Here is a 56,988-nt window from a genome sequence, read left to right on the forward strand (position 1 = left end):
TCGTCAATAAGCTGAACGATAGACCAAGGAAACGGCTGGGATACCGAACCCCAGCTCAAGTGTTCTTAGGGGAATACTCAGGAGCACTAGAAACCGCAGGTGCTGCACTTATTAGTTGAATTCAGGACATCAAGGCTTAATGCCGTTAATCAGCGCGGCGCGCTTACTTTGCGTGCGGCACCGACTGCGCGAAATCGGCACCCGAGAACGGTTAATCGCACTCAGTCATTTATCGGATATGCTGACGGTTGCTCAATCGGCGTTACTGCTAGCGGCATTCGAGCGTTTGCAGCAGCGCTTGCTGGATCAGCAGCGTTACAATAAATCCCATGGTCAAGCCGCCGACGGCTGGGTTGACCTGCGCCGGCTGCGTGAAGACGAACGGTTGTTATTGAAGTTTGACCTGCAGCAGATTAGGGCGTTTGTTCAGCGCGTGAGAACTGCTTAGCGGCTAAGCCTTCATGACGGCGTTTCGTCAGGTGCGGCGGGCAGTTCCAGAGTTAGGCAGGCGCCACCCAGCGTTTTAGCATCCTCTACCCAGAGCCGACCGCCTAGGTGAGCAATAATGCCCCGACTAATCGGCAGGCCTAAACCGCTGCCTCTTGGTCGGCCACGGGGGATATCGTCATCCTGCTGAATTTGATGGAATTTTTCAAAGACTCGTTCACGTTCATCTTCGCTAATACCCGCACCATTATCCTCGACGCTTAGCCGGAAATGACGGCGATGGCGGTAAAGCGTAAGGCGTACTTTTGGCTGCTCCCGGTCGGCAAACTTACCTGCGTTATCCAGCAGGTTAATAATCACTTGCTCTAAACGGTCATGGTCGCCAACCACCATCGCTGGATCTACTTCTAAGCTGACCTCCAGCACAATGCCGCGCTCTTCATGCAGATGGGCAATGGCATCGATGCTGTGCCGGCTCAGGGCGGCAAGGTCGAGGGGCACGGGATTAAGTGTTAAACGACCACTCTCCAGGCGGGCAAGATCGAGGATCTCCTCAATTAAACGCGACAGCCGCTGGCTTTCGTGAACAATGACACCCAGAAAATGCTGGCGCTTCTCGTCAGGTAGCCGTCCGCTATCGCGCAAAATTTCCGCAAAGGCACGGATGGAGGTGAGCGGCGTGCGCAGCTCGTGGCTGACCATGGCGACAAACTCATCTTTCAAGCGATCCAACTCACGTAGCCGCTCGTTGGCGCTACGCAGCTCTTCGCCGATTTTCACCAGCTCCTGGGACTTCTGCTCCAAACGGCGGTTGTACTCCAGGGTTTGTGAAGTCGTATCCAGAATGCTTAGAATCGACTCAATATCCAATGCTTCACCGCGCACTACCGAGTTGATCAGCACTCGCGCTGAGGAACTGCCCAGTGCTCCCGCTAGCGCCTGTTCGGCGCGGGTAATCAACTCGGCGGTGGCGGGCTCATCTGCCGCGTAAGCGCTTTTGCTACCGTTATGGCTGAACACGCGGCGGGTGGTCTGGGCACCCAAATAGCGAACGAGCAGCTCTTTGAGTGCCCCTTGGGTCGTTTGCCCGCGCCAAAGTGACGTCGATAGCGAGCTGGTTTGCAGGTTAGGGTGCATCGCTTCAGTGAACAGTGCTGCCTGGGTTTGCTCAAGAGGCGTAGGGCGGGTAAACAGCGAGACACCTACCAATAACCCCACATTGGCCAACATGCTCCAGAGTAGCGAATGGGTGTATATATCCCAGTTCACCAGGCCGAATAAGCCGTAGGGCATTAGCCAGGCAATTCCCCAGGGGCCTTCAGTGAGCAGAGAGGCATCCAACCAGCCAGACTGGGCAAACCCAGGTAGCAGTAGCGTGTAGCACCAGATTAAGAACCCGGCGATTAAGCCAACGGTGGCGCCTTGGCGAGTAGCGCCGCGCCAATATAGGCCAATTAAAAGTGCCGGTGCAAACTGCGCTGCCCCGGCAAACGAGACCAGCCCAATAGTCACTAAACTATAGGAGTCGCCAATCAGCGCATGGTAGAGATAGCCAAGCAGCAGAATCAGCACGATAGCGACGCGGCGAATACCCAATAGCCAACCGGCAAGCTCGCCTTTGGTACTTAGGTGCAGCCGCCGTGAGCGCAGCAACAGGGGCATCACCAGTTGGTTGCTGACCATGGTGGAGAGCGCAATGGTCTCGACAATCACCATACCTGTCGCCGCCGACAGGCCACCAATAAACACCAGTAGCGGCAGGCCTTCTAAACCGGCTGAAAGGGGCAGGGTCAGCACGAAGCTGTCCGGGTCACCCGCGCTGACGCCAAGCAGCAGACCCGCCAAGGCAATGGGAATAACGAACAGATTAATCAGCAGCATATAGAGGGGAAATAGCCAGCTTGCGCGAGCTAAGTGCGCCTCATCGACATTTTCGACCACCAATACCTGAAATTGCCGGGGCAGGGTTAAAAAGGCCAGAAAGGCCAGCACCAGCATACCTACCCAGCCAGTGACGCCACCGGGAACGTTGTCCAAGCGCATGCTATCGACAAGGGCCGGCGTGGCCGCTACCTGGGCAAATAACGCGGCGGGGCCTGCAAACATCACGAACACCACGAACACGCCAACGGCCATAAAGGCGACTAGTTTGACGATGGATTCCACCGCAATGGCCGCCACCATTCCTTCATGACGCTCGCTGGCATCCAGGTGGCGCGTGCCAAACAGGATAATAAACACGGCCAATACCAGGGCGACCCAGAGGGACTTGTCCATCCAGAAATGTTCATCCATCAAGGTGGTATCGGCTGCACGGGGATAATTGATCAGCACCGCGTGGCTGACGGTAATCGCTTTTAGCTGCAGGGCGATATAGGGGGTGATACTAATCAGCGCCATCAGCGCAACAAGGGCGCCTAAACTGGTGCTTTTGCCATAGCGGGCGCTGATAAAGTCGGCAATCGAGGTGATCCGCTGTCGCGCGGCGATGCGCACCATCTTGCGGATGACAAAGGGAGCCAGCAGCATCGCCAGCGTCGGCCCCAGGTAGATGAGTAAAAAACTGGGGCCATATTCGGCGGCGCGGCCAACGCTGCCGTAGAACGTCCAGGCCGTGCAGTAAACGGCGATAGAGAGGGCATATACCGTTGGCGAGCCAATGATGGAGCGACCCTGCTCCGCCCGCCGATCGCCCCAGGCGGCAACCACAAACAGCAGCGCCAGATAGCCAAAGGCGGTGGCTAGGATAATCGCCTCGCTACGCATGGTTAGCGGCCCGCACGCTGTTCCATAAGCCAGGCGGTTAAGCCGATCACCACTGTCCAGGCGATAAATAGATAGAGCGGTAGCCAGCCCACGCTAACGGTGGGTAGTCGATCCACCACGATAATCAACGGCGGGCAGAACAGCAGCAAGGCAATCGCCACCAGGGCCACTAGACGCTCTGTTTGGCGTGATTTCATTGCGAACGGTTTCATCAGGCACTGGCATCCTGTCGGTCGAAGGCGTTGGCTTGCAGCGCTAACAACTGCTCAAGCGTATCGACACCGCGGGCTTCCAAGCGTGGCAACAGGGCTAGCCATAGCTCGGCGGTCACCCGGGCATCGCCTAATGCAGTGTGGCGGGTGCCCGGTGGAAAAGCCAGATCGTAGCGCTGGGCAAGGCTATCCAGATCATGCCCATCGAGAGCTTCGTCCAGTGCCCGCGAAAGCAGCAGAGTATCGATCACAGGAATATCAAAGGCGACCCCTTTGTGGCTAATGGCGAGCAGATCAAAAGCGGCGTTATGGGCCAGCAATACCGCTTCGCCGACATAGTCACGAAAGCGGGTCAGCACAATATCCAGCGGCGGCGCACCGACCACATCGGCATCGGTCAAGCCGTGAATCGCGGTGCTAGCGGGAGGAATAGGCCGCTGGGGGTCGACTTTTTGATCGAAGGCTTCGCTGGCCAATAAACGCGCGTTGACCACGCGGCAGGCGCCAAGACTGATCACCGTATCGCCCCGGCGCAGCTCAAGCCCGGTGGTTTCCGTATCAAAGGCGACGATTTCCAGGCTGCGCAGTGTTCGGCTTGCCAGCGCTTCATCCGGCGGGGGCAGGTCGGCGATGCCAAAGTCATGGAATTCAGGGCGTGGCGGGGCGGTTTCCCGTGGGGCGCCGACGCGCTCCATGGCGGGCAGGGGGAGCCGCAAGCGTGAATAAACGCCATTATCGTCGGCCAGGCTCCAGATATCGCTGGCGTGTTGGCGCAGCACATCGGCGACGCTGGGAGTCAACGGCAGTGAGTTGAGCGGCTGCTGGCGCCACTCCGCCAGTTCATGCTCGGGGATCGCCTTACCTCGCCAAATAAGGTCGAGATAGACGCGTTTGTTACCCAGGCATATCTCACCTTCAAAGCCACTGTCAGGAAGATGGACATTGAGGTGTTTCACCAAAGAGTCAAACAGTGCGATCAAAGCGGGGGCGTCGCCTTTAAACCAGGCGGGCATGCCCACCGGAGTAATTAAGCGGTGCGCCGGATCAAGGCGCTCATCAAGCGCCTGCCAGAAGTCGTTTGACCACATCGGCGTTAAGCGCTCGCCCTGGTGCTGCATATCGTCGAGCAGTTGGCCGATTTTCGCTACGTTGTCGCCGAGCGTAGCGCCCTCTTCTTGAATAACCCGTTCAAAACGCTGGCGTAAAGACGACGTGCTGGCGTCGTTTTGGTTACGCAGTTGAATCAGGGCATCGGCGGCGCTGGTCAGGCTGGCGGTATGTTGACGCAGCGGTGTGAGCATATCGGCCAGTTCCGCTCTAACGCCCATTTCGCTCGACCAGGAGGCAGTGGCGTCGCTAAAGGTCAGCAGTGTTTCGCCATCGCTACCCGGCACGCGGCGTAAAATCACCTTGAGCCAGCGGTCGTCACAGGGGGCCAGCAGCTCGCGGGGGGAGCCGTCGGTAGGCAACTGGCTAAGCACCTGCTGTAAGCTGGTGACTGGGAGCAGAGCTTCCAGACGCTTGCCCAAGCCTAATCCGGTATTGCCGACAAAAAAATCTTCGGCTGCCTGATTAAACAGCATGACACGACGGTGGTGGTCGCATAGCAGTAGCGGTGTTTCAAGCACTTGCAGCAGCGTTTCCAGCTCTTGACGAATGCGAGCCGCACTACGGGCCCCCTCTGCGTGAGCGGTGGTCAGGCGGCTGCGATCCTCACGCCAGCTTTCGCGCACACGACGTAGATCCGGCCCTAGGCCTTTTAGCCAACCTTCGGGCGGGTGTTCGTCGCGGGCATCCGGGCTCGCGACCAAGCGGGCAAGCTGGACTTGAAGGTGACGCAAGGGGGTAAACAGCATGCGTTCAAGCAACAGCCCGATTAAAAAAATGGTCGCGCCGCCTGAAAAGCTGCCAATCCACAGTGCCACCCGGGTGGCGCCAGTTGGGCTAAGCTGGGCATCCAGCCATGTGGCAAAAATTGCACCGCCCAACAAACTGATACCGCTAAGTAGCAGCCACAAACCCATCAGGCGCTGGCGCTTGGGGAGCCCACCTCGGGTCATGGTTGCTCCTTGAGCAGCAGTGCTTTGACTTTTTCCACCAGCGTTTGGGTCGAAAAGGGTTTGGTGATGTAATCATCGGCGCCCAGCGCCATGCCTTTCTCCCGCTCAACATCACGCCCGTGCGCGGTAAGCATGATAATCGGCAGTTGGGCGGTAGCCGCTTCGCCACGCAACCGCTCTAAGACGTCAAAGCCGCTAATCCCCGGTAGGCTAATATCGAGTAGCAACAGATCGGGCTGGCTATCATTCACTCTTGCCAGAGCCTGTTCACCATCTTCGGCAGTGACGACCGCAAACCCTGCTTGCTCCATCAGGAATTCCAGCGATAAAACAATGTTGGGTTCGTCATCGACAACGAGCACTTTAGCCATGGAGCTCTCCTGCTTTTAGTTGTTTTAACCTTGCCTGGAGTCTAGATAGATCTAACGGGTCAGCCAAGACGACCTTGGCCGAATGCAGGCAAGACAGGGACTACTGTAAAAGAGCTTTCCAAAAGAGCTTTCAAGCGCGCTTTGTTACACTGCATGTCTTTTGGTCATGGCTTAGGGTGTTATGGCTTTCCACTGATTTGTTTGCTAGGGCTGTGAATGCGCGTATTACTGTTATCTGCCTATGAAGCGGTAAGTCATCGCTACTGGGCGGAGAGTTTGATGGACACTATTGGTGAGGTCAGTTGGACGTCGTTGAGTTTGCCGCCAAGACATTTTCGCTGGCGCATTCGCGGTAATCCGTTGAGCTGGATGTTAAAAGACCAGGCTACGCTGAGTCAGCATTTCGATGTGGTTTTGGCTACGTCGATGGTTGATTTGGCAACGCTGGTCGGGCTTTTTCCTCACTTGGGACAAGCTAGAAAAATCGTCTATTTCCATGAAAACCAGTTTGCCTATCCGGAGTCGAGCGATCAGATGCCGCACTCAGAGGCCAAGATGGTCAATCTTTATACGGCGTTGGCGGCAAATAGCGTGGTGTTTAATAGCGCCTACAACCGTGACTCCTTTATCGATGGCGCGCGAGCCTTTCTGAAAAAAATGCCGGAAAACCTCCCCGCGGTTAAGCCCCTTGAAGCACTACGTTCGCGTGCCCAGGTGTTGCCGGTACCCATCCCTGTTAGCAATAAAATGTATCGCGATGCAGCGATACCCCATCGTATCGTTTGGAATCATCGCTGGGAGTATGACAAAAACCCCGACGACTTCTTTGCGGTACTGTTTGCCTTGAGCGACGCCGGGGTCTCATTTGAGCTGGCGGTACTGGGTCAGCGTTTTCGTCAGGCCCCGGCTATTTTTGCCGAGGCCGAGCAGCGCTTAGCCAAGCATATTGTGGCCTGGGGGCCGCAGCCGGAGGAGGGGTATCGCGAGCTGCTGGATAGTGCCGGTATTGTGGTATCCACGACATGGCATGAGTTTCAGGGCTTGGCGATTATGGAGGCGGCCCAGCGCGGGGCGCTGCCGCTGGTGCCTGATCGGCTCTGTTTCCCCGCTCTCTACCCGCCAGTCTATCGTTACGACGGTACGCGGGAGGGGCTGTACGAGCGACTCGGTGCCTGGCTAACCGACTCCGGGGCTCGTCCAGAACCCCTTGAGACCACCGTTTGGGAGTGGCCCGCATGGCGCGAAGCTTACCGACAATTGCTGATGGGTTCGACTTAATAGCTTGGGCTTTCGTTAGTCGTTAAGCAATTTCGGTTTTTTCCTTAAATTCGCATAGATCTTCGATGATACAGCTACCGCAGCGGGGTTTGCGGGCAATGCAGGTATAACGGCCGTGCAGAATCAGCCAGTGGTGAGCATCGTGAAGAAACCCTTTTGGCACATGGCGCAGTAGTTTTTGCTCCACCTCAACGACATTTTTGCCTTTCGCGATGCCGGTGCGGTTGGATACCCGGAAGATATGCGTATCCACTGCCATGGTGGGCTGGCCAAAGGCGGTATTGAGAATCACGTTGGCGGTTTTACGGCCGACCCCCGGCAAGGCCTCTAACGCTTGGCGGGTGTTGGGTACCTCGCCGCCGTGCTGATTGACCAGTATATGGCAGGTTTTCATCAGGTTTTCGGCTTTGGTGTTGTAGAGACCGATGGTTTTGATATGCGCTTTAAGTTCGTCGATACCTAAATCAATAATCGCCTGGGGCGTATTAGCAACAGGGTAAAGGCGTGCGGTGGCTTTATTCACCCCCACATCGGTGGCTTGAGCAGAAAGCAGTACAGCGGCAAGCAGTTCAAACGGCGTGTTCCAATTTAGCTCGGTAGTGGGGTGAGGATTTTCCGCCTGAAGGCGAGCAAAAATTTCATGGCGCTTTTGGGCATTCATGGCGGTTCTCTTGGTCTAATTATCCCAGTTGTGTACTTAACGGCTATTTATATGTCGACTATTTAATCGTACCGGTGACCCGCACGCGGCGATCGGCGCGCGGAGTGGCAGCCACTGGTCGGGCACGGGCAACACTGCGTTGGTCGATGACGTTTTTCAGGGCGATTAACATACCCGCCACAAAAAACGCCCCCGGCGGCAGTACGAAAAACAGGAACTGGTAGTCGTCGGCAATGGTGAGTTGCCAATGGGCCGCACCAGGCCCAAACAGTAGTGCCATACCGCTAAACAGTGTGCCCTGGCCGAGTAGTTCGCGTAGCGCGCCAAGCACGATGAGTACCGCACCAAAACCGAGTCCCATCATAAAGCCGTCTATAGCCGCTGGAAGAACCGGCTGGTGAGAGGCAAAAGCGTCGGCGCGGCCGAGAATGGCGCAGTTGGTGACGATCAGCGGAATAAAAATCCCCAATACCTGGTAGAGCGGGTAGGCATAGGCGGCCATCAGCAGCTCGGCGCAGGTAACAAAGGCGGCAATCACCATCACAAATGCGGGCAGGCGCACCGCGCTGGGCACCTGGTGACGAATCAGTGAAATCGCCGTGCTGGCGCCCACCATCACCAGTAGCGTGGCCAGCGCCAGCCCCAGTGCATTGACGACGCTGCCGCTGACCGCCAGCAGTGGGCAGAGCCCCAGCAATTGAACCAGTGCGGGGTTGTTTGACCAAAGGCCGCTGCGGGCAAGTTCGCGCCACTGACTCATAGGGAGGGCTCCTCAAGTGACATTGGTAGTGGTGTATCGGCGGCGTACTGAAGCGCTTTATGCACCGCGTTCACCACGGCCCTGGGGGTAATCGTCGCACCGGTAAAGGCATCAAACTGGCCGCCGTCTTTAGCCACTGCCCAGCCGCCGTTTGGTAAGCTATCTAATCCCAAGCCGTTAAAGCCAGTGATCCAGTCGCTGCGGCTGCGCTCAATATCATCGCCCAGGCCGGGGGTTTCCTGGTGCTGGGTAACGCGCACGCCGGTAATACGCTGCTGCTCATCAATGCCTACCAGTAGGCGGATTTCACCGTTATACCCCTGCCGCGTGATGACCGGCAAAATCACTGCGCTGCTCTCGTTACTGCTCTCGTTAATGTTGTTGTTACTGCTCTTGCTATCACTCACCCACCAGCCTTGGCTATCACTCTGAAGTCCTAGCGCTTCTGGATTGGGAAGCGTAAAGGTGCTTTCCAGTACTTGGGTAACGGGCGTATTCGCCAGCGACTGGGGCAGCACTTCTTGAAGCTGGCGGTGCTGGTAAGCCAACTGATGCGTTTCTATACGTTCGGCGGTAAGCGCGCGGGTAAGCGCGACACTGCCCGCGGTGACCAGTGCAAAGGCCCCCAGCGCAAAGGCGCCGCGCTGCATGGCCTGGAAGAGAGTCATAGTCGCTCTCCTGGCTTTCCTGATGTGGCTTTTGGCTGACCGGTGGGGCGCGGTACGCTATACAGGTCGAGTAGCGGCACGCACAGGTTCATTAACAGCACCGCAAAGGCCACCGCATCGGGGTAGCCGCCAAAGGTGCGGATAGTAATCACCAGCGCGCCAATGCCCACGCCATAGAGTAGCTTACCGCGTCGACTGGTGGCGGCGGAAACCGGATCGGTGGCAATAAAAAAAGCCCCAAATAGCGTTGCCCCGGTAAGCAGGTGAAATAGCGGCGAGGCAAAGTGGCTGGGGGCGCTGAGGTAAAATAGCGTGGCAAGTACCACCAGGCTTCCCACCATCGCCACCGGGATATGCCAGCTAATAATCCGCTTCGCCAGCAACAATACGCCACCCGCTAACCATGCAAGGCCCACCCATCGCCAAGCATTCAGAGTGCCTTCCGGCAGGGGGCTGGTCGCCCAGAACTCGTTGGCAAGCACCGCGTCGCCTTTGTGTTTAAAGGCATCAAGCGGCGTGGCACCGCTCAAACTATCCAGTTGGGCGGTCGGCAGCGTTCCAGTGATTTGCGCCCATAGGCCATCTGGTATGAGTCCCTGGGGCGATGCCCATAGCGTCATATAGGTAGGAAAGGACACCAGTAGCAGCGCATAGCCCACCATGGCAGGGTTAAAGGGGTTATGGCCCAAGCCGCCGTATAGCTGCTTGGCGACCACGATTGCCGCGACCATACCCACGCCGATAAGCCACCAGGGGCTGGCAGGGGGCAGTGACGCGCCCAGTAAAACGCCGGTAAGTAGGGCGCTTGAGTCATTCAACGTTACGCGAATGGGCCGCCTGCGTAGGCGCAGCACGGCGGCTTCAAGGGCGACTCCAAATGCCGCGGCCAGTAGCACATTGCTGATGACACCGAGGCCAAAGAAGTAGCTCATGGTGGCGATACCAGGCAGCGTCGCAATGATCACCCAGCGCATTAGGCGCGTCATTGGCGGCACGTTAGTCGCCTTCGCGGCATCGTTAACGCCTGAGGCGTGCATCATGCTCATGGTGACTCCTTACTAGCGCTGTCGGGTGACTGCTGTTCACGCGCCTGGGCAAGCTGCCATTCGGCCGCCTTTAAGTTCTCCTGGGCGGTGGCAAGCTGCATTTCTAAATCATCCAGGGATTGTTTGGGATCTTCCTGGGCCACCCGCGCCAGGGTTTTTTCCGCTTTTTTGACCGATGCTTTAGCGGCAGCATGGGCAATCCGCAGGCCGCGTAAATCGACTTTTTCGCTGCTGGATGTGGCCGCGTTAGAGGGGCGCCGTTGTTGCGCCTGCCGGGCTTGCTTGCGTGCCTGTTTTTCAGCCTCTTCCCGAGCGAGCCGTGCTTGGCGGAACTCAAAACGGTGTTTGGCGTGCTCGGCTTTAGTGGCTTCAATCCGCTGCAGGCGTATCCGGCTTTTGGCTTCGCGGTAATCTACAACCAGCGGAATATGGCTGGGGCACACATAGCTGCAGGCGCCGCACTCAATGCAGTCAAACAGGTGGTAGCGCTCCAGCTTGGTATCGTCTTGAGCGCGGGCGTACCAATGCAGCTGCTGTGGCAGCAGCGCCACCGGGCAAACACTTTCGCACTCGCCGCAGCGTATGCAGGGCGCTTCTACCGGGGAAGGCGGTAGCTCATCAAGAGTGGCGGCGATCAAGCAGTTAGTCAGCTTGGTAACTGGCGTATCCAGCGTTAGCAGCGGTGTGCCCATCATGGGGCCGCCCTGAATCACTTGGTTTAGCGCCGAGTGATTCACTCCCGCTTCCGCAAGCAGTTCCTTAATCGAAGTGCCCAGGCGTACCCAGCGGTTGCCGGGCTGGGCAATCGCTTCCCCAGTGAGCGTGACGATTCTTGAAACCAGCGGCTGACCATCGCGCACCGCGTGTAGAATCGCCAGCAGGGTGCCGGGGTTATGGCACAGTACCCCCACATCCGCGGGTAGCCCGCCACTGGGCACGTTAAGATCCAATAGTTTTTTAATTAGCTGGCGCTCGCCGCCGCTGGGGTAGCGGGTGGGGATGACTGTTAGCTCGACCGGCACTGGTTGACTATCACGCAGGGCTTGCTGCAGGGCTTCAATGGCCTCGGGTTTGTTGTCCTCAATGCCAATAACGATATGCTGCGCGCCACACAGTTTGGCGATGATCTGCGCTCCTTCAAGTATCTCGCCAGGGTAGTGGCGTAGAGCAAGGTCATCGGCGGTGATATAGGGCTCGCACTCGGCGGCGTTGATCACCAGGGTGGCGATCGCATGCCGTTCGACCACTCGCGCTTTGATATAGCTGGGAAACCCCGCTCCGCCTAAGCCGACAATGCCACTTTCGTTTAAACGCTCAAGCAACTCTTGGCGCCCGGTACTGCGCCAGTCGAGGCTAGGCAGCCGGAACAACTCATCTTGCCCATCGCCCTCAATGGTGATTTGGGCTGTGGTGACCTCGGTGACTGTGCCGCTGATGCTGGCGTGCAGGTTGCTGGAGATCATGCCTTCACGATTGGCAATCACGCTGCCGACTTTTACTCTATCTCCCGATGCCACACAGGGCGTGGCGGGTTGGCCGCTGTGCTGCTGAAGCGGCAGCGTCACTCGACTGGGCAGCGGCGCTTCAATCAGCGTTGCCTGGCTAGAGCGCTGTTTGCGCTCGGGAGGATAAATGCCGCCAGGAAAGTCATAGGCGCTCGGCATGAAGATCCCCTGGGGCAGGTTGGCGGTCGCTGACAATTAATTCCGGCGAAGGCGTTACGATCGGCTGCCACTGGGTGAGCGGTGCTGAGCGAGGCAGCATATCAATACAGTCGACGGGGCAAGGGTCAAGACAAAGATCGCAGCCGGTGCATTCGTCTTCAATCACGGTGTGCATCAATTTAGCCGCGCCGATAATCGCATCCACCGGGCAGGCCTGGATGCATTTGGTGCAGCCAATGCACTCCTCTTCGCGAATAAACGCTACCTTGGCTTCGCTCTGGGCGTCGCCGTCAAGTGGCTCAGCTTCGCGACCGAGAAGATCGGCAAGGGCGTGAATGGTCGCTTCGCCACCGGGTGGGCATTTATTCAGCGCATCGCCCTGATTGATTGCTTCAGCGTAAGGGCGGCAGCCAGGGTAGCCGCATTGGCCGCACTGGGTTTGTGGCAGTAGCGCATCAATTTGCTCAACTAATGGATTATCTTCGCGTTTGAAGCGCTCGCTAACCACGCCCAAAAGCGCCCCGAAAATAATCCCTAGTCCGGTAAGCACTCCCACCGTACTGAGAATGCCCCACCACGAAAAGGTGTCACTCATGGCGGTTACCCCTGTACTAGCCCAGAAAAACCCAGAAACGCCAATGACATTAGGCTGGCGGTGACCATGGCAATCGCAGCACCCTGAAAGGGTTTGGGGATATCCGCTCCCGCTAGTCGTTCCCGCATTGCCGCGAATAGCACCAAGATAAGCGAGAAGCCCAGCGCCGCCCCTAACCCGTAAAGGGTGGTATGAAAAAAGCTTAATTCACGATTTAGCGACAGTAGCGCGACGCCCAACACTGCGCAGTTGGTGGTGATCAGCGGTAGAAATATTCCCAACACTTGATGCAGCAGCGGACTTAGTTGGCGCACCATGATTTCGGTAAACTGCACCACGGCGGCAATTACCACAATAAAGCTGATGGTGCGCAGGTAAGTAATATCCAGCGGCACAAGCAGGCCGTGATAGACCACGTAGCTCGCAGCCGACGCTAGGGTCAGCACAAAGGTGGTGGCTAGGGACATGCCCATGGCCGACTCCAGTTTATTGGAGACGCCCATAAAAGGGCACAGGCCCAGAAACTGAACCAGCACGAAGTTGTTGACCAGCGCAGTGCTGATCAAAATGATAAATAGCTCACTCATGGCGGCGTATTGTGCGAACAAAAGGTGGCATTGGCTAGTGCGAAGCTAGGAAACTTGATGAGATAACCGCCTCTGATGGCGTGGTTTGTGTTCAACGTGCGTAAGCAATAATGAAAAAAGGGCAGAGCGCTTTTGCCTCTACCCTTTTTGTTGGTTGCTACGCTTGGTTAAGTAACTCGCTGACCCGGCTCTGCCCCGGTGTCAGGTGAAAGCAAATAGATGCCTTCTTCGTTGGCCGAGGCTAACACCATGCCTTCCGATACGCCAAAGCGCATTTTGCGCGGTGCCAGGTTGGCGACCATGACCGTTAAACGGCCTTCCAGGGCTTCCGGTGCGTAGGCGGAGCGAATGCCCGAGAACACATTGCGGGTTTCACCGCCCAGGTCGAGGGTCAACTGCAGCAGCTTGTCGGCGCCTTCTACGTACTCGGCTTTGGCGATACGCGCAATGCGCAGGTCGACTTTGGCAAAGTCTGCAAAGTCGATTTCCGCAGCGATAGGCTCTTCCGCCAGCGGGCCTTTGGGGACTTCTTTCAATTTTTGCTCTTCCACGAGATCTTCCTTCGATGCTTCAATCATGGCATCGATTTTGTCGCGTTCAACGCGAGTCATCAGTGGTTTGAATTTGTTGATCGAGTGATCGGTCAATACATTTTGACGCGTATGCCAATCCAGCGACTCAACGTTAAGAAACTCACGCGCTTGCTCGGCCATGGCGGGTACCACGGGCGCTAGATAGACCATCAATTGGCGGAACAGGTTAATTCCGACCGAGCATATGTCTAAGACTTCCGCATCGCGGCCATCCTGTTTGACCAGTGCCCAGGGCTCTTTATCGGCGATGTAGGTATTGGCTTCGTCCGCCAGCTCCATAATTTTACGCATTGCCCGGCTAAATTCACGTGCTTCAAAGTCTTCGGCGATATCGTCACCGGCGGCAATAAAACGCGCCACCATCTGCGGTTCTGCGCAGTGCTCGGAAAGATTTCCACCGCCAAGTTTTTTAACAAACCCGGCGCAGCGGCTGGCAATATTGACCACTTTGCCGACCAGATCAGAGTTTACCCGCGCGGCAAAGTCTTCCAAATTCAGATCCAGGTCATCGACCTTGGAAGTGAGTTTGGCGGCAAAGTAGTAGCGCAGATATTCAGGATTCAAATGATCGGCGTAGGTGGCGGCTTTAATAAAGGTGCCGCGGGATTTCGACATCTTGGCGCCGTCTACCGTCAGGAAACCGTGGCAGTTGACCGCGGTGGGTGTGCGTAGATCAGCACCATGCAGCATGGCGGGCCAGAAGAGTGCATGGAAGTAGACAATATCCTTGCCGATAAAGTGATACACCTCGGCATCCGAGTCTTTATTCCAAAAACTGTCGAAGTCGATACCTTCACGGTCGCATAGATTCTTGAAACTGGCGAGGTAGCCGATAGGGGCGTCCAGCCATACATAGAAGTATTTGCCGGGGGCGTCGGGAATTTCGAAGCCGAAGTAGGGCGCATCGCGGGAAATATCCCACTCGTTAAAGCCGGACTCAAACCACTCCATCAGCTTATTGCGGATTTGCGGCTGAACATGACCGTTGTCAATCCAGCGTTGTAAGAAGTCTGCAAAGTCGGGCAGCTTAAAGAAGTAGTGGGTCGAGGTGCGTACTTCGGGGGTGGCGCCGGAAATTGCCGAGACCGGGTTGATCAAGTCGGCGGGGGTATAGGTGGCACCGCACTTTTCGCAGTTGTCGCCATACTGGTCATCGGCGCCGCACTTGGGGCAGGTGCCTTTAATAAAGCGATCCGCTAAAAACAGCCCCTTTTGGGGGTCGAACATCTGTTCAATATCACGGGTGGCGATATGGCCTTTGTCGCGCAGGCGCTTATAAATCATTTCGCTGAAATGGCGGTTTTCAGTCGAGTGAGTCGAGTAGTAGTTGTCGAACCCGACTCCAAAGCGTGCGAAGTCTGTCTGGTGGTCGTTGGAGACCCGCTCGATGAGGGCTTCGGGGGTTATACCTTCCAGTTCGGCACGCAGCATAATGGCGGTGCCATGGGCGTCATCCGCGCAGACGTAGTGGCACTGTTGGCCACGACTTTTCTGGAAACGAACCCAGATGTCAGTCTGGATATACTCAAGCAGGTGACCGAGATGGATCGCTCCGTTGGCGTAGGGGAGCGCGCTAGTCACCAAAATGTTGCGCGTGGCGGTTGTAGGCATGGTGAAGGTTAATTCCGAGTGAATAAAGGTGCCGGGCAGGCAGTAACAAAAACACGGCGAAGTTACAAAACGCTTCGCCGCTGACGCTGTTGACGGTAATGATTAGTAGAGCGCTTGCTCTTCCTGAACGACTTCGCGGAGCAGTTCTAAAAAGAGTTTATCCGCTTCAGAGTGTTCAGCCGGGTCTTCCGGAATATGCACGCTGGTGGTATCGGAAATTTCGTTGGCAATCCGCGCCATTGCCGCTGGGCTATTGCCTTCAGCCAGTTGTTCTTTGGCAATCGCCAGTGATTGCTCAAGGATTTTTGGGTCTTGCAGCAACTTACGAATAAAGCCACGTAGCTCGTTGATGATACGTGTTTTCTGAATTTCTGAACCGGACATGGGAGTCTCCTCAGGATCGCGATTGACGACAGCGTCAAGCGAAACCAATCAATGCGTTGACCATAGCATTTTTTCCGCCAACCGGCATGAGTTGCCGAGCATTAATACGCAACATTAAAGGGTCAATCGACCGGCCTTATGTTTAACGGGATTTGCGTACTGGGCAAGCCAATAGGGGCGCAGTGGCTCGGGTACTTCGGCGAGCCGGGCATTAAAGCGTTCTCGGTCTTGGCGAGTGATGGCCTTGCGCGCTACTAGCTCCGGCGCTTCGCCCAACGCCTCTAAAGCTAAATAGTGACTGGGGAAGAGGCGATAGCCACCAATCACCTGGCGATCAATCTCAGCCGCCACTTCGTCTGGCGTGGCCATATCGGAGCCCACCGGTGTGCCAAAATGCAGCCGTACACGGCCTTTAGTGCCGGTAATGCCTGCCACAATCGAGCGGATATCCTCGAACTCACTTTTGGCGTAGCTGCCTAGGGTGTCGATATCGTGCAGTTCCTGGGCTTTTTGCACATCGCAGGGGTCATACTCGTAGCTAATCGAAACCGGTAATAGTTTCAGTTCCGCGATGGCTTCGCCAAACACCATATCGCGCTCGGCATTACGTCTGGCCATGGTCAGCATTTTAATGATGGCCGGCTCTGTATGGTCAATGCCGTTCTTGGCACGCCCTTCGCGCTGGGCCATCCAGATAGAGTGCTGGTCTTCGGTAATGGTGTGGCGAATATACGCGGATAGTTGCTGATAGGCAGCCAGCATTGCCCGCTTGCCGCGAGCGCTGCGTGGCACAATAAAGCTTTTATTAAGCCGCATTAGATCGGTAACGTAAGGCTTTTTGAGCAGATTGTCACCGATAGCGATGCGCACGGTGTCGCGGTTTGCCTGATACAGCGCGTAGTTGACGAACGCGGGGTCTAACGAGATATCGCGATGATTGCCAATAAAGAGATAGGCGCCGTTGGCGTCGAGTTTGTCGAGGCCAGTGACTTCAAACGCATCCGTGGTGGTGCGAATCATGCGCTCCATATAGTGAGCAATGCGCATTTGAAACTCGTAAACCGACGAGACGCCTTTGACTTCTCGGCGCACGGCACGGCTGGCAAACAGGCGTGCTAATGACGGCGCCCAGCGTGCCATGCGCGGCAGTCGGAAGCGAGTTAGCGCATCAAGCAGCTCGTTGTCCCGGGAGAGCCGGGAAAGCACGTCTGCCACTTCATGATCCATAAAGGGCCGAATATCGGCCCACGGGTCTGTCTCGGTAGCGGCGGTGGTAGCGTTATTGTGATCAGTCATGCGAACCGTTGGAGGATAAACCATGTGTGATTAGAAATAGGTATCGATTAATGGCATCGAGGCGAAGGTATATAGAACCACTTACTGCGCCGCGGGTTCCCGCTGCGTCTCGCCGCCAAGCCACTCTATCAAGCGCGGAATATCCATGGATAGCGCCTGGGCCATTAAAATAAAGTCTGTTTCCAGGCGAGCAAGCGCATCATCGCCGTCGTCAGCATGGTCGGCTTCTTCAATCAAGGCATCGCCAAAACGTAACGATTTCAGCGCCAAATCATCGTGTAATACAAAGCTTAACCGGCCTTCCAGGCTAACAGCGAGTTTACTGGCTTGGCGGCCACTCTCAAGCAGTTGCTGAATTTCATCGCTGTCTAGGTCGACCTGGCGAGCACGCAAAACACCGTCATCGCCTTTGGCTTTTAGCTCGACCTGATCACCCAACTGTAGATCGGCAGGTCGGCTAGCTACATCTCCCAGCCAAGTCGTCATGGCACGGATAGGCAGCGTTTGTGAGCTGAGCGGGGTGACTTTTAAGCTGCCCAGAGTTTCACGCAATAAATCCAGAATATCTTCAGCGCGGGTGCGCGAACTGGCGTTGATGCCGATCATTTGGCCGCGGGTGTCCCACCACAGATCGATTTTCTGGCTGCGCACAAAGGCGCGGGGCAGTAAGTTTTCAGTCACCTGCTCTTTGAGCGCGGTCTTCTCTTTGCGAGTCACTTTACGGCCTTCGCTGGCCTCAATGTCGGCCACCTGCTCATCAACTTCTTCTTTGACCACAGAGGCGGGCAGCAGGCGCTCCTGGCGCAGGGCAGAAAGCAGCCGGTGTCCCTGGATTTCGTGAACCAGTTGACCGCCACCGAGACGTCCTGCGGGCGCCGTCCAGCCCAGGCGTCGCGCATCGGCGTTGCCCAGTGGTTTAGCGGAGTGCTCGTCTAAAGCGCTAGCGAGAGCATCGCTGGATAACTCGGGCGCGCCGTGCAGGCGGTATAAATGCAAGTGCTTAAACCACATGGAGCCAATCCTGTTCAAAAGGTGGCACATTATGGCGAAAGCGGGGCCTTCCTGCCAGCGGCTGCCGCCAATCGTCTCTGTTGCACGCGTTTCAAACTTGTGTTTGATTGGGGTGTTGGCTAATACATATAAAGGAGCTGTTATGACCATGTCACTGTCACGGGTTCAATTGCGCGTTCGCGGTTTTCACTTGGATGGCTACGGGCATGTGAATAACGCCCGCTATCTTGAATTTATGGAAGAGGGGCGCTGGGATTTCTTTGATCAGCACCCTGCGATGATCAAGCAGCTCGATCAAGCCGGGCGGGCGTTTGTTGTCGTCAATTTGAATATTGATTATTTGGCGGCGGCGGGCCACGGCGACGATTTGGAAATCATGACCGGGATCGTCGATCTAGGCGAACGCAGCGGCGTGTGTCACCACCGCATTGTTCGTAAAAACGGTGGGCGCAAAGACGGCACCGTTATTGCCCGTGCGGATTTGACCTTCGTATTGCTTGATATGCGCGCCAATAAGGCCGCCGCAATCGAGGGAGAGGTGCGTGAGGCGTTAGCCGCGTTAATCGTGACGAAAGAGGCATTTAGCCCCTAAACGGCTTTGCTGAGCTGTCTGGCTGCCCTTGCTGCTTTTGCGGTGGTATGATGGCGGAGTATTTGCGCGCCGTTCTATGCTAATTTCAGGGCGGTGTTTTTAAGCGCTTTCAACTCTCGCAGTGCCAATGCAGTGCAAAGGATCTGACTTTCATGGGTGACATCGCCAGAGAAATCTTGCCCGTCAATATTGAAGACGAGCTCAAACAGTCGTACCTCGACTACGCGATGAGCGTCATTATCGGCCGCGCGCTTCCAGATGTGCGGGATGGCCTTAAACCGGTTCACCGGCGTGTGCTGTTTGCCATGCATGAACTGGGTAATGATTGGAATAAACCGTACAAGAAGTCGGCGCGTGTCGTCGGCGATGTCATCGGTAAATACCATCCGCACGGTGATAGCGCGGTATACGACACCATCGTACGTATGGCGCAGCATTTCTCGATGCGCCATGTGCTGGTCGACGGCCAGGGTAACTTCGGTTCAATTGATGGGGATAATGCAGCTGCCATGCGTTATACCGAGGTGCGTATGTCGCGCCTTGCCCACGAACTGCTTGCTGACCTGGAAAAAGATACCGTCGACTGGGTCGATAACTACGACGGTACCGAGCGTATCCCGGCTGTCTTACCTACCAAAACGCCCAATTTGTTGATCAACGGTTCATCGGGTATTGCGGTCGGTATGGCAACCAATATTCCACCGCACAATATGCGTGAAGTGATTGACGGCTGTTTGGCGTTGATCGACGACTACACGCTGTCGGTGGATGACTTGATGGAGTATATCCCCGGCCCGGACTTCCCCACCGGCGCGATTATTAATGGCCGCGCGGGTATTTTGTCGGCGTATCGCACTGGTCGCGGGCGTATTTATGTGCGCGCTTGCCATACCATCGAGCACCACGACAAAACCGGTCGCGATCACATCATTATTACCGAGCTGCCCTATCAGGTGAACAAGGCGCGGTTGATCGAGAAAATCGCCGAGCTGGTGAAAGAGAAGAAGATTGAAGGCATCGCCGAACTGCGCGATGAGTCGGATAAAGATGGCTTGCGCGTGGTTATCGAGATCAAGCGCGGTGAATCCGGCGACGTCGTGGTCAATAACCTGTTTGCCCAGACGCAGTTACAGAATGTTTTCGGGATTAACATGGTGGCGCTGGAAAATGGCCAACCGCGTACCCTCAACCTCAAAGAGATGCTTGAAGCCTTTATTCGCCACCGCCGCGAAGTGGTCACCCGGCGCACGCTGTACGAGCTGAAAAAAGCCCGTGAGCGTGGCCATCTGTTGGAAGGCTTGGCGGTCGCTATCTCGAATATCGATGAAGTGATTGAGCTGATCAAAGCCTCGCCCAACGCGGCAGAAGCGCGTGAAAAGCTGCTGGCGAAAACCTGGCAGCCCGGCCAAGTTACCGCCATGCTGGAGCGGGCTGGAGCGACCTCCTGCAAACCTGAAGAGCTGGAAGAGGGCTTTGGCTTAAATACTGAGGCGACTTCCTACCGGCTCTCACCTGCCCAGGCTCAGGCTATTCTTGAACTCCGTCTGCACCGCTTAACGGGTCTTGAGACGGAGAAACTGCTCGATGAGTACCTCTCAATCCTTGAGAAAATTGCCGAGCTTACCGAGATTCTGGCCTCTGCTGATCGTTTGATGGAAGTCATCCGCGAAGAGCTGCGCGCGGTGCGTGATCAGTTTGGCGATGACCGCCGCACGGAAATTCAGGCCAGCCACCTGGATCTTTCGATGGAAGATTTGATCGCTGAGGAAGACATGGTGGTCACCGTGTCCCGCTCTGGCTATGCCAAGACCCAGCCGCTGTCGGATTATCAGGCCCAGCGCCGAGGTGGCCGCGGTAAGTCCGCCACCGCAATGAAAGACGAAGATGTCATTGAGCACCTGCTGGTGGCCTCTACTCACGACACCGTGCTGCTGTTCTCCAACCGTGGCAAAGTGTACTGGTTAAAAGTCTACGAAATGCCCAACGCCAGTCGCGGTTCTCGCGGTAAGCCCTTGGTTAATATGCTGCCCTTGGAAGAGGGTGAAGCGGTTAACGCCATCTTGCCGGTGCGCGACTACAACCCCGAGCACTATATTTTCTTTGCCACCGCTAAAGGCACCGTCAAGCGGACGAGTCTTGAGCAGTTCTCCCGCCCGCGTAACAGTGGTTTGATTGCCATTGACCTGGAAGAGGGCGACCGCTTGGTGGGCGCTGCAATTACCACCGGTAACGATCACGCCATGCTGCTGTCGTCCAATGGTAAGGCGATCCGCTTTGAAGAGAGCAACGCTCGAGCGATGGGGCGTACTGCCCGCGGCGTGCGTGGTATGCGTTTGGCTGGCGATGCGGAAGTGATCAGTCTGATTATTCCCAAGAGTCAGCAGATCGACGCCGAAGCGGATGCCGAAGGGGAAGCGCAGGATGGCGTTCAAGAGGGCACTGTGACCGGCACCGTGGATGGTCAGATCTATATTATGACCGCCAGTGAAAATGGTTACGGCAAGCGCACCCGCTTGGAAGAGTTCCCGCTGCGTGGTCGCGGCGGCCAGGGTGTTATCGCCATGCAAACCAGCGAGCGTAACGGCTCGCTAGTGGCGGCGATGCAGGTTTATGACAGCGATGAAATGATGCTGATCACCGACCGTGGCACGCTGGTGCGTACCCGCGTGGAAGAGGTCTCTACGACGTCGCGTAATACGCAAGGCGTCATGCTGATTCGCTTGGGTAAAGAAGAGAAGCTGGTCAAGACAGTACGCGTTGATGAGCCGGAAGAGAGCGAAGAGCTAAACGGTCTCGAAGCAACTGACTCTGAAGAAACCAGTCTCGACGATGCGCCGGCGAGTAACCATTTAGATGATGGAAAGGATGCAGGGGCTGATGACACGTCACTATAATTTCTGTGCAGGGCCAGCGGCCCTGCCAGTCGCTGTGTTAGAGCGTGCCCGTGAAGAGCTGCTGGACTACCAGGGGCGCGGCCTTTCCGTAATGGAAATGAGTCACCGCAGCGATGAATTTATCGCCATTGCCGAGCGCGCTGAAGCTGATTTACGTCAGCTTTTAGGCGTGCCGGATAATTATAAAGTGCTGTTTTTGCAGGGCGGCGCCAGTATGCAATTTGCCATGCTGCCGATGAACCTACTGGGGCAGGGCGGTAGCGGCAACTTTATCCAAACCGGCATTTGGGGAAAGAAGGCGTTCAACGAAGCTAAGCACTTGGGTTTCGATTGCCATGTGGTGGCCAGCAGCGAGCCCAATGGCCATACGGCGGTGCCCGCGCGTGATGCGCTTCAGGTAAGCGCTGATGCTGCCTATTTGCACTACACCTCCAACGAGACGATTGGAGGCTTGGAGTTTGACTATACGCCCCATGTCCAACGTGCCGATGGGGCTAATGTGCCGCTTGTCTGCGATATGTCGTCAAATATCCTCTCTGGGCCCATCGACGTTAGTGAGTTTGGGGTGATTTATGCCGGGGCGCAGAAAAATATTGGCCCCGCGGGGTTAACGCTGGTAGTCGTGCGTGAAGATCTGCTGGGTAAAGCTCAGGCCAACATCCCTTCGCTATTTAATTATCAAATGCTGGCCGAGGCGGGTTCGATGGTGAATACGCCCCCTACTTACGCCTGGTATCTGGCCGGCCTGGTATTTCAGTGGCTGAAAGAGGATATCGGTGGGCTGGCAGCGATGGACGCCATCAATCAGCGGAAAGCCGATAAACTTTACGCGGCAATTGATGCCAGCGAGTTGTATAGCAACCCCATTGCCAAACATAACCGCTCGCGGATGAACGTGCCCTTTGTCTTAGCCGATTCAGCGCTTGATAAGCCGTTCTTACAGCAGGCTGATGCGGCGGGACTGCTTAATTTAAAAGGCCACCGCAGCGTAGGCGGTATGCGTGCCAGCCTGTACAACGCGGTGCCTGAGTCTGCGGTAGATGCCTTGATTGCATTTATGGCCGATTTTGAAAAAACAAGGGGCTAACCATCATGTCCGACACGTCGATCAATCTGGATGAGCTACGCCAGCGCATCGATCAGCTCGATAGCGATATTCTCAATCTGATCAGCGAACGCGCCAGCTGCGCCCAGCAGGTGGCCCACGTCAAGCTGGCCGAAGATAAGGATGCGGTGTTTTACCGCCCTGAGCGCGAAGCCCAGGTGCTGCGGCGCATTATGGCGTTGAACAAAGGCCCGCTGGATTCAGAAGAGATGGCGCGCCTGTTCCGCGAAATCATGTCGGCGTGTTTGGCGCTTGAGCAGCCGGTTAAAGTGGCCTATCTAGGCCCAGAGGGTACTTTTACCCAGCAAGCGGCGCTCAAGCATTTTGGTGAAAGCGCCGTGAGTTTGCCCATGGCAGCCATCGATGAGGTATTTCGTGAAGTCGAGGCGGGCGCCGTCCATTACGGTGTGGTGCCGGTGGAGAACTCAACCGAAGGGGTGGTCAATCACACCCTGGACACCTTTATGGACTCGTCGATCAAAATTTGTGGCGAGGTGGTGCTGCGTATTCACCACCACTTGCTGGTCAGTGAAAACACCCGCCGCGACAAGGTCTCGCGTATCTATTCGCACCCGCAGTCTTTTGCCCAGTGCCGCAAATGGTTGGATGCGCACTTTCCCCATGCGGAGCGGGTGCCGGTTTCCTCTAATGCGGAAGCGGCCAAGTTAGTTAAAACCGAGTGGCATAGTGCGGCGATAGCGGGTGATATGGCGGCCAAGCTTTATGGCCTTGAGCATATCGCCGAAAAAATTGAAGACAGCCCGGACAACTCCACACGGTTTTTGATTATTGGTAACCAGGATGTGCCCATGGCGGGGGAAGATAAAACCTCGATTGTGGTTGCCATGCGCAACCAGCCTGGCACTCTGCACGCGTTACTGGAGCCGTTTCATCGCCATCAGATCGATTTAACCCGCCTTGAGACACGCCCTTCCCGTACAGGCGTATGGAACTACGTATTTTTTATTGATTTTAAAGGCCATCGTGATGAGCCCAAGGTCGCGGCAGTGCTTGAAGAAGTACAACTGAGGGCGGCGGATCTACGCATACTGGGTTCCTACCCTATAGGCGTGTTGTGACGTTAACGGTTGAAAACAGCGTAAAGCCATCAGGCTGCCAGGAGGCACGCCTGTTGATTGTTGGCTTGGGTTTAATTGGTGGTTCACTAGCGGCAGCGCTGCGCACAGCAGGTTTTCAGGGGCAAATTGTCGCCTGCGACCCTGACGAAGGTGAGATCGCCCGCGGTATTGAAATGGGAGTGATCGACGCAGGCGGTACCCACCTTGCTGAGCAAATCAATGATGCCACCATGGTAGTGTTGGCAGTGCCGGTGCTGGCTATGGAGAGCGTGATGGCAAGCTTGGCCGGTGCATTGGTTCAGGCGTCAGCCGACGTTGTTATCACCGATGTGGGTAGCACGAAAGCGACTATTCGCGCCTGCGCTCAGCGGGTATTTGGTCAGGTTCCCACCAATATGGTGTTGGGGCACCCCATTGCCGGTTCAGAAAAAAGCGGGGTGGCAGCAGCGAATCCGCACCTGTATGTCGATCACAAGGTGATTCTTACCCCCGAGCCGAACGTTGAACCTAACGCTCTTCAGCGCGTGCGCAGCCTCTGGCAGGCCTGTGGTGCAGATGTGTTGGAAATGGACGTTGAGCGCCATGATCAAGTGTTGGCTCGCACCAGTCATCTTCCCCATCTGCTGGCATTTTCCCTGGTAGATACGCTAGCCCGACAGGATGAGCGGTTGGATATCTTTCGCTACGCAGCGGGCGGCTTTCGCGATTTCACCCGCATTGCGGGTAGCGATCCAGTGATGTGGCGGGATATTTTTATTGCCAACAAAGAGGCAGTGCTGGCATCGCTGGATGATTTTGAAGCGGGGCTCTCTCACTTGCGTCATGCGGTAGAAGTCGGAGATAGCGACGCGCTGATTGCCACCTTTGATCGGGCTAGCCACGCCCGGCACTATTTCGACTCTTTATTGAACAAAACCAGTTATCAGGCGGAATATCATATGCAACCACAAGGTAAGGTTACCTACCGTGTGCAGCCGGGCGGTCAAGCCCAGGGGCGCTTGCGCGTACCGGGCGATAAATCCATGTCACATCGCTCTATTATGCTCGGCGCGCTGGCGGAAGGCGTCACCGAAGTAAAAGGCTTTTTAGAAGGCGAGGATAGCCTGGCCACCCTGCAGGCGTTCCGTGAAATGGGTGTGGCTATTGAAGGGCCGCACCAGGGGAAAGTCACCATTCACGGTGTCGGCATGCATGGCTTAAAAGCCCCCTCTGGGCCGCTCTACGTGGGTAACTCTGGCACCGCTATGCGGCTGTTTTCAGGTTTGCTCGCCGGTCAGGACTTTGACAGTGAATTAACGGGCGATGAGTCGCTGACTAAGCGTCCTATGGGCCGCGTGGCCGACCCGCTGCGGCTGATGGGAGCAACGATTGACACCGCTGAAGGCGGATGCCCGCCGCTTAAGATTCGTGGCGGTGCTGCCCTCGAAGGCATCGAGTATGATATGCCCATGGCCAGTGCCCAGGTTAAATCCTGCCTGCTGCTGGCAGGGCTCTACGCCGAAGGCGAAACCCGCGTGCGCGAGCCTGCGCCGACGCGTGATCACACTGAGCGTATGCTCAATGGTTTTGGCTATGCGGTTTCCCGCGAAGGTGATACCTGCTGGCTACAGGGTGGCGGTAAGCTAACGGCTGGGCCGATTGATGTGCCATCGGATATTTCCTCGGCGACTTTCTTTTTGGTAGCCGCCGCGATTACCCCGGGCTCAGATATTACCCTTGAGCACGTGGGAATTAACCCTACGCGCATTGGCGTGATCAATATTCTTACCCTGATGGGCGCTGATTTGGCGCTTGAAAACGAGCGTGAAGTCGGCGGAGAGCCGGTGGCGGATATCCGTATTCGCTACGTACCGCTTAAAGGTATTGATATTCCTGTTGATCAAGTGCCGTTAGCCATCGACGAATTTCCCGCACTGTTTATCGCCGCCGCCAATGCCGAAGGTATCACTCGCCTGAGAGGCGCGGAAGAGCTACGCGTCAAAGAGTCGGATCGTCTGCAGGCCATGGCCGATGGTTTGGCGGTTTTAGGTGTACAGCACACTATGGTGGTAGACGGGATTGATATTGTTGGCAATGGCGATGCACAAAAAGCCAGCTATAACGGCGGACGAGTCGATAGTTTGGGGGATCACCGTATTGCTATGGCCTTTGCCATTGCGTCGCTGCGCGCAAGCGATGAGATCGTCATTGAGGATTGTGCCAACGTTGCCACCTCGTTTCCGGACTTCGTAGAGTTGGCGTCCCGCATTGGTATGAGCGTTAGCGTGGAGGGCTCACATGAGTGATCACGCTGCTGCTGTTCCTGTTCTCACCATCGATGGCCCCGGCGGCGCCGGTAAAGGCACTATCAGTGGTTTAGTGGCAGAGCGGCTAGGTTGGCACTTGTTGGATAGCGGTGCGCTTTACCGGCTGACCGCCCAAGCAGCGGTTAAACACAACGTTGCGGTCGACAACGAAGCGGCGTTGGCGCGTTTAGCTGAGCAGCTAGATGTCGCGTTTCCTGTAGAAGAAGGGCGGCCCCGCACGCTGCTCGAAGGTGAAGATGTTGGCCAGGTGATCCGCACGGAGCAAGCCGGTGAGCGTGCTTCCCAAGTAGCGGCGCTGCCTGCGGTGCGCCAAGCGCTGCTGCAACGCCAGCGCGATTTCTGCCAAGCGCCGGGGTTGGTGGCTGACGGTCGTGATATGGGCACCGTGGTATTTCCAGACGCGCCGCTGAAGATTTTTTTAACGGCGAGTGCGGATGAACGCGCGCGTCGACGCTATCTGCAGTTGCAGGAAGCCGGGGTGAGTGCTAGTCTTTCGAGTCTTTTAAAGGAGATTCAGGCGCGCGATGCACGCGACACGCAGCGCAGCGTGGCCCCTCTCAAGCCGGCAGATGATGCCATTACGCTTGATACCACGCGTCTGAGCATACCGGAAGTGGTTGATCGACTGACCGAACTGCTCGCCCAAAGAGGGCTGGTAAGCGGCGTGTGATTCTCCCTTGCGGCGCTTTTGGATAGGTGTCACGACGTGGCAGGGCACTAAACTCACATCGGTGAGCCCGGTCAGGTCTAACCAGCGTTAACACCTCCGAAGGCTGAGTGACATTAGGCCCGCACTTGCTGGTGGTGCGGAGAAGGCATTTATGCCTCAACAACGTAATTATGTAGGAACACCATGAGCGAAAGCTTTGCTGATCTGTTTGAACAGTCTCTTAACGACATCAACATGGAGCCAGGCGCAATTGTCGCGGCTCAAGTTGTCGACATTGACGGTGACTGGGTTACTGTCAACGCTGGTCTGAAATCTGAAGGTCAGATTCCGGCGTCACAATTCCGCGATGAACACGGTAATCTGAACATCGCTATCGGTGACGACGTGCACGTTGCACTTGAAGCCGTGGAAGATGGTTTCGGTGAAACGCGCCTGTCCCGTGAAAAAGCCAAGCGCGCTGAAGCTTGGAAGATTCTGGAAGCTGCCTTCGAAAAAGACGAAGTCATCAAGGGTGTTATCAACGGTAAAGTTAAAGGCGGCTTCACAGTCGAAGTTGACTCTATCCGTGCCTTCTTGCCTGGCTCGTTGGTTGACGTTCGTCCAGTTCGCGATACTGCGCACCTGGAAAATAAAGAGCTGGACTTTAAAGTCATCAAGCTCGATCCAAAGCGCAACAACGTGGTGGTATCACGTCGTGCGGTTCTGGAAGCAGAGAACAGTGCCGAGCGCGAAGCGCTACTGGCTACTCTGCAAGAAGGTCAGCAGATCAAGGGTATCGTTAAGAACCTGACAGACTACGGTGCTTTCGTTGACCTGGGTGGTGTTGATGGCTTGCTGCACATCACTGACATGGCATGGAAGCGTATCAAGCATCCGTCCGAGATCGTGGCTGTTGGCGACGAGATCAATGTCAAAGTGCTGAAGTTTGACCGCGAGCGCAACCGCGTTTCACTGGGTCTGAAGCAGTTGGGCGAAGATCCGTGGGTCAACATCAAAGAGCGTTACCCAGAAGGCATGAAGGTTCACGCTGTCGTCACTAATCTGACTGACTACGGCTGCTTTGCCGAGCTGGAAGAGGGTGTTGAAGGTCTGGTTCACGTGTCTGAAATGGACTGGACTAACAAGAACATCCATCCGTCTAAAGTCGTTCAAGTGGGCGATGATGTTGACGTCATGGTGTTGGATATCGACGAAGAGCGTCGTCGTATTTCTCTGGGTATTAAGCAGTGCACCGCTAACCCATGGGAAACCTTCAACACTGATTACAACAAGGGCGACCGCGTTTCAGGTACCATTAAGTCGATTACTGATTTTGGTATCTTTATCGGCCTTGAGGGCGGCATCGACGGTCTGGTTCATTTGTCTGACATCTCTTGGTCTGATACTGGCGAAGAAGCAGTTCGCAACTTCAAGAAAGGTGACGAAGCAGAAGCTGTTATTCTGTCTATCGATCCAGAGCGTGAGCGTATCTCGCTAGGCATCAAACAGATGGATTCTGACCCCGTTGCTGAATACCTGTCAGTCAATGACAAGGGCAGCATCGTAACCGGTCGTGTCATTGAAGTTGATGCTAAAGAAGCGCAGGTTGAGCTGGCGACTGACGTTGTTGCCGTATTGAAAGCCTCTGAAATCAGTGCTGATCGTGTAGAAGATGCGCGCAACGTGCTGAACGAAGGTGACAGTGTTGAAGCTCGCATTGTTAGCGTCGATCGTAAGAGCCGTCAGATTAATCTGTCGGTAAAAGCGAAAGATCAAGACGATACGCGCCAAAATCTCAAGAAAATCCGTGAGCAAGAGCCGGAAGCAGCTGGTGGCCCGACCACTATCGGTGAATTGATCAAGCAGCAGATGGGTCAAGACTAATCATGTATTAGTTGTTGGTCTGTAAAAAGCGCCGCCCTTTTGGGCGGCGCTTTTGTTTGCAGTAGTTCAATGCAAGTAATAGCTGAACAACAAACCTCGAATAATGGTCACGTTCAATTACCCTTGAAACTTTTAAGCAGCAATTGAGTTTTAAAAAAACGAATAGTAATTGAGTGAAAATCAACTAGACTGTTGTCAGTTAGCTTTTTTACAGGAATAATGTCCCAGCATTCTGAACTAGTGGGTGCAACGGTTGTCAAGTCAGTACCTAAGCCAGTTGAACCCCTTTCAGTTGGATACGATACTAAAGGAATCCCGATGTCATTACTTAACGAATATATTCAAAAAGAACAGCAGCTAAAGCAGCTACAAGAAGACCTGCAGCGCTTAGAGGGCGACCAGCGTCTTAAAAGCGAGCTTGAATTCAAGGCCAAACTTGAAGCGCTAATGACTGAGTTCGACAAGCGCCCGAGCGATGTGATTGCACTATTGGATCCTGCTGCTGATCAGCGCACTACTAAAACCACGGCGACTGGCAACGCGCGTCGTAAGCGTCGTCTAAAAATTTACAAAAACCCTAAAACAGGCGAGGTAATTGAAACTCGCGGCGGTAATCACAAAGGTTTGCGTAGCTGGAAAGATGAGCATGGCGATGAAGCCGTCGAATCCTGGCTGGTACGCATGGAAGACTAAGTAGGTTCATAGCCGGTATTTCTATTCAGAAATACCGGTTTTTTAATTGCAGTCTCCCTTAGCAATGCCTCACTGCTGCTGTCACTGTTAGGTTAGCTATTATCATTTTAGGCCAACAGGGGGATTCGCAGCTCTAAGTGGTTTGCTTTCCACAATACTTGGGGCGGGTAGCCGCTAACGAAGTAATTATTCTGCCTATGTAGCAAGTGCATAATGGTGTGCATCAACGCTTCATCTAAATGGGCAAAATCGTGGAAGCATGTGCTTGCGTAATAATGGGCTGGGATGTCGACTCGGCGGTAGGAGAGGGGCAGAGCAATATCGTGAGCGTTGTCGATAGGCGTTAGGTAAAGCCCCATATCGGTGCGATGGGAATGGAAAAGTTTTTCGTTTAACGCATTCACTTTATCAGCGAGTATGTCAGGTAGCGCAATGATGGTTTTTGATCGGCATAATTGGGTCTGCAAGTACGCTAGTTGCTTGTTATGATAGCTGACATTCCTAGCCCTTTGATATGCTCAGGCGCTTTGTAAAGACGCATTAGAATCATTTGTCGGTCACTAGTTTTTTCGATTGATGTGTTGAAGCTGTAACTGAGTGTTGAGTGGTGTAGCGTGGTCTTCACCGCTTGTCGGAAATCACGTGGTGTTAATTCATAGCGGCGCTGAAATGCCCTAGAGAAAGAAGAGTGATTAAGGTACCCACAGCGTAGTGCAATTTGCGCTATATTGAGGGGAGTCAGCGCCAACAATACACCTGCGCACTCTAAGCGCCTCTGTTCACGATAGGCGCTAGGTGAAACATGAAAGCTCAGGCGGAATTGACGGCGAACCTGAGAAGACGAATACCCAAGATGGTTTGCAAGATCTTCTATACCGAGTGGCTTATCAAGTGTGTCCTGTAGCCAGATCTCAGCTCGTGTCATCGCGTTGAACATTATATCTGGCCTTCTCATGCGTGAATCGTGCAGGTCGTGCTTAACCAGCCTGTAGGGCACTCTCCTCGTGCGTTGAAGCTGGTAACCTAGCGAATATATGACAAAACGTTCAGCACATGGCTGAGAGTGCGCTCTGTATTCAGGCTACTTTTGGGTATTATTGATGCGGTGCATTAATTTAATGAGCTGTCGCTAGCCTAGCCGTGTTTAGTAACTGCACTTTTTTATCCCAGATGCATAATGATGATCCCTTTATGCTGGTAACTGGGTAGCAAAGGCAAGTTTGCTTGGTAGGTTTACGCGTTTGTGCACAGTTTTGCGATTTAATGCTACGTTGGCAGTCATATCGACCATTTCTAGTAAGGTGTAAACGAAACATCGATGAAATATCAAAAGGTTCATAAACCGGTAGATGAGCGGGAGAAGCTGCGCAAATTTCGTGAGTTAGATGACGCCTTTGCGCAAGCTTTACGTCAGCTAGAAGACCCTGATAGCGATTTTGATATACCGACAGGTCCGCCGGTACGTTCGCTTGCAGCGTTAGAAAAAGATGACGTGGAAGCCAAGCAGAAAGAGCGTCAGCAAGAGCTGGATATTGCTTTCAAACAGCGCTTTGAAGCGTTGCTGAGTGCCTATGGCTTAACTCACTACGATCTGGCCGAATTAACAGAAACACTGCTTAGCTATGGCTTATGGCGGCAGGATGAAGTGCCTGGCAACCAGCAGCCTTAAGAAAGCTGACCATTAATGGCTACTGGTTTTATAGGAAAAGCCTGCTTCATGCTAAGACTATCGGTAGCGGTAAACGCGTAAACTAGGCAGGAATACATCCTGTTCAAGCTTCTCATCGCGGCGTCGTGCTCTTGTGCGGGTGGTTGGGGGCTGCTGCGAAGGCAAATTAATGTGGGGCAGCCGCTGATCATTCGCAGGCAAAAATAGCGGCATAGCGGCATTCAGTGCCCGTCTGGTGTGTCCATCATCGAGTGGTTCGGTATAAAACAGATTGGCCCGCATGAGCGGCGCCTGGGTTTGCACTTGGGCGAGTACTTCTCCACTGGGGATGCCAGCTAATTTGCGTAATTGAATACGAATATGCGGTGCATCGCTATCTTGCTGTAAAAGCTTACGTTCTGCCTCTTGCACGGTTAAGCGTTTGATGGAGCGACCGCTGCTATACCAGGCAAAGCGGATGCGTGACACCGGCGCTTGTGCAATAGGCAAGTGCCGCCAGCTCTGTTTGAGATGTAATTTAGCCAGCCCATTGCGCCTCAATACGTCATTAACATGAGGGTGGCGCTGTGGCAGTCGGCTTTTAGCGTCGCTCAAAGCCTGGGGCGCGGCTTGTTTTATATGTTGCAGCATCTCGCTGAAGTTTGTCTTTGCTTGGTTAACCGTGTTGATTGCGGTCAGCAGTTCATCATTCGCGGCTACTACGGCAATGTAGTTGCGCGTCTCACGGCCATCTTGATCTTGCTCATGCCACATATCGAACATGGCTTTACGCAGCCAGTCGTTAGAGGGTGTCGCTTGGTGAAAGACCCAAGTCGCGGGTTGCTGGCGTTCGTATAACGAAACAGCTTCCTCTATAGTTTCCAGTAAATGATCAAACTGCTGCTCCAACTGAAGCAGCAGGTGATAAGCCGATAGCGGTGGTGGGTTAACGAATGTATCGGCCATGGTCAGTGTCAGGCTTCCTAGTTAGCGTCTCGTTAAGAGAGTGGCGCATCCTTATCTGCTTGCGCCAGCAATGTCTCAATATCGGCTTCATCCATCGCGGATTCGCCCGAAATGCGGTGAGATTCGTCGGCCCAAGCGCCGAGATCCAACAGCTGACAGCGCTTACTGCAGAAAGGTCGGTAAGTGCTTTCGGGAAGCCAGGGCACAGGCTTAGCACACTGTGGGCAATTAACCTCTAAGGGGGAATCGTTTGCAGGGCGAGTCATCAATAAACTCCAATAGCATTAACAGGCGCGATACCTCAGTCGTTAAGCTGGCGACGGTAGTTTTGATCAAGCCGTGCCACCTGCTTCATTAAGCTTTCGTGGTCACTGCTGTTATCTATCACGTCATCTGCCTTGGCTAACCGTTGCTCGCGGGAAAGTTGGGCCGCGAGAATAGCATGCACTTGGCTTTCACTCACCCCATCCCGCTGCTGAGTTCTGGATAATTGTAGTGACTGAGGCACATCCACAACGATGCAGCGACTCGCTAATGTATTTTGCCCTGATTCAAAGAGTAGTGGCGACACCAGGAGTACATAAGGGGCACCCTCGGTTTCGAGTCGCTCCAAATGCTGGAGCAGGCGCTCTCTAATAGTTGGGTGAGTGACCGATTCAAGCCATTGGCGCTGGTTGGGATCGTTAAATACAATCTCGCGCAGCGCAGCGCGGTTTAAGGTGCCATCGTGATTGATTACCCGATCACCGAAATGCGCTTGAATGGTAAGAAGTGCCGGTTCGCCTGGGGCCACGATTTCTCTGGCCACGTCATCAGCATCCACCCACGCGGCACCTAATGTTTCAAAGGCGTGCGCAACGGTTGATTTACCTGACCCAATGCCGCCCGTTAATCCGATAATCATTGCGACCCTCAAATAGCCAAATTGCATATAGCTAATGTTTAAATAAAGATTGTTTTACATCGTCTATATTTCACACCGCTTGAATCCATATAGCTTAGCTTTATATAAGCAGATTGAGATAAAGCATCATTAGTTCATCACCGACAAGGAGCCCCACCCAGCCTGCGAGCGCAAGAAAAGGCCCAAAAGGCAGTGGTTGGCCGCGTAAGTGTGGCAAGCACATTTGCGTTATGAGACCAACGATGGCACCCAGTCCAGCGGAAAGTATCAAAATTAGCGGTAAAAAACTCCATCCTAACCAAGCGCCCAGCGCTGCCAGTAGCTTAAAGTCGCCAAAGCCCATGCCCTCTTTGCCAGTAACCAGTTTGAACAGCCAATAAAAACTCCACAGTGAAAGATAGCCCACCATTGCGCCGATAACCGCACCCGGCAGCATCAGTGGTTGGTAGAGTAGCTGGAATAATAAACCGGCCCAGAGTAGCGGCAGGGTGAGGATATCGGGCAGTAGCTGAGTGCGAAAATCGATAACAGCGAGCGCTAGCAGCATTAGGCAGGCGGCGTAAACAAACGCTGCCTCGCCGCTAACGCCATGCAGCGCCAGTACTGCTAAAGTAAGTAATCCACCGACCAGCTCTACCAGCGGATACTGGATGCTGATGGGCGTCTTACACGTAGCACAGCGCCCTCGACGTTTGATCCAACCCAGCAGTGGAAGGTTATCGTGCCAGGCGATGGCGGATTCGCAGCGCGGGCACAGTGAGGGAGGCGTGGCTAAATTAAAGCGTGGCGAGTGCTCAGCGCTAAGCTCCAAGGCGGCCCGCGCCTCGCTGCGCCAATGATGCATCAGCATCACGGGGAGGCGAGTAATCACTACATTAAGAAAACTGCCTAGACACAACCCGATCAAAAAAACGGTTAACCAAACAATAAGTGGAGGGTAATGCATGACGTTCCCTGTAAGCGTTAGTTAACAAGCGGCATTAGATGGTTCAGAGTGCAGAGCCTAAAGAGAAGATAGGCAAATAGATAGAGACCACAACACCGCCCACCAGCGTCCCCAGTACAACAATAATAACCGGTTCTATTAACGAGGTCAGCGCATCGACCTTATTGTCGACTTCCTCCTCATAATAATCGGCGACGCGGTTGAGCATGGTATCGAGCGAGCCCGACTCTTCACCGATACTGACCATTTGAATGGCCAGGGCAGGGAAGCGGTTGGTCATACGCATGGCAAAGTGTAACTGTTGCCCGGTGGCGACATCCTGACAGGTTTGCAACACGGCGCGTTCGTAAACCTTATTGCCCGTCGCGCCTGCGGCGGTATCTAAGCCTTCAACCAGCGGAACGCCAGAGGCAAACGTGGTCGCTAAGGTGCGCGAAAAGCGGGCGATAGCCGATTTATGAAAAATATCGCCAATGATCGGTAAGCGAAGTAGCAAAACGTGCATCAAATAGGCCACTTTGGGTGAGCGTTGAATGCTCACTTTGAGTAATAGTACCGTGACCACCACGAAACCGAGGGTTGCTAGCCAGTATCGCTGAGCAAGCTCAGATAAATTAATTGTCATTTGGGTTAGCGCAGGAAGTTCAGCGCCAAAATTACTAAACATACTTTCGAACTGAGGCACCACCTTAACCAGCAATAACATAGTGACCGTAATACCCACCACCATGACCGCACTTGGGTACCAGAGCGCTTTCTTGACCCGCGCTTTAAGCGATTCGACTTTCTCTTTATAGGTCGCGACACGATCGAGCATTTGATCCAGCGCACCAGCATGTTCGCCAGCGTCAATTAAATTAATAAACAAGCGATCAAAGTGTCTAGGGTGGCGACGAAGCGCATCAGAAAAGCTAGAGCCAGAAGAAACATCATTCAACAGCTGTTGGACTAACATGGCCATCGCGGGTTTTTTCAGGCTTTCAGAAACGACTTGAAAGGCCTGCAAAAGTGGAATGCCAGCGCGAATCATCGTCGCCATTTGGCGTGCAAAGACCATCACATCTTTAGCCTTAATGCGTCCGCCGCTACTCAGTAGGTTCGTTTTACGGATGCGCTTAACGTTGATGCTTTGCCCCGCCAATCCAGCCAATACTTCTGCTTTGCTACGGCCAATGGATTCACCGTTCAGGGTTCTATCTTGAGGGCCTTTACCCGACCATTTCCACCGGTAAAGCTGAGTAGCAGTGCGACGGCGTCGAGCTTTTGCCATTGTTTACTCCTTACTGACGCGGTTAACTTCTTCCAGGCTGGTAATGCCCTCCATCACTTTCAATAAACCGCTACGGTGTAGGCTGGGGTAGCCCTCCTGGCGAGCTTGTTGCGCAATATCGAGCGCATTAGCGCCACGCATAATCAATTGGCGCATAGCGTCCGTAATCGGCACCACTTCATAAATACCCATGCGACCTTTATAACCATGGGTGCAGTGTTTACAGCCTACCGCTTTGTAAAAGGTAGCCTGTTGAATTTCAGTATCATTAAACCCCTCTTTGTGCAGTACTTCGTGGGGTAGTTCAATAGGTGTTTTGCAGTGCTTGCAGAGTATGCGTACCAGCCGTTGTGCAATAATCAAACTGACAGCGCTGGCGATATTAAATGATGAAACACCCATATTGGCCAATCGAGCAAGTGTTTCAGATGCCGAGTTGGTATGTACGGTCGAGAGCACCAAGTGGCCTGTCTGGGCGGCTTTTATGGCTATTTCAGCTGTCTCTAAATCGCGGATTTCCCCCACCATTACCACGTCAGGGTCTTGGCGCAGAAAAGCGCGTAAGGCGCTGGCAAAATCGAGGCCTATTTTAGGCAACACGTTGACCTGGTTAATGCCGGCCACTTTAATTTCCACCGGATCTTCGGCAGTGCAAATATTGCGCTCAATTTTATTGAGAATGTTAATGCCGGTATACAGTGTCACGGTTTTACCACTGCCGGTGGGGCCAGAAACCAATATCATTCCCTGGGGCTGGCTAAGGGCGCGCTCATAAAAGCCACGCTGCTCATCGCTAAAGCCCAATTGCTCGATGCCGAGCTGCGCGGCGCTAGGGTCAAGAATACGCAGCACCAATTTTTCGCCATACACTGTGGGCAGTGAGTTAACCCGAAAATCGAGTGAGCGTGTGCGTGATAATTTAAGTTTGATCGCCCCGTCCTGAGGCAGGCGTCGCTCAGAAATATCCAGCCGTGCCATAATTTTTAAGCGCGCGGCAATACGGTTACGCATGGCTAAAGGCGGGCGTGCGACCTCTATTAACATGCCATCTACTCGAAAGCGCACACGGTAGAGCGTTTCATAGGGTTCAAAGTGAATATCGGACGCGCCACGGCGAATCGCATCTAATAAAACCTTATTAACAAATTTGACCACGGGGCCATCATCACTGTTGTTGGGAACCTCTTCCAGGGGGACTTCGTTGTTCTGGGCAATATTCAGTGACGATATCTCATCATCAAGGTCGGTAAACTCATCCAGCGCTCTGTGCTCGTTTTGCGCTAATGCTAAATAGGTTTTTAGTGTGCTCGCCAGTTGGTTCATCGGGGCTAGCACCCCTTCAATACTAAGCCCGGTGGCAAACTGCAGCTCATCCAATTGAGTAAGCGTGGCGGGGTAAGGCACGGCCACGGTTAAACGATGGCCATGACGGGCCAGGGGCACCACATTCAAGCTTTGCAGCACCCGCGTGGGGTAATCGGCGGCGTGCGGCAGGGCATTAATACGCACAGACTCAAGGTTGATAACCGGGAGCCCGTATTCATACCCTGCCGCAACAGCCGCTTCCTCGGGGGTCACTAGCTCGCTTTCCACCGCGTGCTGTAGCAACGGAATATCGAGCTGGCGAGACTCGACAGCGGCCTCTGCCGCTTGAGCTTCACTGAGTAAGCCGTGCTTGATTAAACGCTGGGCAATACCGTGCTGTCCGCCGTGTGCTGCCGCATGACTTAATGTCGATTTACCTGAAGAGGCCGTCATGGTGTTCTCAGTGGCATGGTAAATTTAGCCCTTTTAAACAAATTTGGCATGGGTGATATGGCTAGTAGGTATCTCATAAAAGATGCATTGAAAAAAGTATGCCGCCTAGTGTTACTGCAAAGGAACATCGGTTGCCAATCAGTGTTAGGGTCAGCTAATGTACTTATGTCAGTCTAAGGTTTGTTAACTATTTTGACCCAAAAACGACTTACCAGCGCAAGGGAAAAATTTATGCAACTGCATCAAATGAAAACGCAGCAGCCCCGACGCCTAAAGCAAAAAGGTTTTACGCTCATTGAGTTACTGGTCGTAGTCGCGATTATTGGTGTATTAGCTGCTGTGGCTATTCCCCAATATAATAATTATGTGACACGAGCTGATCTAAACGCATGCCAAGCTCAGCTAGGTACTGAGCGAAATAGAATTATGGCTGAACTAACAATTTCAGAGGATCCGTCGACGGATCTGGTTACGGAATTATCCACAATGACCGATAATGCGGTTGATGCTTGTGGCACTATCACTAATGACGTCACAATCGACTCCATGGGAGAACTGGATGGCACGGCGATAGCAGCTGAAACTCCTCGAGGAAATTATATATCTCTTGATTTTGAAACTGGTAAATTTGATACTACTAATCCTGATGCATAAATCCTGATTCTTAAGCTATGGTTGGATCGCACTTCACATATTCAATCTGTGTCCAGCAGGAACGCTGGGCACTTTTTTGTCTTATATAAATGTAATTGATTAACAGCAGCTTATCGACCCAAAATATTTATGCTGTAGTTGTCACCGGTAAACTCTCTGTTCCTTCCTCAATCCCTACGCATTTGCTCGTTACACTATAAGCTCTAACTCAAAGCGAGGAGCATACAGTGAACCTCATCAAACTGATTGTCCTGAGTGCGCTTGGCGCACTGCTACTCAATAGCGCCGCCTTTGCACAGCCCGCCCATGCGCCTGCCCACGGCGCCCGTGACAAAGGCTATCATCAAGAATCCCATCAAACACGGCATGTTCGTGGTGAGTGGGTTGACTTGCCCCGTACTAATGAGCGCGAACTGCGTCACTTATTGCGCCAGCAAGATGCGCCGCGCGCTGAGGCGTTGCCGCCGGGGATTCAGCGCAACCTAGAGCGCGGTAAGCCGCTGCCGCCGGGCATCGCTAAACGTTTTGATGGTCAAATTGCCTCTCAGCTGCCCTATTATCCTGGTTATGAGTGGGAGCGCGTGGGTGCCGACGTTGTATTGATCGAAGCGGCCACGCGCATTGTTGTCGATGTGATCGCGGACGTTTTGCGTTAACCCCATGCAATAAGTGACTCGAAAATTGCCTCTAAGCGGCTTATGGTAGTGACTCATAACAGCATCGCGTTCTAAGGGAGATTCAATGAGCGACCACACACTAGCCGCACGTCTTGAAATGGCTATCACTATTGCTGAAGAAGCTGGGCAGATGATTATCAAGGCCCGTGAAGATCAGGGCTTTGCCCGCCACTTGAAAAAAGATAATGAGCTAGTGACCGATGTCGATGTGGCCGTCGATAAGCTGATTAGCCAACGCTTGGAAGAGCACTTTCCGGGTGACGCACGGTTAAGCGAAGAGCTTGCCCCAGAGAGCGCGTTGCATGTGGAAGCACAGCAGCTGTGGGTGGTGGATCCCATTGATGGAACGGTTAACTTCGCCCAAGGGCTACGCCATGTTGCGGTTTCAATTGGCTGGATGGAAGAGGGCGTTGCCAAAGTGGGTGTGGTTCACGCGCCTTTTTTAGGCGAGACTTTTAGTGCTGTCCAAGGCGGTGGTGCTTTCTGCAATGGCCAGCCTATCCAGCCAAGCATCGCAGACGCCTTATCCCATACATTGGTAGGCACTGGCTTTCCCTACCGTAGAGAAGTGCGTAAACACCTGCTTAAACGTTTAGAGGCCGTGCTTGTTGAGTGTCAGGATATTCGCCGTAACGGCGCCGCCGCGCTCGATCTGTGCGACGTGGCCTGTGGCCGTTTAGATGCCTATTATGAGAGCGTTTCACCTTGGGATTTTGTCGCAGGCTGGGTGATTGCCCGAGAAGCCGGTGCCAGAGTCGGGCACTTATACCAACCGCCCGCAGCGGTGCCGGAAGACCTTTATCCTGAACATTTATTGGTGGCTGCTCCTGGTGTGTACGATGCTATGGCCTATTTACTGTTGGAAGCTGATCAGCGCCAGTAAAAAGGACGGGGTCGTAGCGTGAAGTAGGCAAATACTTGAAAAGAAAGCGCTATAAAGCCTTTTCATTTATGCAAGAAACCGCTAGTATACGCACCGTCTTGAGGCAAAGATGTAACGGCCAATAAAGACAGCGGAGCGTGGCGCAGCTTGGTAGCGCGTTGCAATGGGGTTGCAAAGGTCGCAGGTTCGAATCCTGTCGCTCCGACCAAAGACATATAAAACGGCCACTTAGCAAATCGCTATAGTGGCCGTTTTTGTTTGATTGACTGTTGAGAGTGATTTCCAAAAATAACGGTTAAAAAAGGATATCACCAACGACTTAAACATTTCTATTAAAGCCCATGGAACGTAGTAAATTTCTCCACACTTTCACGCTCGGTAATAAAACCGTTCTCAGGTGCCTGAGTGTCTTCGTAGCCCAGCGCTATACCGCAGAGCAGTAGCGAGTTTTCATCCAGTTTAAGCTCATTGCGAATGATGGTGTGGTGCCAAGCAAAAGCGGCTTGTGGGCAGGTATGCACCCCCTGCCTGTTGAGGCGTCCGCTTTCTAGCACTACGACCTCGAAACCCGCTCTATGCTTCTTTGGCTTCCTGTCGGTTTGCTGGCTTCCTGTCGGTTTGCTGGCTTACGTAGCCAGTTTACGAGCGCCATTACAATCCATTTTCTCATGCGAGCCTCCTTGGTTCCTAACTGCTCGGGCTTATCCCTCAAGACGTTGGGGCGGCTGTATTGGCATTAAAAGTGAGCACCGGTTTCATTGCGGCAAACGGTACCTCCGCGTGGCCCCAAACCTTGAACAACCTTTTAGCGTACTTAAACAGTAACAGAATGTTCGCTTTACTGCTTCGTTGGTAACCAAGTTCTTTACCCCATCATTTTATTATCGACAGACACTCTGTGAAAAAGTAAACTGACTTTTTGGTTATTGTGCACAATAGCCATTAATTAGACGATAGTCTAGTCTTGCTACCAATTCGAGCCCGCGTCTGGGGTGTTTAGAGCTTGATGGCTGGGATGTGAATGGTCTTAGCGTCCACGAATAAAGAGGTTAATAATGGAACTGATCAATAATGTACCCGCTGTCATTAAGCTGCATCTCAATGACAACGTTGGCGTGGCGGCGAGACCTGTTCCGAAGGGGTATCCCATTGATGATGACCAGCACTCGGCGCATGAGAATATTGATGCGGGGCATAAGGTCGCGCTGACAGTCGTTGAGGCAGGCCAGCCTATCTTCAAATATGGACAGGTCATTGGTTTGGCTTCACGCCGTATCGAAGTGGGGGAGCACGTTCACACTCATAATCTGGCAATGCTTGAGCGCGATACGTCCTTGGAAGCGTTCAAACCCGCCGCAAGAACGCCCGTTATTGACAATCAGCGCACGTTTAACGGTTACCATCGAGCTAACGGCCAAGTGGGTACCCGCAATTATATTGGTATTCTTTCAACCGTAAATTGCTCCGCGACGGTATCTAAAGTAGTAGCCGAGCGACTTAATGCGAGCGCTGAGTTTGAAGCGTTAGGCTTTGATGGTGTGGTGCCGGTAACGCATGGTTCAGGCTGTGCGATGAATACTGACTCTGAAGGGTTTGCCTTTTTGGAGCGGGTGCTAAATGGCTACGCTATCAACCCCAATTTCGCTTTTGTACTGATTATTGGTTTGGGGTGTGAAGCCAATCAAGTTAAACAGCTGGTTGAGAAATATGGCTTAACCGATACGTCCAGAATATTTTATTTTAATATTCAAGGTGCAGGGGGAACCCGAGCGAGTATCGAGTTGGCGTCTGAAAAAATCCGTCAAATGTCGAAAGATTATAGCCATGCCCAGCGGCAGCCAGCATCGCTCAGCCATCTAACGGTGGCATTACAGTGTGGCGGGTCTGATGGCTATTCTGGTATCACAGCTAACCCCGCGTTGGGCCATGCGGCTGATTTGATCGTTAAGCATGGTGGCAGCGTCATTCTTAGCGAGACACCTGAAATTTATGGCGCTGAGCATCTGCTTCTGGATCGAGCGATTAATGAAGGGGTTGCCCGTAAACTGCTTGATCGCATCGAGTGGTGGAAACACTACACGCACATTAACGGCGCTGAATTAAATAATAATCCGTCGCCCGGCAACAAAGCGGGCGGTCTCTCTACCATTTTAGAAAAATCGCTGGGTGCGGTGGCCAAGAGTGGTGCTTCCAGCCTTAATGATGTGCTGGAATACGCCCAACCCATAAAAGAGCCGGGGTTTAACTTTATGGATAGCCCCGGTTACGATCCGGTATCGGTGACCGGCCAGATCGCTTCTGGTTCGACAATTGTGTGTTTTACGACAGGCCGCGGCTCTGTCTCCGGCTTTAAACCGGCGCCTTGTATTAAGCTGGCGACCAATACGCACATGTATGAAAGCATTCTTGAAGATATGGATATCAACTGCGGTACTATTGTGGACGGTACTGCCACGGTAGAAGAGGTGGGTGAACATATTTTTGAAAAAATCATCTCGATTGCTTCTGGCGAGATGAGTGCGAGCGAGTCGCTTGGCTATGGTAACAATGAATTCGTGCCGTGGATGGTAGGTGCTGTTACGTAAAAGCCCTTATTGAGCTGCATAATTAACTATTTGATGAGTTGCTTGAATGGCCCAAACTTTAAAAGACCAACTTTATGACGCGCTTAAGCGGAGTATAGGTAGCGGCCATCTTGAAACAGGATTGGTATTGCTCGAAGGGAATATTGCAGAAATTTTCGGTATGAGCCGCTCGCCGGTTCGACAGACGCTGGGGCGTTTGCATGATGAACAGTTGATTTGTCGGTTTGATGGGCGTGGCTATTTGGTCGGCGCTAGCCCCAGGGAGCCGATTCGGCGCAATTTATCCGCCAACGATTTTAGCGCCTTGGGTGAAGACGCCAAGATTGAGCGCACAGATGCATGGCGGGGCATCGCTGATGAGGTCGAGCACGAGGTGGTGTTGAGCTCGATGAAAGGCAGGTTTGAGCTCAATGAACTGCAGCTCTCGCGAAAATATAACGTCAGTCGCACGATTACTCACCGAATTCTGCTTTATTTACAGTCGATTGGCGTAGTCGAAAAAGTGAAGTATACCAGTTGGTCTGTGGTGCCTTTAGATAATGAAAGATTGCACAATCTGTACGAGGCGCGCAGGCAGCTAGAGCCTTTTATGATCTCTCGAGCCACGCTGACAATGCCGCTGGAAGACATTAGCCACTTTATTGCTAAGCTTGAGCAAACTGCAGCAAAGTACCCGCACGTTCAAGGCGCCACGCTTGATGAGCTTGAAAGCGACCTCCATTATCAAACCGTTCGGATGGGTGACAATCAAGAAATATTTAATATGCTAAGGCGCACTCATCCAGTGTTGCTTATGAGTAAACATCTGCTTGGGTCGTCGATAGCGCTGCCCGATAAAGATCCATTTTTTCATGATCATCTAGAGATATTTGAAAGAATGCGTAAGAGGGAGAGCGAGCAGGCGGGCCAAGCGCTGTTGGCACACCTGGCGGGCTCTGAAGCGAAAGTGCAGGAGCGTTTGAGTGACTTTCGCGACAATGGGCGTCTTGATATTCCTGATTACCTTCGATAGCGCTAACGAGCGCCGTTAATCACCGTTCGGCAGCTCATTCCTGCGCCTGAGTTCACGTATCAGGGCACTATGATCGAGCTCCCCATCGCCATGGGCAACGAGATCCTTAAATAATCCATTAACCAACGAAGACACCGGAAGTTCAAGCGAGAACTGTTCGGCGAGCGCGATGGCGGTTTGAGTATCTTTGAGCTGCCATTTGGCGGGCCCGCCGGGGGCAAAGTCATTGGCAATCATGCGCGGCATATGGGAGCGCAAAATAGTTGAATCGGCGAACCCGCCCAAAAGCGCTTCGCGTACTTTGGCTGGATCGGCGCCGCCGCGTTCGGCAAGTAGCACTGCTTCCGACACGGTGGCGATGGTATTGGCGACAATTAATTGATTGGCTAACTTGGCTAATTGTCCGGTGCCGGCCGGGCCAACCCGCACAGGGTTGCCCATAACGCTGAGCAGAGCGCTGGTAAGCTCGAACGTCTCGACGTCACCGCCGACCATGATGGCCAGGCTGGCATCTTGGGCGCCTCGTTCGCCGCCCGATACCGGGGCATCCAGGTAGCCAATATCATGCTTAGTCGCTGCTTGGGCCTGATGCTGTGCGGTTTCTACCGGAATAGAGCTCATTACCACCAGAGTGCTGTGTGCTTTCATTGCGGCCAGCAGGCCTTGTGGTCCTAATATCACTTCATCGCAGACGGGGCCTGAGCTGAGCATCACCACGACCACATCGGCTTGAGTGACCGCCTGTTGCGGCGTATCGCTCACGGTGACCCCGTTAGACTCGAGCGCCGTTGCTTTATCAGGCGTACGATTCCAAGCAGCCACTGTATAACCCGCTTTGGCAAGATGGCCAGCCATAGGCGCACCCATGATGCCGGTGCCGATAAAGCCAACGCGAAGTTGTTCAGCGCTCATGATATTCCCCTTGTGTCTGTCACCCAGCTTGTTAATCGTGAGCTATGCGGATAATGCAAGCCCGTTACCCATTGCGCTGCAGCCAACCGCTACTCTTCCATACCCCCCTTGAGCGATGAGTCATCAATCGCCTTTTTCAGCTCGGCGAGGACATCGTTGGGGAGGGGAATCCCCTGTTCAAGATAGGCTGCTTTGCGAGCCAGGCCTGCTTGACCGGGCATGCGTACTGGCCGTTCTGGATCGATAGCGGCGGAGCCCAGGCAAGCCGAGGCCAAATGATCTGTTTCATCAAGGAACGAGCTCTTACCCGCAAACAGTGTTGGGTCAATAACCATCACAGTGACGGACGCGCCCCAACCGCTCGGCTCATCTTTGCGGCCATATCCCGCCAGTGCTGAGGTCAGCGCCTCTACCATCAAACCCATGGCAAATCCTTTGTGACCAAACTCCATGCCGCCTAAGGGCAGAATGCTGCCCTGGGGGTCGCTAAAGAAGTCTGCCGGATTATCGCTGGCCAGGCCTGTATTGGTCAGAATGACGGGGTGTGCTAATGGGGTTTTTTCCGCATAGGCCTTGGCCACACTGCCGTTGGTAACGGTCGACATGCTGACATCCATGAGAACCGGCTGGACGCGACTAGGAATGCCCATGGCAATAGGGTTGGGCGTGTAGACCGGCTCCACGCCACCAAAAGGTGCCACCGATTTAACCGCTGGGTCCGAGGTCATAATGATGGGCATTAGCCCTTGCTCGACAAACGGCTGCAAGTACGACGCCAAACAGGCGATATGGTGTGAGCGTTTAATGCTGACGATACCAATGCCCGATTCTTGAGCGGCAGTAGCGCTTTGCTCCAGTGCTTGCTGTACCAAGTAGGGCCCTAAAATATAGTGGCCGTCGAACAGTGCCGCAACAGGGCTGATTTTTTTCACGGTAAGGGCAGAGTGATCGCCACACGCGTGGCCTGATTTCAAGTCGCGTAAGTAGCCATTGGCCAGCTTGATGCCATGGGTATGGTGGCCCAGTAAATCGCCCTCAATGAGAATGCTGCTGGTCGTTTCACTGACGTCACGAGAAGCGCCAGCTTCCATGAATAGGGTAACCAAGACATCGTTTAACCAGGCTGTTGTATAACGTTTCATGAAATCCTCGGTGCTTTTTCAGCGCGACTGTTTTTGAATTTTTTATACGCCATGGTCAATAGGGGGGAGCACCATAGCAAAATGACCAGCGCACCCAGCCCTGCGCTAATTGGGCGGGAGAAGAAGCTGAGCAGGTCGCCATTACTCTTAAGCATTGAGCTCATAAAGCTGTTTTCCAGCGTTGTTCCCAGCACTAGGCCAAGAATTGCCGGGGCCATGGGAAAGTCGCAGCGAACAAGAAGGGAGCCGACGGCGCCGATTATCAGCATTATCCAAACATCGGTAATCGAGTTATTGATTGAGAATGCGCCAACAATACAGAAGCATAAGATGATCGGCATAAGAATCTTGCGGGGCGTTAATATAAACACCTTGGCAGATTTTATCGCCGCATAACCTATTGGCAACATCATCAAGTTAGCGATGAAAAATACGATAAATAGTGCGTAGATCAACCCGCTGCCATCCATAAAGATCGTTGGACCAGGATTCATGCCTTTCATATAAAGCACGCCGATGACAATCGCGGTGATCGAGTCACCGGGGATTCCGAATACCAACGCGGGTACCCAGGCTCCGCTAATACCCGAATTGTTGGCGGAACTGGCATCGACAATTCCCTCAATATGGCCGGTACCATAAGCCTGTTTCTCTTTAGAGCGGCTTTTGCCCACGGCGTAGGCGATCCAGGCGGCGATGTCCGCACCGGCACCGGGTAAGGCGCCAATCAGCGTACCAATCGAGCTTCCGCGTAGCATGTTGGGCCAATAGGCTTTTATGTGTCTTGGCGCTTGTTTGAATACGCTGTCTTTGGATAGCGAAGGCAACTCCCTACCTTCATTGCTTGACCCGTAGAACAGCATTAGCTCATTGAGTGCGAACATGCCGATCATCACCGGTATGAAATTGACGCCCGCCATTAAGTCGGGGATGCCGAACGTAAATCGCGGGGCTCCACTCATCATGTCCAAGCCAACCGTCGAGAGCAGTAAGCCCACCATTAATGACAAAAAGGCTTTAATCCTTGAGCCAATTGAGATGAAGATCGCACAGCTCAGCCCTAGTAGCGCCAGCCAGAAGTATTCATAAGAGCTAAACTGGAGCGCCACTTCTGCCAGGGAAGGAGAAACAAAAACCAGTATTAAGGTGCCGAACAAACCGCCGAAAACCGAACAGATCAAATTCATGCCCAGCGTTTCTCGGGCTCGCCCTTTGTGCGCTAATAAATTTGAATCGCCTACATAGGCAGCCGAAGCGGGTGTGCCGGGAATATTCAAGTAAGTGGCGGGTATATCACCTGCAAAGATGGCCATCGCCGATGTTGTGACTATAGCGGCAATCGCCGGGGTAGGGTCCATATAAAACGTAATAGGCACTAGCAGTGCCACCGCCATAGTGGCGGTTAGCCCAGGAACTGCACCCACGAATACGCCAAATATCGCCGCAGCCAGGATGACCAGCATTGTTTCTAGATTGAAGACAAGCTGGGCCCCTAAAAGAAGTGCATCCATGATTTAACCCCAGAAATTCAGTAGCCCTTCAGGAAGGGGAATCAGCAGGTATCGCGAGAAGAGAAAATAGATGGTCAGTGACGCGATGATTGAGACGCTTAATGCCAAGATCAGTGAGGTTTTTCTGATCAGCATCAGCACCAGCATAATGATGCCAAGGCATAGGGCTGCACCAAGGAACTCGCTGGCGTATATATAAAATACGATTAACGCGCAGGGAACCAGCGAGACAAGTATGGAGCGGAAGTCGAATACCTTGCCTGTATTGGCATTGCTGCCAGCCAGTTGCCTTCTGAGAGCCGGCAGTTGGGTAGCAGAAAGCACTAGGCCTCCGATGAGAAACCCTCCCCCGATAAGGGAGGGAAACAGAGAAGGACCATATTGAAGACTGGCCAACTTAGGGAACTGGCTAGCGACGCTGAAAACCACGGCGCCCAGCACCATGAAGGCGAGCCCCATGAGAAAATCTCTCATTGCTTGGCCCCTTATTTACTCAGCCCGACGTTCTCAACAATTTCTCCATAAACAGCGTCCATTTCGACCATCAGCGCACCGAACTCTTCCGCATTACGCCACTCGGTGCCAAAGCCTTGTTTGGCCATGAAGTCCTGGTAAGTATCACTGTTGTAAGCCGCTTCGAGAGCTTCTTCGAGGGTGGCTACTATTTCCTCATCCATCCCTTTTGGACCGGTAATGCCACGCCATTCACCGACGAGATAATCGCTTCCGATTGCCTCGTTAATGGTCGGTACATCAGGAAAACTATTGATCCGTTCTGGCGACATGACGCCAAGACTTTTGGCTCGACCTGCTTCAATCATGGAGCGCCCTTCAGGTACAGAGCTAGGCACGATATCGATACCGCCAGCGGCCAGTTCGGTCATCGCCGGAGCTGCACCCTGACTGGGAATCCACGTCACACGGTTCGCTTCAAGCCCCTGATCCATTAAGAAACCGGCAAACGCCAGATGCCAAACGCCACCTTGGCCCGTACCTGAAGCCTTGAAGGTACCCATGGGCTCTTCAGCAATCGCATCGACTAGATCCTGAAGCGTTTCATAAGGCGCATCGGCGGCGATCTGAACGCCAGCGTAGTCAAAGTTGATCTGACCAATGGGGGTGAAATCTTCATAAGTAAGTTCGGTCAGCCCTTGCCAGTGCATCATATTGAGCTCACCGGTGGCCAGGCCCAGGGTATAGCCGTCTGGATTGGCAGAGGCCATGGCACTGTGGCCGACGACGCCGCTGCCACCGGTGCGGTTAACAACATTGACCGTTTGACCCAGCTGTTCTTCAAGCGCAGCCGCAATGGTACGAGCGGTAGCATCGGTGCCACCACCGGCAGCCCAGGGCACGATAATGGTGATTGGCTTTTCGGGGTAAGCAGCGAGTACTGAGCTGGAAGCCGTCAGTAATAGCAGCGCCGTGATGTTCTTGATGGATCGCGTCTTGTTGATATTTTTCATGCGAGTCTCGATGTTGTGTTTTTGTGAGTTGGCCAATCAAATCTAGCATTAACGACTATTGTGTTCAATATTCATATTTTGTAGACTTTAGTTGAATTTTTGACGTTTGAAATCGCGTTGCCTGAGCACGCTCTAGTCTGGCAACGAGCTGATGGAAAGCTGATGACGAGGGGAGCACAGCCACTGAGAAGCGGCCTTGTTCCGGTTACAAGAGTAGGTTATTACTTAAAAACACTAACAATTCCAAAGGCACTCTCATGGCCATTATTAACTATGTAACGCAGATCCAGTTTGATTTTGGAGCTTGCTCTCTGCTTCAGCAGGAGTGCGATCGTCTCGGTATACGCCAGCCCATGGTCGTGACAGACGCAGGCGTTAGGGCAGCTGGTATCGTTGATCAAGTGCTCAAGCATTTGCGCCATCCACACCCCGATATTTATGATCAAACCCCTCCCAATCCTAATGAAGCCGCCGTGCGACAGGCAGCGACTCAATATCGTGAGGGTGGCTTCGATGGCATCATCGCCATCGGTGGAGGGTCCGCTATCGACCTTGCCAAAGGCGTGGCGATTTGCGGTACTCACGAGGGTGCCTTGAAATCCTTTGCTGTGGTTGAAGGTGGCAGCGAGCGAATTACCGCCGCAACGGCACCGGTCATTGCTATTCCGACGACGGCGGGCACGGGTAGCGAGGTGGGCCGCGGGGCCATACTGATACTGGAAGATGGCCGCAAAGTAGGCCTGTTATCCCCGCATTTAGTGCCAAAATCAGCTATTTGTGACCCTGAACTAACCTTGGGCTTGCCCGCTAAAATGACTGCGGCGACAGGAATGGACGCCTTGTCTCACTGCCTAGAAACATTTATGTCGGCCGCCTTTAACCCCCCAGCGGATGGAATCGCCTTGGATGGTTTACGCCGTGGCTGGCTGAATATTGAGCAAGCGACGCGTAACCCGGGCGACCGTGAGGCGCGTATGAACATGATGAGTGCTTCGATGCAGGGGGCCATGGCCTTTCAGAAAGGGTTAGGGTGTGTACACAGCTTAAGTCATTCGTTAGGGGGCATTGATCCGCGGCTACACCACGGCACCCTCAATGCTATTTTTCTGCCCGCGGTGATTGAATTTAATTCCGCATGCGACTCTGTCGTGCATGAGCAAAAGCTTGAGCGTATCGCTCAGACTATGCAGCTTGCCGGGCCTGATGAAATAGCGCCGGCGATTAAAGCAATGAGCCAGCGTCTGGATTTACCCATGGGCCTTGAAGAGTTAGGTGTCACGCGAGAGTTATTCCCCAGAATTATCAAGGGAGCCCTGGCCGATCACACCCATAAGACCAACCCTCGTCTCGCCAGTGAAGAAGACTACCAATGGATGCTTGAACAATCCTTCTAAGATTAACGTCAGCAAATCAGGAGTCGACAATGGAATTAGCAATTGCGGGGCGCTGGGCATTGGTTTGTGCTGCCAGTAAAGGGCTGGGGAAGGGGTGTGCTGAGGCCTTGGTCGCTGAAGGGGTGAACGTGGTGATTAACGCACGCTCTTCAGCGTTATTGGAAGAGACCGCCGAACACCTGCGAAATTTGAATCCAGCCGTTAGTGTTCACACCGTAGCGGGAGACATCTCGCTGGCAGAGACCCGACAAGCAGCGTTGGCGGCTTGCCCCCAAATAGATATTCTGATCACTAACGCAGGTGGGCCGCCGCCCGGTGACTTTCGCGATTGGTCGCGAGAGGACTGGATGGAGGCCGTCAACGTCAACATGGTGACGCCTATTGAGCTGATCAAAGCGACGGTTGATGACATGGCGGCCCGAGGCTTTGGCCGGGTGATTAATATCACCTCGGCGGCGGTTAAGGCGCCGATTGATATATTGGGTCTGTCTAATGGGGCACGTAGTGGTTTAACCGGCTTTATTGCTGGTCTGGCCCGTCAACCACAGCTTGCTGGGCGCAACGTGACCATCAATAACTTGTTGCCGGGATCTTTTGATACTGATCGGTTAAAGAACACGCAACAGCAGGTCGCCCAGTCGACTGAGCAGAGCTATGAAGACGTACGCGACGCATTTCGGCTAAAAGTACCGGCGCAGCGCTTTGGAACGGCTGAGGAATTCGGCGCTTTCTGTGCTTTTCTATGCAGTGCGCAAGCAGGCTATATGACAGGCCAAAATATACTGCTAGACGGAGGCAATTATCCGGGGACTTATTGATAGGTGAGTCGCTTTCGAAAACGGCTACTTTTCTAACAGCTGTTTTTTTAACAACTAGCTAAGCTCTCCGGCAGGCTGGTGATGTCTATTAACGCTAGGCCACAACGTGGCCTAGTAAACCAACCGATCCCTAGGCGTTCTATCCGGCTGTTGACGTCATCCAATTCAGGCGACCTTAAGCGGCTTGCAGCCAACCACGAGACTGCAAAAGGTAGAGCTGACTAGCACTTTCGGTTAAGCTCCTCAGCAATTTTTATCTGCCTGCTTTGAGGTTAATGGTATGTGGAGCTTACTTAGGCTGTCTGCAATATCACTATCAGTCATCCTGATAGCCGGTTGCTCAGATCCCAAAATCGATACTAGCTCCATGCCTGCATCGGTGGTGTCTATAGAGAAGGTGCGTGATTCGCTACCGGTATATAAGCGTGGCGATTTTGACCAAGGGTTGATCATTATTGCCACAGCATCGACGTTTAACAGTATCGACTTTCTCAATCCGCATCGCATGAATGCGGCAGAAATTGCCGAGTCGGCCAATATGCAAATGCATGGATTAACCGGTGACGAGGTTATTCAGCGAGCCGATCAGATTCTGCGCGAACGGCGGTCGCGAGAGCGTGAACAAGCCATGCGCACGCTAAAACGGCTGGAAGAGAAGCGTGCCAACGCGGCTAGCGACCAACAACAGTTAGCGCGTTTCACTATTGATGATGCTCGCTATTATCTAAGTGAGAGCCCATACGGTGTTCTCGAGCCGGTGATCGATATTGAGGTCACCAACGGTACGGATAAGGTCATTTCAGAATTGCTGCTACGGGGTGTAATGACTAGCTCAGACCGCTCGGCCCCTTGGGTAGATGAGTCTTTCTATTACGTTGTGGCGGGGGGGATTGAGCCGGGAGAGATGTTGGAATGGAGTCTTGCCCCTAACCGTTTTGGCCCTTGGGGGAATACGCAAATACCTGACGATGCAGAGCTAACCGTGAGCTTGGAAGGTTTGCGGGATGTTAATCAAAAGCCCTTGTGGGACTCGCCCGAACTGACAGAGCACGAAACCGCAAAACTGGAGCGTCTTCAAAATGAGTATGGTGGTGCGGCTCTTTCGGAACTGGAGTAAGAAAGCCCCCCTTTAATGAAAAAAGTGCCCGACCACCTAAACGATAAGGCATTGGTACTACCGCTAAGCCAGCGGTAGCATCAATCCGTCCAGATTTTAATCTTTGGCTTCGTGGTCTGCCAGCGCGGCAACAATGGCCTCTTCCCATTGCCCTTCGGTTATACCCCAATGCGTCATTTCTGCTTGATCAGGGGTGCCCTCTGCTGCAGTGCGTAATTTTTCAACCGAGCTGCTTTCAAAGCAGTGCTTGGCGAAATCTTTGGTTTTGATATCTTTTAATCGATTAATCATCAACATATTGAGTTCCTTTCAGTTGTATATAGTAAGAAATGCTGCCTAAGTATAGCTCCGCGGCTAGTAGCTTCATAAACGCAATTAGAGCATAAGGCCGCCCTGGTTTCTGTAAGCACAGCCACTCCTTATCAGCGCCTGCTTATTTCAACACATGATTATTCCAGCACGTAGCAGGGCGTGTAGGCCTGCCCATCGAGCTTCATCCGACCTTGAGCCACGAAGGAGGTTAGCAGTTCATCAAGGCGCTGCATTAGCTCTGTTTCTGCCGTTAGCACAAAGGGGCCATGGGCTTTAATCGCGCGAATGCCTGGCTCTTTCACGTTGCCCGCCACAATCCCGGAGAATGCTCGGCGCAGGTTGGCGGCAAGCTCATGGGTGGGCTGTTGGCGGTGGAGCGCCAATTCACGCATGGCTTCATGGGTTGGCTCAAAAGGAGCCTGGAAGTCACGCGCGATGGTTAAACGCCAGTTGTAGTAGAAAGCGTCTTGGTGAGTGCGTCGAAATTCGGCGATTTCATCAATACCTTGGCGCATCGCGCGTGCTACGGCTACTGGGTCGCCAGTGATAATGGTGTAGTAGCGACGAATTTCCTCACCCAGTGTATACACCAGGAACTCATCGATTTTCTGAAAGTAGGCTGCAGAGTCGGCGGGCCCGGTGAAAATTAACGGGAAGGGGATGTCGTTGTTGCTGGGATGGAGCAGAATGCCCAGTAGATAGAGAATTTCTTCTGCGGTTCCCACGCCGCCGGGGAAGACGATAATGCCATGCCCTAAGCGTACAAACGCTTCTAAGCGTTTTTCAATATCTGGCATCACCACCAGTTCATTGACGATGGGATTGGGCGCTTCAGCAGCAATAATGCCGGGTTCTGATATGCCTAAATACCGGCCTTCCTTGCGGCGCTGTTTAGCATGGGCCACGTTGGCGCCCTTCATGGGGCCTTTCATTGCGCCTGGACCACAGCCGGTACAAATATCTAAATCACGCAGGCCCAAGTGATAGCCCACATCTTTAGTGTATTCGTACTCCTCTCGGGAAATAGAGTGGCCACCCCAGCACACCACAAGACTAGGATCTCGACCGGGCTTTAATGTACCCGCTTTGCGCAAGATATGGAAAACCGCATTAGTGGTGCCTTCTCCCGTGCTCAGGTCAAAGCGATTGTGGTGCTGAATCTCGTTATAAACGTAAACAATATCGCGGATTACCGAAGATAAGTGCTCACGGATACCGCGTATCATACGGCCATCAACAAAGGCTTCTGCTGGCGCGTTAGTCAGTTTTAAACGAATGCCGCGGTCTTGCTGAAGTACTTCAATATCAAAGTCTTTATAGGCTTCTAAAATCGCCAAACTATCGTCACTGGGGTTGCCGCAATTTAACACCGCTAGTGCACAGCTTCTGAGCAGGTCGTGCAGACCGCTTTGAGACGTTTTGTGAAGCCGGTTAACTTCGTGCTGAGAAAGTACTTCTAGGCTCCCCTCGGGGGAAATGATGCTGGAAAGGGTGGCGCGGGGTTGAGCGTTTTCGGTCATTAGCGGGGCTGTTCCTGATCATTTAAAGTCTGCTTGCATACTACCACGCTCTAACGGTGGGTACAGCGCCACGGGCCATCAAGCCACTATGCTACTATGAGGCATATTTATAATGATGGCCGCTAAAGACAACGGTTTTTTCTATGTTCAATGCCCAATATTTTCGTACATTTATTACCTTAGTTGAGACAGGTAGTTTTACGCGCACCGCTCATCGGTTGGAAATGACCCAGCCCGGGGTCAGTCAGCACGTTCGAAAGTTGGAAGACTATTTAAATAAAGAGCTGCTAGAGCGCAAGGGGCGTAGCTTTACGCTCACCGAGTCGGGGCGGCGGGCTTACGATTATGCGTTGAAGCTGTTTGCTGAGCATGAACAGTTTCGCCATGGATTGGATGACGACTCGTTAGACAGTGGCGATTGCCGCATTGCCTCGCCCGGCAGCGTTGGGCTGATGTTCTATCCGTATATATTAGGCCAACAGCAGATGCACCCTAATTTAACGGTCAACTATAGCTTTGCGTTTAACCACGAAATTGTTAATGATCTGCTCGAAGGGCGTTATGACATAGGGATAGTCACCGAGGTAATACGTCATCCTGAGCTTGACTGCTCTATTTGGCATCAGGAGCCGCTTTGCTTGGTGGTGCCCGCTGATTTTGCGGGCAGTACACTCTCCGACTTAATGGGTATCGGATTTCTCAACTACTACGACGGTATTAATCACGCCAATGCATTACTGCGGGCTAATTACCCGGATGAATTTCGCTCGATGACGCATTTTCGTCACCAGGGCTTTACCAATGAAGTCAGTATGGTGCTAGACGCGGTGGCCAGGGGGTTAGGGTTTACCGTGGTATCGCGACTGGTGCTGGAAACCTCACCCTGGCAACGTCAGGTAAAAGCGCTGAATCTGTCCAGCGCGGTCAATGAAGTACTCTACCTACTGCGCCGCCGCGACTCCGTTTTACCCAAGCGCTACGAGAAGCTATTAAACGGCTTCCACGCTCAGCGCCTGCAAGAGAAAACACCCCCAGTACCGTCGAATACAGTACCGTCGAATAGTTAGGCAGTGGGGGCGATCGTGTTAGCAAGATAGTTGCTGCTTAAGTCCTACTCATCAATCGCGATACTCGTCGATGCTAGGGCACGAGCAGATCAACTGGCGGTCACCGAAGACGTTATCCACGCGGTTAACAGCGGGCCAATATTTAGCGCCTTGAACGGCTGCCGTGGGGAACGCCGCCAACTGACGGTCATAAGGTCGCTGCCATTCGCTATCCATAACATCTGCTTGGGTGTGAGGAGCATTAACCAGTGGGTTATTATCCAGCGGCCACTCGCCGCTCTCTACCCGCACGATCTCTTCACGAATGGCGATCATGGCGCCGCAGAAACGATCAATTTCATACAGCGACTCCGACTCGGTCGGCTCGATCATCAGCGTGCCCGGCACCGGGAACGACATGGTCGGTGCGTGGAAACCGTAATCCATCAAGCGTTTGGCAATATCCTCCTCGCTAATTCCAGAGGCCGCTTTGAGCGGACGAATATCGATGATGCATTCATGGGCAACCGTGCCGTTCTGACCCCGGTAGAGAATTGGGAATGATGCTTCCAAACGCTTGGCAATGTAGTTGGCGTTTAGGATGGCAAGCTCGGTGGCCTCCCGCAGCCCGCGTGCACCCATCATCTTAATATAGGCCCAGGAGATCGGTAGAATAGAGGCGCTGCCGAAAGCTGCTGCAGAGACCGCGCCGCTGTCAGCGTTAACGCCATTGATCGGCGTTACCACGTGGTTTGCAACGTAGGGCACCAGATGGGCTTTAACTCCAATAGGGCCCATGCCCGGTCCGCCGCCACCGTGGGGAATACAGAACGTTTTATGCAGGTTAAGGTGAGATACATCGCCGCCAAAATCGCCGGGGCGAGTTAACCCTACCTGAGCGTTCATATTGGCGCCATCGATATACACTTGACCGCCATTGTCGTGGACGATTTTGCACGCTTCGCGCACGCTGGTCTCAAACACGCCATGGGTGGATGGGTAGGTCAGCATGATGGCGGAGAGCTGCTCGCGATGCTGCTCTGCTTTAGCGCGCAAATCCGCGATGTCGATATTGCCGTTTTGGTCACACTCGACCACCACCACTTTCATCTGCACCATCGCCGCCGAGGCAGGGTTGGTGCCGTGGGCGGAGCTAGGAATTAAGCAAACATCGCGATGCCCTTCACCCTGAGCCGCCTGATAGCGGCGAATCGCCACTAGGCCTGCGTATTCACCCTGGGCACCGGAGTTGGGCTGCATCGAGATATGGTCGTAACCAGTAACTTCGACCAGGAAAGCCGAGAGCTCGTCAATCATCTGATGGTAGCCAGCGACCTGGTCGCGGGGCGCAAAGGGGTGCAGATGCGCAAACGAGGGCCAGGAAATGGGGATCATTTCGCTGGTAGCGTTGAGCTTCATGGTACACGAGCCCAGCGGAATCATCGCATGGGCAAGTGATAGATCCTTATTCTCTAATCGCTTTAAGTAGCGCAGCATTTCGGTTTCGCTGCGGTAGCGGTTAAACGTTGGGTGACTCAAAAAGTCGCTTTCGCGCTGGCAGGCAGAGGGAATGCTGGATGCGCCCTTCGTCACCGCCTGCTCATCCAAAACAGCAACGGAAAGTCCATGCTCATCGCCCAGCAGTACGTCGAACAGCGCTGCCACATCATGTGCAGTAGTGGTTTCATCCAGGCTAATGCCCACATCACCATTGGCGAAGTAATGCAGGTTAATATCGTGGGTCATGGCGCGGCCATGAATCTTGCCTGCGTCAACGCCCGCTAAGCGTAGCGTATCAAACCAACTGTCATGGGCTAGCGACACACCTCCCTGCTTAAGGCCCTCGGCAAGCAGGGTTGTCAGGCGGTGAACGCGGCCGGCAATTTTGCGCAGCCCTTCAGCGCCGTGGTAGGTAGCGTAAAAACCGGCGATGTTGGCTAGCAATGCTTGGGCGGTACAGATGTTAGAGGTCGCTTTCTCGCGGCGGATATGTTGTTCGCGGGTTTGCATCGCCATGCGCAGGGCAGTATTGCCGCGGCTATCTTTGGATACACCGATAATACGCCCAGGGATCGAGCGCTTGAGCTTGTCGGAAGTCGCAAAGAACGCCGCGTGAGGGCCGCCAAAGCCCATCGGCACGCCAAAGCGCTGGGAGTTGCCGACCACAATGTCAGCCCCTAACTGGCCGGGTTCTTTTAGCAGCACCAGACTCAAAAGATCGCTGGCCACGCAGGTCATGATGTTGCGGTCGGCGGCCGCGCTTAACAGCGGCGCTAAATCGCGTACCTGACCGCTGGCGGAGGGGTACTGAACCAGTGCCCCAAACACATCGTGATTGGCTAGCTCTTCTGCAGGGCCTGTAATCAGCTCAAAGCCAAAGAACTCGGCGCGGGTTTTAACCACGTCCAGCGTTTGCGGGAAAACGTCGTCAGCGGCGAAGAACGCATTGGATTTGCTCTTCTTATTGCCACGCTTGCACAGTGCCATGGCTTCGGCGGCGGCGGTGGCTTCGTCGAGCAGTGACGCATTCGCCAGCTCCATGCCGGTTAGGTCCATTACCACCTGTTGAAAGTTCAGCAAGCCTTCCAAACGGCCCTGGGATATTTCCGGCTGATAGGGCGTATAAGCCGTATACCAGCCTGGGTTTTCCAGCACGTTACGCTGAATTACTGCGGGCATATAGGTGCCATAGTAGCCCTGGCCGATATAGCTTTTTGCCATCCGGTTTTGCCGGGCTAATTGGGCTAGGTACTCAAGCGATTCGGCTTCACTGCGTGGCTCGTCGAGGGCTAGCTCGCGGCCAAGGCGAATATCGCTTGGCACGGTCTGCTCAATCAGATCTTCCATGTGCTGCATGTTGAGCGCTTTTAACATAGTGGCTACGTCATCAGGACTGGGGCCATTATGACGTTTGATAAAAGCATCGTGGTCGGCCAACTCGGCCAAGCGGCGTGTTTCAAAAGGCATGGGAAGATTCCGAACGTTAAGAGAGAGCCGTGCAGGGCAATAAAAGAGAAGAGCCTGCCGCCAGGGACAGGCTTTTAATGCAAAATTTAGGCGTCAGCGCTTAGCGTGGCTTGATAGGCATCTGCGTCCAGTAGGCCGTCAAGGGAGTCGCCGTCCAAGCGGACTTTCATGACCCAGCCGCCTTCGTAGGGGGCGTCGTTAACGGTTTCAGGAGCATCTTCAAGGGATTCGTTGACTTCAATGACTTCGCCATTAATGGGCGAGTAAA

53 protein-coding genes and 1 tRNA gene (1 of these 54 only partly in view) are annotated in these 56,988 nt (G+C 53.7%); 21 read left to right on the plus strand and 33 right to left on the minus strand.

All coding sequences use genetic code 11. The features are described 5' to 3' along the window. Positions 1-139 precede the first annotated feature (139 nt). Entirely contained in the window at positions 140-448 is a 309-nt protein-coding gene (locus QT230_RS15525) for a putative nucleotidyltransferase substrate binding domain-containing protein (protein WP_308322901.1), read from the plus strand. 11 nt (positions 449-459) lie between these two features. On the opposite strand, the gene QT230_RS15530 is transcribed toward QT230_RS15525, so the two are convergent. From QT230_RS15530 to QT230_RS15545, 4 genes are read right to left on the minus strand one after another with little or no spacing between them, the layout of a single operon-like run. Further along, positions 460-3,213, minus strand: a complete 2,754-nt coding sequence (locus QT230_RS15530) for a sensor histidine kinase (RefSeq protein WP_308322902.1) — start codon at positions 3,211-3,213, stop codon at positions 460-462. A 2-nt stretch (positions 3,214-3,215) separates the two neighbouring features. Then, complete coding sequence (locus QT230_RS15535; RefSeq protein WP_308322903.1) at positions 3,216-3,425, minus strand: hypothetical protein; 210 nt, start codon at positions 3,423-3,425, stop codon at positions 3,216-3,218. After that, on the minus strand, positions 3,425-5,485 hold the full coding sequence (locus QT230_RS15540) for an exonuclease domain-containing protein (RefSeq protein WP_308322904.1): 2,061 nt from the start codon (positions 5,483-5,485) through the stop codon (positions 3,425-3,427). Before QT230_RS15540 ends, QT230_RS15535 begins: the two co-directional genes overlap by 1 nt. Continuing rightward, on the minus strand, positions 5,482-5,856 hold the full coding sequence (locus QT230_RS15545; protein WP_308322906.1) for a response regulator: 375 nt from the start codon (positions 5,854-5,856) through the stop codon (positions 5,482-5,484). Before QT230_RS15545 ends, QT230_RS15540 begins: the two co-directional genes overlap by 4 nt. A 216-nt stretch (positions 5,857-6,072) precedes the next feature. On the opposite strand from QT230_RS15545, the gene QT230_RS15550 reads away from it, so the two are divergent. Then, entirely contained in the window at positions 6,073-7,134 is a 1,062-nt protein-coding gene (locus tag QT230_RS15550) for a DUF3524 domain-containing protein (RefSeq protein ID WP_308322907.1), read from the plus strand. Between the two features lie 22 nt (positions 7,135-7,156). On the opposite strand, the gene nth is transcribed toward QT230_RS15550, so the two are convergent. The 11 genes from nth to QT230_RS15605 all read right to left on the minus strand — a co-directional run bounded on the left by nth (position 7,157) and on the right by QT230_RS15605 (position 18,010). Next, positions 7,157-7,795 (minus strand): endonuclease III, encoded by a 639-nt coding sequence (gene nth, locus QT230_RS15555; protein ID WP_308322908.1) that lies wholly within the window; start codon positions 7,793-7,795, stop codon positions 7,157-7,159. Positions 7,796-7,853: 58 nt separating this feature from the next. Continuing rightward, positions 7,854-8,555 carry an electron transport complex subunit E gene (locus QT230_RS15560; protein WP_308322909.1) on the minus strand — a complete coding sequence of 234 codons (702 nt, stop codon included), beginning with the start codon at positions 8,553-8,555 and terminating at the stop codon, positions 7,854-7,856. Beyond that, positions 8,552-9,223: an electron transport complex subunit RsxG gene (gene rsxG, locus QT230_RS15565; protein ID WP_308322911.1), complete on the minus strand. Its 672-nt coding sequence runs from the start codon at positions 9,221-9,223 to the stop codon at positions 8,552-8,554. Before rsxG ends, QT230_RS15560 begins: the two co-directional genes overlap by 4 nt. Further along, entirely contained in the window at positions 9,220-10,269 is a 1,050-nt protein-coding gene (locus QT230_RS15570; protein WP_308322912.1) for an RnfABCDGE type electron transport complex subunit D, read from the minus strand. Before QT230_RS15570 ends, rsxG begins: the two co-directional genes overlap by 4 nt. Next, positions 10,266-11,933: an electron transport complex subunit RsxC gene (rsxC, locus tag QT230_RS15575; protein WP_308322913.1), complete on the minus strand. Its 1,668-nt coding sequence runs from the start codon at positions 11,931-11,933 to the stop codon at positions 10,266-10,268. Before rsxC ends, QT230_RS15570 begins: the two co-directional genes overlap by 4 nt. Beyond that, a complete protein-coding gene (gene rsxB / locus QT230_RS15580; protein ID WP_215093048.1) occupies positions 11,917-12,528 on the minus strand; it encodes an electron transport complex subunit RsxB in 612 nt (203 codons plus the stop codon). The genes rsxC and rsxB overlap by 17 nt, the downstream gene beginning before the upstream one ends. 5 nt (positions 12,529-12,533) lie before the next feature. Continuing rightward, positions 12,534-13,115 carry an electron transport complex subunit RsxA gene (gene rsxA / locus QT230_RS15585; protein ID WP_308322915.1) on the minus strand — a complete coding sequence of 194 codons (582 nt, stop codon included), beginning with the start codon at positions 13,113-13,115 and terminating at the stop codon, positions 12,534-12,536. 167 nt (positions 13,116-13,282) lie between these two features. Continuing rightward, positions 13,283-15,319 carry a methionine--tRNA ligase gene (gene metG, locus QT230_RS15590; RefSeq protein ID WP_308322916.1) on the minus strand — a complete coding sequence of 679 codons (2,037 nt, stop codon included), beginning with the start codon at positions 15,317-15,319 and terminating at the stop codon, positions 13,283-13,285. Between the two features lie 102 nt (positions 15,320-15,421). Continuing rightward, positions 15,422-15,703: a hypothetical protein gene (locus tag QT230_RS15595; RefSeq protein WP_308322917.1), complete on the minus strand. Its 282-nt coding sequence runs from the start codon at positions 15,701-15,703 to the stop codon at positions 15,422-15,424. A gap of 114 nt (positions 15,704-15,817) precedes the next feature. Beyond that, the gene (locus tag QT230_RS15600; protein ID WP_308322918.1) at positions 15,818-16,999 is read right to left on the minus strand and encodes a 1-acyl-sn-glycerol-3-phosphate acyltransferase; all 1,182 of its coding nucleotides are present in this window, start codon (positions 16,997-16,999) and stop codon (positions 15,818-15,820) included. Between the two features lie 81 nt (positions 17,000-17,080). After that, positions 17,081-18,010 (minus strand): recombination-associated protein RdgC, encoded by a 930-nt coding sequence (locus QT230_RS15605; protein WP_308322919.1) that lies wholly within the window; start codon positions 18,008-18,010, stop codon positions 17,081-17,083. 142 nt (positions 18,011-18,152) lie between these two features. Between QT230_RS15605 and QT230_RS15610 the strand changes: the two genes are divergently transcribed. From QT230_RS15610 to QT230_RS15645, 8 genes are all read left to right on the plus strand, one after another. Further along, positions 18,153-18,602 (plus strand): thioesterase family protein, encoded by a 450-nt coding sequence (locus tag QT230_RS15610; RefSeq protein WP_308322920.1) that lies wholly within the window; start codon positions 18,153-18,155, stop codon positions 18,600-18,602. Between the two features lie 152 nt (positions 18,603-18,754). Then, positions 18,755-21,496, plus strand: a complete 2,742-nt coding sequence (gyrA, locus tag QT230_RS15615) for a DNA gyrase subunit A (RefSeq protein WP_308322921.1) — start codon at positions 18,755-18,757, stop codon at positions 21,494-21,496. Then, positions 21,480-22,583 (plus strand): 3-phosphoserine/phosphohydroxythreonine transaminase, encoded by a 1,104-nt coding sequence (serC, locus tag QT230_RS15620; protein ID WP_308322923.1) that lies wholly within the window; start codon positions 21,480-21,482, stop codon positions 22,581-22,583. Before gyrA ends, serC begins: the two co-directional genes overlap by 17 nt. A gap of 5 nt (positions 22,584-22,588) precedes the next feature. Next, on the plus strand, positions 22,589-23,680 hold the full coding sequence (gene pheA / locus QT230_RS15625) for a prephenate dehydratase (protein ID WP_308322924.1): 1,092 nt from the start codon (positions 22,589-22,591) through the stop codon (positions 23,678-23,680). Further along, positions 23,677-25,965 (plus strand): bifunctional prephenate dehydrogenase/3-phosphoshikimate 1-carboxyvinyltransferase, encoded by a 2,289-nt coding sequence (locus QT230_RS15630; protein WP_308322925.1) that lies wholly within the window; start codon positions 23,677-23,679, stop codon positions 25,963-25,965. The genes pheA and QT230_RS15630 overlap by 4 nt, the downstream gene beginning before the upstream one ends. Further along, positions 25,958-26,656 (plus strand): (d)CMP kinase, encoded by a 699-nt coding sequence (cmk, locus tag QT230_RS15635; RefSeq protein ID WP_308322926.1) that lies wholly within the window; start codon positions 25,958-25,960, stop codon positions 26,654-26,656. The genes QT230_RS15630 and cmk overlap by 8 nt, the downstream gene beginning before the upstream one ends. A 183-nt stretch (positions 26,657-26,839) precedes the next feature. After that, entirely contained in the window at positions 26,840-28,519 is a 1,680-nt protein-coding gene (gene rpsA / locus QT230_RS15640) for a 30S ribosomal protein S1 (protein ID WP_308322927.1), read from the plus strand. A gap of 318 nt (positions 28,520-28,837) precedes the next feature. After that, positions 28,838-29,212, plus strand: a complete 375-nt coding sequence (locus QT230_RS15645) for a histone-like nucleoid-structuring protein, MvaT/MvaU family (RefSeq protein ID WP_308322928.1) — start codon at positions 28,838-28,840, stop codon at positions 29,210-29,212. A gap of 107 nt (positions 29,213-29,319) precedes the next feature. Here the strand turns inward: QT230_RS15645 and QT230_RS15650 are convergent, their stop codons facing one another. Further along, the gene (locus tag QT230_RS15650; protein WP_308322929.1) at positions 29,320-29,679 is read right to left on the minus strand and encodes a hypothetical protein; all 360 of its coding nucleotides are present in this window, start codon (positions 29,677-29,679) and stop codon (positions 29,320-29,322) included. Positions 29,680-29,684: 5 nt separating this feature from the next. Then, positions 29,685-30,167, minus strand: a complete 483-nt coding sequence (locus QT230_RS15655) for a helix-turn-helix transcriptional regulator (protein ID WP_308322930.1) — start codon at positions 30,165-30,167, stop codon at positions 29,685-29,687. A gap of 363 nt (positions 30,168-30,530) precedes the next feature. Between QT230_RS15655 and QT230_RS15660 the strand changes: the two genes are divergently transcribed. Further along, positions 30,531-30,881 (plus strand): hypothetical protein, encoded by a 351-nt coding sequence (locus QT230_RS15660; RefSeq protein ID WP_308322931.1) that lies wholly within the window; start codon positions 30,531-30,533, stop codon positions 30,879-30,881. 57 nt (positions 30,882-30,938) lie between these two features. Here QT230_RS15660 and QT230_RS15665 read toward each other — a convergent pair whose 3' ends face one another. The 6 genes from QT230_RS15665 to pilB form a co-directional block, all read right to left on the minus strand. Beyond that, positions 30,939-31,826 carry a DNA replication terminus site-binding protein gene (locus QT230_RS15665; RefSeq protein ID WP_308322932.1) on the minus strand — a complete coding sequence of 296 codons (888 nt, stop codon included), beginning with the start codon at positions 31,824-31,826 and terminating at the stop codon, positions 30,939-30,941. 32 nt (positions 31,827-31,858) lie between these two features. Further along, positions 31,859-32,092, minus strand: a complete 234-nt coding sequence (gene yacG / locus QT230_RS15670; RefSeq protein ID WP_308322934.1) for a DNA gyrase inhibitor YacG — start codon at positions 32,090-32,092, stop codon at positions 31,859-31,861. Positions 32,093-32,127: 35 nt separating this feature from the next. Continuing rightward, a complete protein-coding gene (coaE, locus tag QT230_RS15675) occupies positions 32,128-32,730 on the minus strand; it encodes a dephospho-CoA kinase (protein ID WP_308322935.1) in 603 nt (200 codons plus the stop codon). 100 nt (positions 32,731-32,830) lie between these two features. Continuing rightward, complete coding sequence (locus QT230_RS15680; protein ID WP_308322936.1) at positions 32,831-33,676, minus strand: A24 family peptidase; 846 nt, start codon at positions 33,674-33,676, stop codon at positions 32,831-32,833. A 43-nt stretch (positions 33,677-33,719) separates the two neighbouring features. Beyond that, on the minus strand, positions 33,720-34,946 hold the full coding sequence (locus QT230_RS15685; protein ID WP_308322937.1) for a type II secretion system F family protein: 1,227 nt from the start codon (positions 34,944-34,946) through the stop codon (positions 33,720-33,722). A gap of 3 nt (positions 34,947-34,949) precedes the next feature. Beyond that, on the minus strand, positions 34,950-36,704 hold the full coding sequence (gene pilB, locus QT230_RS15690; protein WP_308322938.1) for a type IV-A pilus assembly ATPase PilB: 1,755 nt from the start codon (positions 36,702-36,704) through the stop codon (positions 34,950-34,952). Positions 36,705-36,935: 231 nt separating this feature from the next. On the opposite strand from pilB, the gene QT230_RS15695 reads away from it, so the two are divergent. The 4 genes from QT230_RS15695 (at position 36,936) to QT230_RS15710 (ending at position 39,126) form a co-directional block, all read left to right on the plus strand. Continuing rightward, the gene (locus tag QT230_RS15695) at positions 36,936-37,358 is read left to right on the plus strand and encodes a prepilin-type N-terminal cleavage/methylation domain-containing protein (protein WP_308322939.1); all 423 of its coding nucleotides are present in this window, start codon (positions 36,936-36,938) and stop codon (positions 37,356-37,358) included. A 227-nt stretch (positions 37,359-37,585) separates the two neighbouring features. After that, positions 37,586-38,014: an anti-virulence regulator CigR family protein gene (locus QT230_RS15700; protein ID WP_308322940.1), complete on the plus strand. Its 429-nt coding sequence runs from the start codon at positions 37,586-37,588 to the stop codon at positions 38,012-38,014. A gap of 85 nt (positions 38,015-38,099) precedes the next feature. Next, entirely contained in the window at positions 38,100-38,918 is an 819-nt protein-coding gene (locus QT230_RS15705; protein ID WP_308322941.1) for an inositol monophosphatase family protein, read from the plus strand. 131 nt (positions 38,919-39,049) lie between these two features. Beyond that, positions 39,050-39,126: transfer RNA gene (locus QT230_RS15710), tRNA-Pro, on the plus strand. A gap of 124 nt (positions 39,127-39,250) precedes the next feature. Here the strand turns inward: QT230_RS15710 and QT230_RS15715 are convergent. Beyond that, a complete protein-coding gene (locus tag QT230_RS15715; protein WP_308322942.1) occupies positions 39,251-39,472 on the minus strand; it encodes a hypothetical protein in 222 nt (73 codons plus the stop codon). Positions 39,473-39,973: 501 nt separating this feature from the next. Between QT230_RS15715 and QT230_RS15720 the strand changes: the two genes are divergently transcribed. Further along, on the plus strand, positions 39,974-41,503 hold the full coding sequence (locus tag QT230_RS15720; protein ID WP_308322943.1) for an altronate dehydratase family protein: 1,530 nt from the start codon (positions 39,974-39,976) through the stop codon (positions 41,501-41,503). Positions 41,504-41,549: 46 nt separating this feature from the next. Beyond that, positions 41,550-42,515 carry a GntR family transcriptional regulator gene (locus tag QT230_RS15725; protein WP_308322944.1) on the plus strand — a complete coding sequence of 322 codons (966 nt, stop codon included), beginning with the start codon at positions 41,550-41,552 and terminating at the stop codon, positions 42,513-42,515. Positions 42,516-42,530: 15 nt separating this feature from the next. On the opposite strand, the gene QT230_RS15730 is transcribed toward QT230_RS15725, so the two are convergent. The 5 genes from QT230_RS15730 to QT230_RS15750 all read right to left on the minus strand — a co-directional run bounded on the left by QT230_RS15730 (position 42,531) and on the right by QT230_RS15750 (position 47,546). Then, entirely contained in the window at positions 42,531-43,427 is an 897-nt protein-coding gene (locus tag QT230_RS15730) for an NAD(P)-dependent oxidoreductase (RefSeq protein ID WP_308322945.1), read from the minus strand. Positions 43,428-43,516: 89 nt separating this feature from the next. Next, positions 43,517-44,569, minus strand: coding sequence for an Ldh family oxidoreductase (locus QT230_RS15735; RefSeq protein ID WP_308322946.1), 1,053 nt, complete (start codon positions 44,567-44,569; stop codon positions 43,517-43,519). Then, positions 44,566-46,080, minus strand: coding sequence for a tripartite tricarboxylate transporter permease (locus QT230_RS15740; RefSeq protein ID WP_308322948.1), 1,515 nt, complete (start codon positions 46,078-46,080; stop codon positions 44,566-44,568). The genes QT230_RS15735 and QT230_RS15740 overlap by 4 nt, the downstream gene beginning before the upstream one ends. A 3-nt stretch (positions 46,081-46,083) precedes the next feature. After that, the gene (locus tag QT230_RS15745; protein ID WP_308322949.1) at positions 46,084-46,554 is read right to left on the minus strand and encodes a tripartite tricarboxylate transporter TctB family protein; all 471 of its coding nucleotides are present in this window, start codon (positions 46,552-46,554) and stop codon (positions 46,084-46,086) included. 11 nt (positions 46,555-46,565) lie between these two features. Further along, positions 46,566-47,546 carry a tripartite tricarboxylate transporter substrate binding protein gene (locus QT230_RS15750; RefSeq protein WP_308322950.1) on the minus strand — a complete coding sequence of 327 codons (981 nt, stop codon included), beginning with the start codon at positions 47,544-47,546 and terminating at the stop codon, positions 46,566-46,568. A 257-nt stretch (positions 47,547-47,803) separates the two neighbouring features. Between QT230_RS15750 and QT230_RS15755 the strand changes: the two genes are divergently transcribed. From QT230_RS15755 to QT230_RS15765, 3 genes are all read left to right on the plus strand, one after another. After that, the gene (locus QT230_RS15755; RefSeq protein WP_308322951.1) at positions 47,804-48,940 is read left to right on the plus strand and encodes an iron-containing alcohol dehydrogenase; all 1,137 of its coding nucleotides are present in this window, start codon (positions 47,804-47,806) and stop codon (positions 48,938-48,940) included. Between the two features lie 29 nt (positions 48,941-48,969). Then, positions 48,970-49,758 (plus strand): SDR family oxidoreductase, encoded by a 789-nt coding sequence (locus QT230_RS15760; protein WP_308322952.1) that lies wholly within the window; start codon positions 48,970-48,972, stop codon positions 49,756-49,758. Between the two features lie 280 nt (positions 49,759-50,038). Next, a complete protein-coding gene (locus QT230_RS15765; RefSeq protein ID WP_308322953.1) occupies positions 50,039-50,875 on the plus strand; it encodes a DUF6694 family lipoprotein in 837 nt (278 codons plus the stop codon). 96 nt (positions 50,876-50,971) lie between these two features. Here QT230_RS15765 and QT230_RS15770 read toward each other — a convergent pair whose 3' ends face one another. Together QT230_RS15770 and ppnN are read right to left on the minus strand one after the other, a co-directional pair. Beyond that, the gene (locus QT230_RS15770) at positions 50,972-51,172 is read right to left on the minus strand and encodes a hypothetical protein (protein WP_308322954.1); all 201 of its coding nucleotides are present in this window, start codon (positions 51,170-51,172) and stop codon (positions 50,972-50,974) included. A gap of 152 nt (positions 51,173-51,324) precedes the next feature. Further along, on the minus strand, positions 51,325-52,707 hold the full coding sequence (gene ppnN, locus QT230_RS15775) for a nucleotide 5'-monophosphate nucleosidase PpnN (RefSeq protein WP_308322955.1): 1,383 nt from the start codon (positions 52,705-52,707) through the stop codon (positions 51,325-51,327). 143 nt (positions 52,708-52,850) lie between these two features. Here ppnN and QT230_RS15780 point away from each other — a divergent pair, with 143 nt between their 5' ends. After that, positions 52,851-53,774 (plus strand): LysR family transcriptional regulator, encoded by a 924-nt coding sequence (locus QT230_RS15780; protein WP_308322956.1) that lies wholly within the window; start codon positions 52,851-52,853, stop codon positions 53,772-53,774. Positions 53,775-53,825: 51 nt separating this feature from the next. Here the strand turns inward: QT230_RS15780 and gcvP are convergent, their stop codons facing one another. Together gcvP and gcvH are read right to left on the minus strand one after the other, a co-directional pair. Beyond that, the gene (gene gcvP / locus QT230_RS15785; RefSeq protein WP_308322957.1) at positions 53,826-56,720 is read right to left on the minus strand and encodes an aminomethyl-transferring glycine dehydrogenase; all 2,895 of its coding nucleotides are present in this window, start codon (positions 56,718-56,720) and stop codon (positions 53,826-53,828) included. Between the two features lie 86 nt (positions 56,721-56,806). Further along, on the minus strand, positions 56,807-56,988 hold the final stretch of the coding sequence (gene gcvH, locus QT230_RS15790) for a glycine cleavage system protein GcvH (RefSeq protein ID WP_308322959.1). Its footprint extends 208 nt past the window's final position; the window shows 182 of its 390 coding nt (coding positions 209-390); its start codon lies beyond the right edge, outside the window; the stop codon is at positions 56,807-56,809.

It is taken from the genome of Halomonas sp. SpR8, from assembly GCF_031010195.1.
In the GTDB taxonomy this organism is placed as follows: domain Bacteria; phylum Pseudomonadota; class Gammaproteobacteria; order Pseudomonadales; family Halomonadaceae; genus Vreelandella.

Bases quoted from the DNA above. Each gene is read 5' to 3' on its own strand.
- QT230_RS15525 (WP_308322901.1), top strand. From the start codon at position 140: ATGCCGTTAATCAGCGCGGCGCGCTTACTTTGCGTGCGGCACCGACTG.
- QT230_RS15530 (WP_308322902.1), bottom strand. From the start codon at position 3,213: ATGCGTAGCGAGGCGATTATCCTAGCCACCGCCTTTGGCTATCTGGCG.
- QT230_RS15535 (WP_308322903.1), bottom strand. From the start codon at position 3,425: ATGAAACCGTTCGCAATGAAATCACGCCAAACAGAGCGTCTAGTGGCC.
- QT230_RS15540 (WP_308322904.1), bottom strand. From the start codon at position 5,485: ATGACCCGAGGTGGGCTCCCCAAGCGCCAGCGCCTGATGGGTTTGTGG.
- QT230_RS15545 (WP_308322906.1), bottom strand. From the start codon at position 5,856: ATGGCTAAAGTGCTCGTTGTCGATGACGAACCCAACATTGTTTTATCG.
- QT230_RS15550 (WP_308322907.1), top strand. From the start codon at position 6,073: ATGCGCGTATTACTGTTATCTGCCTATGAAGCGGTAAGTCATCGCTAC.
- nth (WP_308322908.1), bottom strand. From the start codon at position 7,795: ATGAATGCCCAAAAGCGCCATGAAATTTTTGCTCGCCTTCAGGCGGAA.
- QT230_RS15560 (WP_308322909.1), bottom strand. From the start codon at position 8,555: ATGAGTCAGTGGCGCGAACTTGCCCGCAGCGGCCTTTGGTCAAACAAC.
- rsxG (WP_308322911.1), bottom strand. From the start codon at position 9,223: ATGACTCTCTTCCAGGCCATGCAGCGCGGCGCCTTTGCGCTGGGGGCC.
- QT230_RS15570 (WP_308322912.1), bottom strand. From the start codon at position 10,269: ATGAGCATGATGCACGCCTCAGGCGTTAACGATGCCGCGAAGGCGACT.
- rsxC (WP_308322913.1), bottom strand. From the start codon at position 11,933: ATGCCGAGCGCCTATGACTTTCCTGGCGGCATTTATCCTCCCGAGCGC.
- rsxB (WP_215093048.1), bottom strand. From the start codon at position 12,528: ATGAGTGACACCTTTTCGTGGTGGGGCATTCTCAGTACGGTGGGAGTG.
- rsxA (WP_308322915.1), bottom strand. From the start codon at position 13,115: ATGAGTGAGCTATTTATCATTTTGATCAGCACTGCGCTGGTCAACAAC.
- metG (WP_308322916.1), bottom strand. From the start codon at position 15,319: ATGCCTACAACCGCCACGCGCAACATTTTGGTGACTAGCGCGCTCCCC.
- QT230_RS15595 (WP_308322917.1), bottom strand. From the start codon at position 15,703: ATGTCCGGTTCAGAAATTCAGAAAACACGTATCATCAACGAGCTACGT.
- QT230_RS15600 (WP_308322918.1), bottom strand. From the start codon at position 16,999: ATGACTGATCACAATAACGCTACCACCGCCGCTACCGAGACAGACCCG.
- QT230_RS15605 (WP_308322919.1), bottom strand. From the start codon at position 18,010: ATGTGGTTTAAGCACTTGCATTTATACCGCCTGCACGGCGCGCCCGAG.
- QT230_RS15610 (WP_308322920.1), top strand. From the start codon at position 18,153: ATGACCATGTCACTGTCACGGGTTCAATTGCGCGTTCGCGGTTTTCAC.
- gyrA (WP_308322921.1), top strand. From the start codon at position 18,755: ATGGGTGACATCGCCAGAGAAATCTTGCCCGTCAATATTGAAGACGAG.
- serC (WP_308322923.1), top strand. From the start codon at position 21,480: ATGACACGTCACTATAATTTCTGTGCAGGGCCAGCGGCCCTGCCAGTC.
- pheA (WP_308322924.1), top strand. From the start codon at position 22,589: ATGTCCGACACGTCGATCAATCTGGATGAGCTACGCCAGCGCATCGAT.
- cmk (WP_308322926.1), top strand. From the start codon at position 25,958: ATGAGTGATCACGCTGCTGCTGTTCCTGTTCTCACCATCGATGGCCCC.
- rpsA (WP_308322927.1), top strand. From the start codon at position 26,840: ATGAGCGAAAGCTTTGCTGATCTGTTTGAACAGTCTCTTAACGACATC.
- QT230_RS15645 (WP_308322928.1), top strand. From the start codon at position 28,838: ATGTCATTACTTAACGAATATATTCAAAAAGAACAGCAGCTAAAGCAG.
- QT230_RS15655 (WP_308322930.1), bottom strand. From the start codon at position 30,167: ATGAGAAGGCCAGATATAATGTTCAACGCGATGACACGAGCTGAGATC.
- QT230_RS15660 (WP_308322931.1), top strand. From the start codon at position 30,531: ATGAAATATCAAAAGGTTCATAAACCGGTAGATGAGCGGGAGAAGCTG.
- QT230_RS15665 (WP_308322932.1), bottom strand. From the start codon at position 31,826: ATGGCCGATACATTCGTTAACCCACCACCGCTATCGGCTTATCACCTG.
- yacG (WP_308322934.1), bottom strand. From the start codon at position 32,092: ATGACTCGCCCTGCAAACGATTCCCCCTTAGAGGTTAATTGCCCACAG.
- coaE (WP_308322935.1), bottom strand. From the start codon at position 32,730: ATGATTATCGGATTAACGGGCGGCATTGGGTCAGGTAAATCAACCGTT.
- QT230_RS15680 (WP_308322936.1), bottom strand. From the start codon at position 33,676: ATGCATTACCCTCCACTTATTGTTTGGTTAACCGTTTTTTTGATCGGG.
- QT230_RS15685 (WP_308322937.1), bottom strand. From the start codon at position 34,946: ATGGCAAAAGCTCGACGCCGTCGCACTGCTACTCAGCTTTACCGGTGG.
- pilB (WP_308322938.1), bottom strand. From the start codon at position 36,704: ATGACGGCCTCTTCAGGTAAATCGACATTAAGTCATGCGGCAGCACAC.
- QT230_RS15695 (WP_308322939.1), top strand. From the start codon at position 36,936: ATGCAACTGCATCAAATGAAAACGCAGCAGCCCCGACGCCTAAAGCAA.
- QT230_RS15705 (WP_308322941.1), top strand. From the start codon at position 38,100: ATGAGCGACCACACACTAGCCGCACGTCTTGAAATGGCTATCACTATT.
- QT230_RS15720 (WP_308322943.1), top strand. From the start codon at position 39,974: ATGGAACTGATCAATAATGTACCCGCTGTCATTAAGCTGCATCTCAAT.
- QT230_RS15725 (WP_308322944.1), top strand. From the start codon at position 41,550: ATGGCCCAAACTTTAAAAGACCAACTTTATGACGCGCTTAAGCGGAGT.
- QT230_RS15730 (WP_308322945.1), bottom strand. From the start codon at position 43,427: ATGAGCGCTGAACAACTTCGCGTTGGCTTTATCGGCACCGGCATCATG.
- QT230_RS15735 (WP_308322946.1), bottom strand. From the start codon at position 44,569: ATGAAACGTTATACAACAGCCTGGTTAAACGATGTCTTGGTTACCCTA.
- QT230_RS15740 (WP_308322948.1), bottom strand. From the start codon at position 46,080: ATGGATGCACTTCTTTTAGGGGCCCAGCTTGTCTTCAATCTAGAAACA.
- QT230_RS15745 (WP_308322949.1), bottom strand. From the start codon at position 46,554: ATGAGAGATTTTCTCATGGGGCTCGCCTTCATGGTGCTGGGCGCCGTG.
- QT230_RS15750 (WP_308322950.1), bottom strand. From the start codon at position 47,546: ATGAAAAATATCAACAAGACGCGATCCATCAAGAACATCACGGCGCTG.
- QT230_RS15755 (WP_308322951.1), top strand. From the start codon at position 47,804: ATGGCCATTATTAACTATGTAACGCAGATCCAGTTTGATTTTGGAGCT.
- QT230_RS15760 (WP_308322952.1), top strand. From the start codon at position 48,970: ATGGAATTAGCAATTGCGGGGCGCTGGGCATTGGTTTGTGCTGCCAGT.
- QT230_RS15765 (WP_308322953.1), top strand. From the start codon at position 50,039: ATGTGGAGCTTACTTAGGCTGTCTGCAATATCACTATCAGTCATCCTG.
- QT230_RS15770 (WP_308322954.1), bottom strand. From the start codon at position 51,172: ATGTTGATGATTAATCGATTAAAAGATATCAAAACCAAAGATTTCGCC.
- ppnN (WP_308322955.1), bottom strand. From the start codon at position 52,707: ATGACCGAAAACGCTCAACCCCGCGCCACCCTTTCCAGCATCATTTCC.
- QT230_RS15780 (WP_308322956.1), top strand. From the start codon at position 52,851: ATGTTCAATGCCCAATATTTTCGTACATTTATTACCTTAGTTGAGACA.
- gcvP (WP_308322957.1), bottom strand. From the start codon at position 56,720: ATGCCTTTTGAAACACGCCGCTTGGCCGAGTTGGCCGACCACGATGCT.